Annotated in this window: 49 protein-coding genes (2 of these 49 only partly in view); 7 read left to right on the top strand and 42 right to left on the bottom strand. The window is 34.5% G+C overall.

Going from position 1 to position 57,671, the window contains the following annotated elements:
• The 32 genes from EG346_RS24855 to EG346_RS15440 form a co-directional block, all read right to left on the bottom strand.
• Positions 1–144, bottom strand: partial view of a hypothetical protein gene (locus EG346_RS24855; RefSeq protein ID WP_123897804.1) — the 5' portion only. The gene continues 78 nt to the left of window position 1, outside the view; only the first 144 of its 222 coding nucleotides appear in the window; its start codon is at positions 142–144; its stop codon lies off the left edge, out of view.
• 848 nt (positions 145–992) lie between these two features.
• Complete coding sequence (locus EG346_RS15590; RefSeq protein WP_123879861.1) at positions 993–1,694, bottom strand: hypothetical protein; 702 nt, start codon at positions 1,692–1,694, stop codon at positions 993–995.
• On the bottom strand, positions 1,648–8,115 hold the full coding sequence (locus EG346_RS15585) for an ATP-binding protein (protein ID WP_123879860.1): 6,468 nt from the start codon (positions 8,113–8,115) through the stop codon (positions 1,648–1,650). Before EG346_RS15585 ends, EG346_RS15590 begins: the two co-directional genes overlap by 47 nt.
• A gap of 97 nt (positions 8,116–8,212) precedes the next feature.
• Positions 8,213–9,316, bottom strand: a complete 1,104-nt coding sequence (locus EG346_RS15580) for a putative phage abortive infection protein (RefSeq protein WP_123879859.1) — start codon at positions 9,314–9,316, stop codon at positions 8,213–8,215.
• Positions 9,317–9,374: 58 nt separating this feature from the next.
• The gene (locus EG346_RS15575) at positions 9,375–10,418 is read right to left on the bottom strand and encodes an RES domain-containing protein (RefSeq protein WP_164466188.1); all 1,044 of its coding nucleotides are present in this window, start codon (positions 10,416–10,418) and stop codon (positions 9,375–9,377) included.
• Between the two features lie 176 nt (positions 10,419–10,594).
• A complete protein-coding gene (locus tag EG346_RS15570; protein ID WP_123879856.1) occupies positions 10,595–11,518 on the bottom strand; it encodes a hypothetical protein in 924 nt (307 codons plus the stop codon).
• Positions 11,519–12,027: 509 nt separating this feature from the next.
• Positions 12,028–17,232 carry a helicase-related protein gene (locus EG346_RS15565; RefSeq protein WP_123879854.1) on the bottom strand — a complete coding sequence of 1,735 codons (5,205 nt, stop codon included), beginning with the start codon at positions 17,230–17,232 and terminating at the stop codon, positions 12,028–12,030.
• On the bottom strand, positions 17,229–17,909 hold the full coding sequence (locus EG346_RS15560) for a hypothetical protein (RefSeq protein WP_123879852.1): 681 nt from the start codon (positions 17,907–17,909) through the stop codon (positions 17,229–17,231). Before EG346_RS15560 ends, EG346_RS15565 begins: the two co-directional genes overlap by 4 nt.
• A gap of 79 nt (positions 17,910–17,988) precedes the next feature.
• On the bottom strand, positions 17,989–19,254 hold the full coding sequence (locus EG346_RS15555) for a hypothetical protein (protein ID WP_123879850.1): 1,266 nt from the start codon (positions 19,252–19,254) through the stop codon (positions 17,989–17,991).
• Between the two features lie 5 nt (positions 19,255–19,259).
• Positions 19,260–19,964 (bottom strand): hypothetical protein, encoded by a 705-nt coding sequence (locus tag EG346_RS15550; RefSeq protein WP_123879848.1) that lies wholly within the window; start codon positions 19,962–19,964, stop codon positions 19,260–19,262.
• Positions 19,954–20,802: a M23 family metallopeptidase gene (locus EG346_RS25425; protein ID WP_317048595.1), complete on the bottom strand. Its 849-nt coding sequence runs from the start codon at positions 20,800–20,802 to the stop codon at positions 19,954–19,956. The genes EG346_RS15550 and EG346_RS25425 overlap by 11 nt, the downstream gene beginning before the upstream one ends.
• 1 nt (position 20,803) lies before the next feature.
• Positions 20,804–22,795: a type IV secretion system DNA-binding domain-containing protein gene (locus tag EG346_RS15540; protein WP_123879843.1), complete on the bottom strand. Its 1,992-nt coding sequence runs from the start codon at positions 22,793–22,795 to the stop codon at positions 20,804–20,806.
• Positions 22,795–23,151, bottom strand: coding sequence for a hypothetical protein (locus tag EG346_RS15535; RefSeq protein WP_123879841.1), 357 nt, complete (start codon positions 23,149–23,151; stop codon positions 22,795–22,797). The genes EG346_RS15540 and EG346_RS15535 overlap by 1 nt, the downstream gene beginning before the upstream one ends.
• A gap of 11 nt (positions 23,152–23,162) precedes the next feature.
• Positions 23,163–24,032 carry a DUF4138 domain-containing protein gene (locus tag EG346_RS15530; RefSeq protein WP_123879839.1) on the bottom strand — a complete coding sequence of 290 codons (870 nt, stop codon included), beginning with the start codon at positions 24,030–24,032 and terminating at the stop codon, positions 23,163–23,165.
• A gap of 4 nt (positions 24,033–24,036) precedes the next feature.
• Positions 24,037–25,245, bottom strand: coding sequence for a conjugative transposon protein TraM (traM, locus tag EG346_RS15525; RefSeq protein ID WP_123882703.1), 1,209 nt, complete (start codon positions 25,243–25,245; stop codon positions 24,037–24,039).
• Complete coding sequence (locus tag EG346_RS15520; RefSeq protein WP_123879837.1) at positions 25,241–25,594, bottom strand: hypothetical protein; 354 nt, start codon at positions 25,592–25,594, stop codon at positions 25,241–25,243. Before EG346_RS15520 ends, traM begins: the two co-directional genes overlap by 5 nt.
• A gap of 2 nt (positions 25,595–25,596) precedes the next feature.
• Positions 25,597–26,211: a conjugative transposon protein TraK gene (gene traK / locus EG346_RS15515; RefSeq protein ID WP_123879835.1), complete on the bottom strand. Its 615-nt coding sequence runs from the start codon at positions 26,209–26,211 to the stop codon at positions 25,597–25,599.
• A gap of 54 nt (positions 26,212–26,265) precedes the next feature.
• A complete protein-coding gene (locus EG346_RS15510; RefSeq protein ID WP_123879833.1) occupies positions 26,266–27,501 on the bottom strand; it encodes a TraJ family protein in 1,236 nt (411 codons plus the stop codon).
• Positions 27,502–27,503: 2 nt separating this feature from the next.
• Positions 27,504–28,334: a hypothetical protein gene (locus EG346_RS15505; protein ID WP_123879831.1), complete on the bottom strand. Its 831-nt coding sequence runs from the start codon at positions 28,332–28,334 to the stop codon at positions 27,504–27,506.
• 6 nt (positions 28,335–28,340) lie between these two features.
• Positions 28,341–29,006 (bottom strand): hypothetical protein, encoded by a 666-nt coding sequence (locus EG346_RS15500; protein WP_123879829.1) that lies wholly within the window; start codon positions 29,004–29,006, stop codon positions 28,341–28,343.
• 2 nt (positions 29,007–29,008) lie between these two features.
• On the bottom strand, positions 29,009–29,695 hold the full coding sequence (locus tag EG346_RS15495) for a hypothetical protein (protein ID WP_123879827.1): 687 nt from the start codon (positions 29,693–29,695) through the stop codon (positions 29,009–29,011).
• Between the two features lie 11 nt (positions 29,696–29,706).
• Positions 29,707–30,360: a hypothetical protein gene (locus tag EG346_RS15490; protein ID WP_123879826.1), complete on the bottom strand. Its 654-nt coding sequence runs from the start codon at positions 30,358–30,360 to the stop codon at positions 29,707–29,709.
• Positions 30,347–33,415 carry a TraG family conjugative transposon ATPase gene (locus EG346_RS15485; protein ID WP_181876062.1) on the bottom strand — a complete coding sequence of 1,023 codons (3,069 nt, stop codon included), beginning with the start codon at positions 33,413–33,415 and terminating at the stop codon, positions 30,347–30,349. Before EG346_RS15485 ends, EG346_RS15490 begins: the two co-directional genes overlap by 14 nt.
• The gene (locus EG346_RS15480; protein ID WP_074231894.1) at positions 33,387–33,701 is read right to left on the bottom strand and encodes a DUF4133 domain-containing protein; all 315 of its coding nucleotides are present in this window, start codon (positions 33,699–33,701) and stop codon (positions 33,387–33,389) included. The genes EG346_RS15485 and EG346_RS15480 overlap by 29 nt, the downstream gene beginning before the upstream one ends.
• Position 33,702: 1 nt before the next feature.
• Positions 33,703–34,023, bottom strand: coding sequence for a DUF4134 domain-containing protein (locus EG346_RS15475; RefSeq protein WP_378086794.1), 321 nt, complete (start codon positions 34,021–34,023; stop codon positions 33,703–33,705).
• Positions 34,024–34,158: 135 nt separating this feature from the next.
• On the bottom strand, positions 34,159–34,752 hold the full coding sequence (locus EG346_RS15470) for a hypothetical protein (protein WP_123879824.1): 594 nt from the start codon (positions 34,750–34,752) through the stop codon (positions 34,159–34,161).
• 45 nt (positions 34,753–34,797) lie between these two features.
• Positions 34,798–35,448: a ParA family protein gene (locus EG346_RS15465; protein ID WP_123879822.1), complete on the bottom strand. Its 651-nt coding sequence runs from the start codon at positions 35,446–35,448 to the stop codon at positions 34,798–34,800.
• 77 nt (positions 35,449–35,525) lie between these two features.
• A complete protein-coding gene (locus EG346_RS15460; protein ID WP_123879820.1) occupies positions 35,526–37,004 on the bottom strand; it encodes a relaxase/mobilization nuclease domain-containing protein in 1,479 nt (492 codons plus the stop codon).
• A complete protein-coding gene (locus tag EG346_RS15455; RefSeq protein ID WP_123879818.1) occupies positions 36,994–37,350 on the bottom strand; it encodes a hypothetical protein in 357 nt (118 codons plus the stop codon). The genes EG346_RS15460 and EG346_RS15455 overlap by 11 nt, the downstream gene beginning before the upstream one ends.
• Positions 37,351–37,367: 17 nt before the next feature.
• The gene (locus EG346_RS24985) at positions 37,368–38,162 is read right to left on the bottom strand and encodes a phage tail-like protein (RefSeq protein WP_181876061.1); all 795 of its coding nucleotides are present in this window, start codon (positions 38,160–38,162) and stop codon (positions 37,368–37,370) included.
• Between the two features lie 932 nt (positions 38,163–39,094).
• Positions 39,095–39,799: a GNAT family N-acetyltransferase gene (locus EG346_RS15445; RefSeq protein WP_123879816.1), complete on the bottom strand. Its 705-nt coding sequence runs from the start codon at positions 39,797–39,799 to the stop codon at positions 39,095–39,097.
• A gap of 28 nt (positions 39,800–39,827) precedes the next feature.
• Entirely contained in the window at positions 39,828–40,502 is a 675-nt protein-coding gene (locus EG346_RS15440) for a DUF6904 family protein (protein ID WP_123879814.1), read from the bottom strand.
• 375 nt (positions 40,503–40,877) lie between these two features.
• On the opposite strand from EG346_RS15440, the gene EG346_RS15435 reads away from it, so the two are divergent.
• Both EG346_RS15435 and EG346_RS15430 read left to right on the top strand, forming a co-directional pair.
• Complete coding sequence (locus EG346_RS15435; RefSeq protein ID WP_123879812.1) at positions 40,878–41,363, top strand: helix-turn-helix transcriptional regulator; 486 nt, start codon at positions 40,878–40,880, stop codon at positions 41,361–41,363.
• A gap of 5 nt (positions 41,364–41,368) precedes the next feature.
• Positions 41,369–42,016, top strand: coding sequence for a nucleotidyl transferase AbiEii/AbiGii toxin family protein (locus EG346_RS15430; RefSeq protein WP_123879810.1), 648 nt, complete (start codon positions 41,369–41,371; stop codon positions 42,014–42,016).
• Here EG346_RS15430 and EG346_RS15425 read toward each other — a convergent pair.
• The 6 genes from EG346_RS15425 to EG346_RS15400 form a co-directional block, all read right to left on the bottom strand.
• A complete protein-coding gene (locus EG346_RS15425) occupies positions 42,011–42,862 on the bottom strand; it encodes a DUF8464 domain-containing protein (RefSeq protein WP_123879808.1) in 852 nt (283 codons plus the stop codon). The two genes, EG346_RS15430 and EG346_RS15425, sit on opposite strands and share 6 nt — an antisense overlap.
• Positions 42,863–43,280: 418 nt before the next feature.
• A complete protein-coding gene (locus tag EG346_RS15420) occupies positions 43,281–44,378 on the bottom strand; it encodes a hypothetical protein (protein WP_123879806.1) in 1,098 nt (365 codons plus the stop codon).
• A 59-nt stretch (positions 44,379–44,437) separates the two neighbouring features.
• Positions 44,438–44,641 (bottom strand): hypothetical protein, encoded by a 204-nt coding sequence (locus EG346_RS15415; RefSeq protein WP_123879804.1) that lies wholly within the window; start codon positions 44,639–44,641, stop codon positions 44,438–44,440.
• Between the two features lie 26 nt (positions 44,642–44,667).
• Complete coding sequence (locus EG346_RS15410; protein WP_123879802.1) at positions 44,668–45,390, bottom strand: hypothetical protein; 723 nt, start codon at positions 45,388–45,390, stop codon at positions 44,668–44,670.
• A gap of 3 nt (positions 45,391–45,393) precedes the next feature.
• Positions 45,394–45,645 (bottom strand): DUF3853 family protein, encoded by a 252-nt coding sequence (locus EG346_RS15405; protein WP_123879800.1) that lies wholly within the window; start codon positions 45,643–45,645, stop codon positions 45,394–45,396.
• Between the two features lie 680 nt (positions 45,646–46,325).
• Positions 46,326–47,171, bottom strand: a complete 846-nt coding sequence (locus EG346_RS15400; RefSeq protein ID WP_164466186.1) for an RteC domain-containing protein — start codon at positions 47,169–47,171, stop codon at positions 46,326–46,328.
• A 267-nt stretch (positions 47,172–47,438) separates the two neighbouring features.
• Between EG346_RS15400 and EG346_RS15395 the strand changes: the two genes are divergently transcribed.
• Positions 47,439–48,977: an IS1182 family transposase gene (locus EG346_RS15395; RefSeq protein ID WP_034751733.1), complete on the top strand. Its 1,539-nt coding sequence runs from the start codon at positions 47,439–47,441 to the stop codon at positions 48,975–48,977.
• Positions 48,978–49,056: 79 nt separating this feature from the next.
• Here EG346_RS15395 and EG346_RS15390 read toward each other — a convergent pair whose 3' ends face one another.
• The gene (locus EG346_RS15390) at positions 49,057–50,658 is read right to left on the bottom strand and encodes a helix-turn-helix domain-containing protein (protein WP_123879796.1); all 1,602 of its coding nucleotides are present in this window, start codon (positions 50,656–50,658) and stop codon (positions 49,057–49,059) included.
• 257 nt (positions 50,659–50,915) lie between these two features.
• Between EG346_RS15390 and EG346_RS15385 the strand changes: the two genes are divergently transcribed.
• From EG346_RS15385 to EG346_RS15370, 4 genes are read left to right on the top strand one after another with little or no spacing between them, the layout of a single operon-like run.
• Complete coding sequence (locus EG346_RS15385) at positions 50,916–51,170, top strand: hypothetical protein (RefSeq protein ID WP_123879794.1); 255 nt, start codon at positions 50,916–50,918, stop codon at positions 51,168–51,170.
• A complete protein-coding gene (locus EG346_RS15380; RefSeq protein WP_123879792.1) occupies positions 51,170–51,382 on the top strand; it encodes a hypothetical protein in 213 nt (70 codons plus the stop codon). Before EG346_RS15385 ends, EG346_RS15380 begins: the two co-directional genes overlap by 1 nt.
• A gap of 10 nt (positions 51,383–51,392) precedes the next feature.
• Complete coding sequence (locus tag EG346_RS15375; RefSeq protein WP_123879790.1) at positions 51,393–52,898, top strand: MauE/DoxX family redox-associated membrane protein; 1,506 nt, start codon at positions 51,393–51,395, stop codon at positions 52,896–52,898.
• A 35-nt stretch (positions 52,899–52,933) separates the two neighbouring features.
• Positions 52,934–53,212 (top strand): DUF6520 family protein, encoded by a 279-nt coding sequence (locus EG346_RS15370; protein ID WP_123879788.1) that lies wholly within the window; start codon positions 52,934–52,936, stop codon positions 53,210–53,212.
• A gap of 19 nt (positions 53,213–53,231) precedes the next feature.
• On the opposite strand, the gene EG346_RS15365 is transcribed toward EG346_RS15370, so the two are convergent.
• The 3 genes in view from EG346_RS15365 to EG346_RS15355 are tightly spaced (at most 44 nt apart) and all read right to left on the bottom strand, a layout consistent with a single transcriptional unit that may run on beyond the window.
• Entirely contained in the window at positions 53,232–55,748 is a 2,517-nt protein-coding gene (locus EG346_RS15365; protein ID WP_123879786.1) for an alpha/beta hydrolase family protein, read from the bottom strand.
• On the bottom strand, positions 55,748–57,133 hold the full coding sequence (locus EG346_RS15360; protein WP_123879784.1) for a RagB/SusD family nutrient uptake outer membrane protein: 1,386 nt from the start codon (positions 57,131–57,133) through the stop codon (positions 55,748–55,750). The genes EG346_RS15365 and EG346_RS15360 overlap by 1 nt, the downstream gene beginning before the upstream one ends.
• Positions 57,134–57,177: 44 nt before the next feature.
• A protein-coding gene (locus tag EG346_RS15355) for a SusC/RagA family TonB-linked outer membrane protein (protein WP_123879782.1) crosses the window boundary here: on the bottom strand, positions 57,178–57,671 show its final stretch. Its footprint extends 2,500 nt past the window's final position; only the last 494 of its 2,994 coding nucleotides appear in the window; its start codon lies beyond the right edge, outside the window; its stop codon occupies positions 57,178–57,180.

Below are 57,671 nucleotides of genomic sequence, written 5' to 3'. Positions count from 1 at the left end.
TTCTTCAGAAACAGTAATTTTTGATTCATTTAATATTCTTAAAGCTTGGTCTAATGAGATTTCCTGAAATTTCATAATCGGTTCAAGTTCAAATCTATTTGAACTTTCTTGATGAGAATGTTTCTTTGTTTTTCGTACGGACATTTTTAGACAAGCTTATATCATGGACATATCTACTTATTTCTTCAATTTATGCTTTCATAACAGAAGAAAACTAGCTAATAAATTCCAATTTTATTATTCAATAAAAATCGGCAAATATTGTCAAAAAAGAAACCCGGTAATAAGCAGAAAAGTTATTTACGAATGATATAGAAGGAAATAAAATTATAGCGGGTGATACTGGTCTAATAAAGATTATTTTAGATGCAGAGCAACTTTAAGATCCTGCTTTTTCGAAATTTCCAAAAAGAGAATATAGGGGATATTCTTTGTGAAACATTGATTATTTAGCTATCATAACACAATCGTGAACAGTTTTAAAATAATAACCAAAATAGAAATAAAAGATCAGAATCTCCCCTCTCCAATAACTAGATTACCTTTTAGCTGATCAAAATTATTAAATCTTGATCCAATATTATTCATTTTGTACCTATCGAAAAACAAAAAAACGGTGTAAATAAATATTTTACAACGTTTTAGCTTATTTTAATACTTTAATTATGTAGAGAGAGAAAATAATATTTGAGCAGATAATAGAAATATTAAAAGAATTGTGAAAATATTTGTTCTGGCGGACTTGTTATTTTTTCAAAAAAGCCCTATCCATAAGCTTTATATTGTTCTCTTGTTTAAGAGGTCACCAAATAGGTCACCTTTTTTAGACAATCAAGAGATCGTCGTTTTTACTGGTGCAGATATATCTCTTTTTTTATCTTTTACAAATAAATTTGCTAATTTTCTTATAATTCAGTTTTAAACATCACACAATCAAATAGAAAAATTATTATTTTAAATCATAATAGATGCTTATATCACAAAAACCCTAGTTATTTCCTATCATCATTTTTTTTGTAAAAATTTTCTTTAATTCGAGACAATTCATTTTTTTGCTCATCTACGAGACCTTCCAATTCTTTAAACATATATTCAGCCTTTGAAATATTATCATCGGACATCTCAAAATTGTTCAAATCAATGACTCCTAAATTTTTATCAAAATCACTAAATACTTCTGCAATCTCTAGAAAGCTAATTTGTTCTCGAGTTAAGAACTGTTTATTTTCCTTCATCCATTCCTGATCTTTCAGTAGAATGTCTTTATGAAGATTAATTTGAATCACCTTACTAATTATTTTTTCAGAATTATTTTTTACAAGATCAACAAACGTTGCCCACTCATTATTTCTTGGTAAAGCATTGTATTCCAGCCAGCGCGGTATAATAATGGCCTCCTTTTCCTCATGTAGAATTTTCAATATCTCTAAAACTGATTTTAGATCTTCCAAGGGCTGTTTTATTGGAAGATCATCTCTCTGAGACCACAACTTTAAAATAATATCACAACATTCGTTTTGCAATTGTTTTTTTTCACTTTCTGATTTTGCTTCATTTATGTTGGTTACAAGTTCAGCCACATAGTGAGACATCCATCTAGCCAAAGTGTTACTTGAATATTCCAGATTTAATTCTTTAATGAGTTTTTCACCCAATTTTATAATTGACTCCTCGGAGTGTTTTGACTGTTCCATTAGCTTTTATTAGGTAAAGTTTTACTTGATATCTGTTATCGCTATCTCTTTCTCGATAATGCCTTTCTTCCAATTGCCTGTCAATGATACATCTTAAGATAAGATCCTTTTTTTCTTGTTTCAAAAATTCGACTAAAAACTCCTTAGATATTTTTAGAATGCTTCCAGAAGATTCAACTCCTGTGTTGTATTTTCTGTTTCTATGTTCATCATTAGAAATCTCGTTCCAGTTTTCAAAAAGACTTATTAAAGAATTTTTTGCATATCCCATCTTGTAAGATTCATCATAAGTTACATCATACCTTTTTTGCAAACCTTCATCTAAAACTAGAGAACCTTTTTGATTATTATTGAAAAGTTCATCCTGTGAATCGAGACCTTCGTACTCTGATTTAAATTCTCTTATCCATCCTTTCAAAAGAAAATCTTTTTCACCTATTGCTCCATCATCATCTTCATCTTCACTAGTACTTTTAGCAAGAGGAAAATAATAATCGTAGCTATCTTTTGTCGTATGCAAAGCTCTCAATAAAGCATCTGACTTGTCTGAAGAGACCAAATTTGATATAATACTTACAGACTCTTGATTGGCTCCCACATACAATGTAATGCCACCATATACATAAAAGAAAGAATCTGTTTGATCCAAGAAGCCAACTACCGAATCAAAATCATCTTCCTGGATTTGATCTCTCCAAATCTTATCAAATTTGTTTGCGCCTTCCTTCCAATATTTCTTTTTTAGTGGAAGTGGATCTCTTAAATCCGATAGCCAGAGGTTATCAAAAGCATTTGCTTCTGATTTTAACCAATCCTCCCAATCCTCGCGTCCATCAAAATGATCATTTTTAACAAATGGTTCGTTCTCCAACAAAAAATTGGCTGCACAGTACATAGAATGATACTGCCAATAAATGGATACATCTTCAACTTCCGGGTTGCTTCCGTGGTCGTTTCTTGTAAGATGCCAATCTCCATTATAAAGCTGATTACGTATAAAATCATCTTCATTGGGATTACCAACGTACCCCCAGTCTTCAGCAATGATTTTGTCCGCAACATCTGCCACATCGTATTCTGATAAATTAAAAGGATCTCCAACCTTATCATACCAATAAGGTAATGTATCCAAACTACTAAACCTAAACCGCCAGCTATCACTATCACTCCTTGCATAATTACGTTGTTTCCGAGCATATCTTTTTTCCTCCAACATTTCCAATTTAGAATTATTTACCTGCTGGATAGAATCCAGCTCATCATCTTTAAACAAAGATTTATCAAATGTGTAAAGATTTAAGCAACATTTTTTTATGTAATGTCTAATTAGGACATGTGGAAGATCATTGCTTAATAATTCTTGATAAAAAATATCTTTCAAATGCAAAAACTTATCAGGATTTTCTTTCGAAATTCGATCTAACGCAATCCATAGATACAATTTGGAAGACATCCAGTAAAACATATAGTTTTTCTCTTGGAAAGGGAGGCAACTTTTTTCGTTTTGTTTTTTAAGAAGTATCTCAAATATATCTGTATTACCCAAGTTTACCATTTTCCGTAGTGAATGGATACCGCGCCAACGTAGACGCTTATCAGGATGACCAAGAATAAACCTCATCATATCGGCAATATTTTCATTAAAATCACTCGAAGGTCTTAATTCTTCCGTCCATAAACCATCGGCTATATCCGGTTGAATTGGAGAGATCCATCTTTTAATTATCCACTCCAGCAATTCTTCATTTTTGTCTTTTGAGAGGGTATTCTTTACAAGTTCAAAAGAACTATAAATAGACTCGTCCGAAAGAAGATCAATTTTCTGCGGTAAAATTTTTCTGATCGTAATTTCTAACGAAGTATCATCTATAGAAAATAATTTTGCTATGCTTTTGATAGAAAATATGTTCAAACTACTACCGTAGTCAAACTGATGTAATCTACTTATTAATACTTTTTCAAAGTTGTTCTTCTTCCAATTTTTTATATCCGGATAAAATTCCCACTCTTCAAATGCTTTTTCCAGTATATTCTCCAAAGTATAATATTCAAGTAAATCACTGCTAACTTCCACAACGGAATTAAGAAACAATACTTGGTCTTCAACCTCACAATGTTCAACTATGTCAGCAAAGAAACTATTAATAATTGATCTATTATTAAAACTTTCACTGTTAACGATAATATGATCTATGGCTCTTTCCAATTCTTTTACAGATGTAAAATCCAATGTAGCGAGATTAATATTGTGATGATCTTGCTTATTATCAATATTTTTCGATTTTGAATCTTCAGGTTTAGTTTCTAAAGAATCTAAAAAATCAACATATTCTTTTATCTCCTTCAATAAATTATCATCAATAAATTGACCTGGCTTTACCTGATCATATATTTCCTTTGAGTAATGCTTATCTTTTTGCATTCTTAAATCTCGGAACTCAGATTTTACAAATTTATTTTTAATCTCTGTCTTTCCGGTAATATCAATTTTTGCGATAATCATCTTGTATAAGTCTTCCAGACTTCTCCAGCTGTAATTAGTTTTTAGAGGAATGAGTGCTGCTGCTGTAATGTGATCGATATATCCTATTTCCATAGCTTTTTTAAGTAATGTGATTATAGGACCTCCTAACTTTATAACGTTTCGATGATGCCAACGACATAGGGTAGGAAACATTGATGATTTGTCAATATTTCCGATTCCTAGTAATCCCTCAGCATAAGGAAAACCTTTCTTCTCATAAATGCCTAATTTAATATCACAGTATTCAATGAACCTAGCAAAATCATAAGCCAGCTTTGAATTTTCATTAACAATTCCAATCTGTGACAATTCATAAATACATCTGATTTGTGCAAACGCCTCAATATCTATTTCTGAGACAGATTTGATTGCTTTATCGAAAAAATCCTTACTCAACGTATCATTAATTTTACTGCTAAGGAGTAAACATTGGAGATAATTTTCCGTAGATTCATTAGCAGAAACATGAGATTCCTGAATAATTTGCTTTGCCTGATGCAGAAGCTTGAAGGAAAATTTTAAATATTTTTTACGTAAAATGATTGTTTTCAAAATCTCAAATCGAAGCTTCAACTGATCGGTCTGCTTGTCAAAGCTATCGATAATTAACTGCATCAGCACACCCTCATCATCAAAATGAATACAAGTTTTCGCGAGCTTAACTGCCAAAAATACAAAGCGTGAATTTGCCCAATAACCAAATTGGTGTTTAAAATCATAATCACTTTGAATATCGCTGCAAATCTTTCGGAATAGATCAATAAGCTCGGACACTTCAAAACGTTTCGTTAAAAAGTCGGAATGCAGTTGATAAATTGGAACAGCATATTTAAAGAAAGTTACAAATTCTTTCTTGTCCCTTTCGACGATTTTACGTTGATCATAATCCTCAATTTTGTCAAGATTTCTAAAATTAGAAGGATAGTAATCTTCTAATATTTTATCGACATTTTGCAGGGATAACAGGAGACAATCCTTCTTCAGAAAAATTTCAATCGATCTAGATTCATCATCAAAACGATCATCATTGAAGAAAGGAACTCTATTAAGTTGTTTTGAATCAATTCGCATGAGATAATCAATGATTACACCACTGTCTACCTTGTAATAGCTCAAAATTCCACAAAACTCAACAACAAACTCACAAAATACTTTGCTGAAATTCTTTTTTCTCAGAGATAAAACTCTTGACAAATCTTTAGTAAGTTGCGGTAAATCAAAGTTGATTGGTAAATTATATTGAAACAGTTTACAAGAAATAAATATCTTTTCGTCAATTCTAAATTTATTATACTTTAGCCACTCTGCAATTTCACTTTCACTAGAATAACTTACAATATTTTCGATAAGATGTTTCGCTGCACTTATTTTCGACTCAATAGGACTCCATCTGGTCAAGCGTTCTAGCATTTTTTCGATGCCATACAATTTTAAAAATGCCTCTGCCTCAAATGCTATATCAAGACTGGATACCGGGAAATGTCTTAAATCCTCGCCACTTTTTGTTTTTCTCCAAATAAGCCATTCAGTTGCCGTTTTAAGATGCTTAATTGTTATTTCTCTATTTTCTGGTTTTCGAGAATTTATACCAGCAAGTTTTAGATGGAAAGATCCAGCCCAGGTACGTTCTTCTGTTTTCATCTGTAGTCTTGCCAATGAATTTTGATCACCAAATCTCAAAACCAAGTCCGGAAAATTAATTAGAAGATTGGTAAGACCTCTATCTGTTTTAGATTCTTGAGCGGCTATAAATAATAATTTAAAGTAATTTATGTCATGCTCGTTCTCAACACTGGCATTCAGAGCAAGTTTGGTACGGTTAATATAAACTTCCCTATTTCTTATTGGGTCTTTGGGAAAATCTAAAAATTTTCTATCTAAAACTATATCAATCAATTCGGTTTTCAAACCCGAAGAGTATAAAATTGCTCCAAGGTTTGTAGAAGCGTATTCGTCTTTATCTGAATTTAATAAAAACAGGTTTGCAATATTTTGATGTTCTTCCAAACTGGAAGCGTATGCCTGTCTAATATAATTTTCGAAATCTTCATCCCTGAAATAAAAATGGTTATTCTCAAGAACAAGTCCATTCCAAATGTCTGCTGCTAAATCTTGAAGAAAAGCAACTTTAACATTCATAATTTCTGCTATGTAATCAATTGGCACTGGTCTTGGCAGCATTATGAGTAACTTAAAAAAATCATCTACAAGACTTCTATTATTCTCACCAAGCTTAACTATAGCATCTTCAATTTTGTCGAGAATCAGATTCTCAACAACTTTACCATTAGGCTTTAGATAATTAATCACCTGCTTTATTCCTTGCTTCTGTAGCGACATTGAATAAAACTGTACTCTTGGGATGCCATGTGTAAATTGATGAAATTCTAAAATTTCTCTTTTTGTAATATTTTTAAAATTGATTTTCGCAAATTCTGTCGTCTCTTCCAATGAAAACGGTCGTAGTTCGTAATCCAAATGTTTTTTGACTGGAAGTTTGAGAGAATCTTTTCGGTATGTCCGAGATGTTACCACAACGTGACAGCCTTCAGGAATTTCCATATTTACCAGATCTTGAACAAAACTTCTTTCACCAAAGGATTCTGCAGCTGTCACACTATTATCAGCAGCATCTATAATGAGTAGTAAATAGGCTTTAGTATTTCTGCTTCTTAAAATTCCAACTCCTTCTCGAATCCTCCTTTTAAATTCATTCAGATAAACATCATCCGATTCATTTTGCAACAGTAAAAATTCAGTTCCTAAAGATTTAGCAAGCTCATTCGCTAACTGAACAAAAGCATTTTTATGCAAATGTCTTTTATCTTCCGGATTCTGATATTTGCCCGCACCATAACTGTCAAACAGAATTGATTTACAATAGTCAGGGACAGAATTTTTGATCTGATTAACAATAGTTGACTTACCTATTCCTGCACCTCCATGTAAACAAATGGGGTGGTAAGAACCGTTAGTATCAATAACAGCGATTATATCTTTCAGTTGCTCTCTTTCAACAGTAAATAAATTTTTCTCGAAATTTTGAGAAACAGGAAAAAGATTTTCAATCGCACTGAATCCAAAACTTGCAATAACATCAATTACTCCTATGGTACGGCTGTCTTCACTTTCAGGCATCATTTTACTCCATACTAGCTGAAACAATGAATTGAACTGTCCTTTAGACTTAATGCTATTTTTAGAAATCGAGTTAATTAATTCAAGCTTAAGCAATTGCCTGGAATTCGAACCACAGTCATTAAAATCCAGCAACCGAACAAAATCTGTAAATTCTGTAAGATTAAGCCCTGAAGCTTTATGTAATTTCCCGAAAGCATCTTTGTTTAATTCGGGAAGTTCGGAATAAACCTTTGTAAAGCTTAACGCCCTCTTATTAGTCTTTAAAAAATCCTGCACCTTAATAATCTGATTAAGATTAGATTGATTGACATTTCTATTACTTACAAGTTTAATCTTAATTTTTTGCAGAACTTTATCTCTCCCAAACTCGTCTAGAAATTTTTTGAAAACATTAGCTAATCGATGAACAATTGATCCGTGAAAGGATTTACTTTTCTTTCCTTCATAAAGTTTTGAAAAAGTGAAATTCTCACCAGCTCGTCGAGTACTGTATTTTAATTGAGATATGAGTATAGAATCTGCAGTAGCAAAATTTTTTCCACCAAAATATTCTGTTAAATCAATTCCTAAGAACATTTCTCCGGTGGGATCAAGTTTTTTTGAAAGATTTGTCTCAAAACCTTCAATAGTTAAAGCTTTTAGCCCTTGCTTGTCGAAGTTTAGTAATTCGAGAGATTTTTTGATAGTCCATAGTATATGAAAATCATCACCCGCACTTGATAAATCAGCATCAGAGATTCGTTTTGTATCTACCATACTTTAATAAAATTTCTATAGCTAATTTACTTAAAATTCCTCCTCTATTTTTGTTTAGTTGATCATAAATTATGCAATTAAACTATCATTCTTTTATCTAAACAAATGAGTTTTTAAGCGTTTCCCAATCGAAAAAATTAGGATTAGCTGATATTTCAGCTTTAAACTTCTCTTCGGGTTTTATTCCAAAATCGGCAAACGAAAGGGGTAAATTGGTCAAAAGGTGATAGTTCTTAATATAGTCGTTTGTAATCCAAGCATTACCAAGAACACAAATTGAATTATAATACAATATAACCTGCTCAAAATTTGAAAGCTGCGCACGAAGCATTTTCACGTAATCGTATTTGACCTCATGAGTAAATAATTTATTTTCTTGTGAGTGCACATACTTTACAGTTTGATAGAGATGTCGATAATAATGTCCTATCTTAGTACCATGCCCTGTAAAAGGCTCATAATGTTGTATAAAAACAGCATTTTTCCCCTTATGATTTATTTCAAGATTTTTCAATCTTAAGACTTTATAGCCCGTTTGATTTTCGTATTTTTCCTTATCATTTACAAAATCAGAATATATCTGTTTTTCATTTTCTAATCTCTGTAAAGTAGTCTTAAAAAAATCAGTAGAATTAATTTTTGGTGCAATATGAGAAAAAACGCCTTCGCTTGCATGCCCAATTCCGTAGAAAAAAATCAAATATGCTAAATTGGATAATTGTTCTTTATCTAATACATTATTTTTGTCCGAGTTATCATAATTGTGCTCCAGCACAAAATAGATATATCTTAACTCAAAATAATAAGTCGTAAAAGCTTTCCTACCAAAAATAACATTTTGTATATTCTGCTCTTCAACATTTTCTCGATGAATCCTTATCAATTCGAAGAATCTGTTTTCAAACCTCTCTACTACCGTATCATCGGCTTGCTTTGCAAATTGGTCTTTTTGTTCTTTATTTGCTTCATATTGTATGTAAAAAGCCATAAAAGTTAAAATAGCTGCAAACCATGCTATTATCGGTCCAAAAGTACCTCCGAACGCATCACCAATGGCACCTCTATCTCCAACATTTCCTTTATCGAAATATCTTGATTGAATTAATTCGGGTCCGCTTTTGTAGAGGAATATTGCTACAATTGCACCAATTATCACAATTAAACCAAATATTACTAAACGATCTGTTGTTTTCTGTTCCAAAATTCAAGTAATTCTTTTTCGATAATTTAAAATAATATTATAAATCATATGATAAAATCTACCATACAATCTCTCCGTTCTCAAGGATATTTTTTGCATTTACTCTATTTTTAACTTTTGCAAGACTTATAATTTCAGGATGATCCCTGACGTATTCTTTTTCATAATAAGACTCCTCAATTTCAAACTCAGTAATTTGAAATAATTTAAATTCATTTTCAACAGAATCAGGATGTACAGCCAAATTATCAGTTCCAAAATCATTTCCAACACTCGGATAAATAATACAATCAAAATTAAAAGAAGGGTTTGGGTCCTGCCTTGTCTTAAGAATCCTTTCAGAAAACATAGCGCTAATTAAATACTCGTAATGATGAGAAACAGGCTTTGTAAATTCTCTTCCCAATAATTTAAAATAATGTCTAGACCACTCGACCAAGAGTTTGGATTGACTATCTCCATACTTTTCAAATGCTGCAGTTGCTTTCTGCACTCCTTGATTAACAGACATTGCTTTGTCACTATGTGAAATGGGATAAGAAATAAGTTCTTTTTTTTCTTTAGGCTTCCACAATCCAACAGTAATCAATTTATTGGTGGGAGGCTTTATTTCTTTTAAAGCTGAATCAATATTTTCGGCTGTATATAATACACTTGTATTTGGAGTATTTGCCCTATTATATTTATTTATGCTCTTTACAATGTCTATTGGTGGATATTTTAAAAAACTTATATTATTGAGTCTTTCATTTTTTTTTGAAACCCATTCGTTAACCACTAGTCTATATGTGTGAAATACTGATAATTTATTAGATAATAAAGGAATATAATTAAATGCATAATCTATATAACTTTTGAAGTTATCGAACTCATTGGCATCAAATGACGAATAGTCCAGTTCTTGAAGAGCAATATCAAGATCTTCGTAGAATTTAAAAAGTTTTATAAAATCATTTTGTTCATCACTTGAGATCTCCTGATGCTTTAATAATCTAAATGATATATTTTGTTCCTGCGTAAAATGAGCTCCCTCTATCCATCTTTTCAAAGGAGGAATTTCAGGTAAATCTCTGAATTTCAATTGCCAATTTGGTAAAGTCATTAGTTTGTAATTTATTACTTTCAAATATACAAAATGGAGCATTACAAAAAATGTCCATTAAGAATGAAAAATAAAACAAATTATACCCGATAGAAATTCATTGTAGTTCCAAAGAAAGAAATATACATTTTACCTGCTGAGTATTATATAAAAAAACAATATGGTAAATTTTTATTTTAGTTTGTAATCCTCGTATATAGATCGTCAAATTTTGAACTATTTAACAGATAAGAAGAAATCAATGTTAAAACAAAAATAAATGATTTTTCAACCATCTCCTCATCGATTTCAACCCTGTTACGTCCATGAGCAATTACGTTCCTATCTAAATTGTATTTGTCAAAAAAAGTGATAACAGAGGTATAAATTTGATGTATTCCTAAATTTGGAAATTTTAAACAAAATAACTCATTAAGTTTATCTTTCAACCTTCCTTCCTCATCACCTTTTCCAAGTTCGAAATTTACAAAGCTCTCAAAAGCAGAATATAAAAGAAAATAAGAAAGTTTGTATTTTCTTTCTTTTAGTAGCAAATAGCTTTCTGCTAACAATGAATTGTAAAAAGGCTTATCATCAATTTCAATAGGACAAGCACTAATGTCTAAAATTGAATAAATACCCCAGTCAAGCGGATCAATTTCGTAACTGCTGCCAGTAAAGCTTCCATCATAGTAAACCCTGCCTTTTAAATTGTCAATTGCTTTTATACGTACATTATGTATAGTGAAATTATCAGTTTCGATTCCAAAGCCATACACAAAAAGTGCATCACTATCCTTTTTCAAAACATCGAGTAAGAAATCGCATTCTGAACCAATATTGAAAGGAATATTATAATTGTTACTCAGATCATTGAAATTATCAAAATGAAAAATATGATTTTGAGAAACACTAATATCAAAAACAGAATTAAATTTATTCTTAAACTTCCATGAATTGTAAAAATAATAATCGGCATCTTGCTCCCTCTTATACTCTGATATTTCGTAATCAGGCTGGTGATCAATTTTGATTATAATTTTTTCAGATATTAAAATTCCTTGACGAATTAAAATCTGATTAATGAGATCATCCTTTCCTGAAAACTGGTCATAGTTCATTTTATATTCTTTTTCTCTAAAATAAAATTTTAAGTTTTACCTGCAACAATAAATCAATTAAAATTCTCCTATTTTATTATTTAAATACTAATGAAAAAACAAAAGCCTGAATTTTTATTCAGGCTTCAAAATATATTCTTAAGAATTATTTTTTCGGAGCAGATGGCTTGCTTCCACCACCAGAAGACTTAGGAGGATTATTGTCTCTGTTTCCGCCAGATGGATTTCCAGTTTTACTCGGCCAATTTTTGTTTGAGTTACTCATTTTTAATAATTTATTTAATAGCGCCTACTACCTTTTATGTCGTTGTTCGGCAAGTTTTGACATTTTAAAATATTCGAAATATATGCCAGAGTTTACCTGAAATCTCATAAAGTTAAAATATGTTAAAAAAAAAGTTAACCATTTAAAAATCTAATATAAATTTTATAATATTTCAGTTTTGTAAATAAAGTGAAGCATTAAAGCTAATGACATTACAAGACGTGATACATTGATGAAATTTCAATTACCTCTTTCGAGATATAGAATGAAAATCTTCTTGTTCATTCTGCAATTTCCATTCACTTTTACTCCTTACTCTGTCATCGTTGTTAGATTCAAAATTGGCAACACTATTATAATCCTTTAAAAATAATCTCGAATTTTCTTCAGACCTTTCTTTTAAATTATCAATATTTTGATTGAACTTCAAACTTTTCTCCTTCTCTATTTTATATTGTATAATTAAGTCGGCTTTGATTTCAGGAAGTTCTTCCAATTTTTTATCAAGTTCAGCAATCTTTGCTTCAGTGGTTTTGGTTTGATATTCAATTTGAGTAACATCTATTCCTTTCTGAGCTAAATTTTCAATTACTTCTTGAACTTGAGCTTTATGCAGGTCGATAGTTTTTCGATAAGATGGCAATTCTTTTTTCCAATAGTCAGCATTTGCATCGCCATTTTTCGAATAACCTTCAATTCTATTATATGAATGCTCAGCTTTGGTAACTAACTCTTGAACTTTCAAAACATCTTCGTATTTTCTCAGTACAAAAGCACTATCGGCCAAATGTTTATTTTTTTCACTTTCAATCCTTTTTTTCATTAATTCGATTTCAATGTTGGCTCGGGTTTCGGGATTGGTGATAATGGACGTTTTTAGTTCCTGCGTGCTAATATCAGATATGTCCAAAACATCGGCTCCTTTTTTCATCGCCTCCAAATATCTTGCTTGCTTCGATTGTAGCTTCTGAAGCATAAAAACATCAATACTGTCATTGGTCAGCATAAAATTAATTCTCACATTTTCGTTTTTATTTCCTTGCCTCCACGCCCGTCCTTCCACCTGTCGCAAAGAAGTGAAATTGTAGGGTAATGTTAGCATATATACATCCGTTGTATTCTCCTGAAGGTTCATTCCTTCCTGAATGGCTTCACTACCAATAACTACTTTTATTTTTCCTTCATTAAAATCATTTTGAACAGCAATTCTTTGATTTTTACTGGTAGCTCCGGTAATAATTCCGATTTCTTCGGGTTTGTAACCAATTTCTGAAATGAGATATTCTTTTAATTTCGGAAATTGAGCTACCGCCAATTCAGAATAAATGATTTGTCCGGATTCTGGAAGATCTTTTTTATTCTGATAAATTAAATCCATCGTCTGTTTTAGCTTCGGAGAATTTTCTATAAATTCTCTTACAGAGGGCTCTTCATCATCATAATAGGGTGATAGGTATGCCGAAATTGCAATTAGTCGGGCATTAAGAATATGCTTTAGAATTGCTCCTTTTTCTGTTTCACTGAAATTTTCATTGAGTAAGTCATATTGTTCTCTTGTCAGATCATTCTGCTCAATTTTATACTCTTTGTTGATTTTGTTGGGACGAATCAATTCAGGATTGTCTTCTTCTCCTTTTATATCAATGAATTCCGAAAGTAATTGCTGAAACAGCGAATTGTTTTTAAATCTCCGGACATTGGCTTTAAACTTCACATCTCCTTTTGCGTCAATTTCCATATCATTATCCGCTTCCATAAAGGTCTCGAAGAATGTATTAACGTTGAAATATCCCGATTCTTCTAATCTTTTATTTGCTATCAAAGAAAGAATAGAATAATATTCCAAGGGCTTGTTTGTAAAAGGTGTTGCGGAAAGTAGAGTTACATTTCTGCCATCATTTTTGTCTTGAATGTATTGAGCTGACATCCAGGTATTGATTCCCAATTTGGAAGTTTGTTGGTTTTGACTTCTAAAATCGGAAGCAAATCTTCGGTCTTCTATTTTTACTTTTCCTACAATATGATTGGCGTTGTGAACTTCGTCGTAAGTCAAATGGTCGAATCCAAAATCTTCCCAATCATAGATTTTACCACGTTTCATTTTTCCCTCGATCTCCTTTTCTTTCTGAAGTTCAATTTGGATATCCCTTTCCGTATTGGTAACGCCTTTCATTTCGCTTGCAGAGATGTAGCTGAATTTTGAAGAAAGTTCTTCCGTAATTTCTAATGAAAATCCAATATTATTAAAGCCCTCATAAGTAACAATGGTAATTTCTCCGTCTTTATTATCAAATTTTGAAAGGTCATAATCTTTCCCCAAATTCCCTAAAACATTAACTTTCGCATTGGGAATTGTTTCAAAAATCGTTTCCACCCATTGTTTCAAAATACTGTCATTCGGGACAACAATGATTGGTCTTTTCGCATTTCCTCTCTCCATTGCTTCGTGCATTGAAAGGATTCCTGATAATGTTTTACCAAAACCCACTTCGTGCGCTAAGAGGCCTACTCCTTTTGTAGTTTGTCTTCCGATTCCAGCTTTCTGAACTTCGGTCAAACGCAATTCCTGACCTTTAAAATGCAGATAGATTCTTGAAAACAATGGGAATTTAGAATAATCCGGAACGTGGATGTTATTGTAATTGCGGTTAAAATCTTTTACGAAACGAGTTCTAATATCATCGGAAAGTTCTTCCCGAACAAACTTGTAGAACAAGTCATTCGCTGCAGTTTTTCGTCTTTCACGGACTAAAGCATTTCTCTCTTTATCGCTTCCTGTAACCGTTTCATTATCTACAAAGCTTCGCACTTCCCAAGCTGAAGAACCCGCAAAGGCTTCACGTGACAAAGTGCCAACAAAATCTTTGAATCTTTCGGCAAGATTGTAATCTACGATAACTGATTCGGTACGTTTTGTAATATGATTGTATTGGTCTTTTTCTATTTGACCTAAACTAAATTTGTGTACGAACTCGTGGTTCGGACTGATATAAATTTCATCCAGTGATTTCGCTTTTGGTAGGACATTTTCTAATAATGCTTTTTGTTTTTCGTATTGGTTTTCTGTTCCTCCGAATGCATTTGTATCAGAAAAATCCCGCTCCAATTGTTCCAGTTTCGCATAAATATTTCCTTCAGTGTAATAAAAATCGTGAACCCAATTTCCATCAATGAAGTTGGCAAATTGATAATGATTTTCGCGATTATTTAATGTACCGTCATAATTGGTATCTCTGAACGCTTCGATTTGTTCCTTGCTAATATCAGAACTGTTTTGTACTGAAGTATTGACAATTTTATCTTGCTTGGAGAACTGATATTTTAAAATACCTTTCTTTAGTCCCGGTTTTATTTGAAGTTCATATTCCTTCCCGACTCTCGTATTGTGAATGGAAATTATTCTATCACTTTTTTCAATAAGATCCTTTAATTTATCCTCCGAAAACGATGTTGGCTTTGTGATTAGATCTTCGCGTAGTTTTTGATACTTGCTAATTTCATTCGTAATTGCGGGAGATTTAAACTTGATGCCATTGAGTTTGGAAAGTACCAATTCAATTTTTTCTTGAGTTTCTGCTACATTTACTTCACTTGTATTTTGGTATTCAATCCTCGTAGAATCTTGGATTTCCGCACTTCCTTTTTTGGGTACAGGAACTTTATTTTGAACTTTAGCTTCTTCCTCTAAAAACAAATCTTCAAACAGATCTCCTATACGCTGCGTTTCTTTCTTATTTTTAAATTGTTCTATCTTAAATAAAGCTTCATCTAAATTTCCGTGGATATAGTTTTCCAAACGCCCGAAACGATTGGTTTTCTCTCGGGTTTCTCCTAAGATTCTTGCTGGGTTATAATCGAAATAATTAGAAATATCTGTAGAGATATTTTGAGATTTTTTTCTTAGAATGATAATGTCGGTTCCTATTTGTGTTCCTGCAAAAGCTCCACTGGGCAACCGGAAACCTTCCAAAATATTGGCATTTTTCAAATTGCTTTGACGGTTCAACCAGGTCGACGGAAGTACCATCGCCAAAACGCCGTTTGGTTTTAAAGAATCCAAAGACCGCTTAACGAAATAATCTTCGTATTTGGGAATTTTGGGTTCTTCGCCCAAGCCTTTGTAAAGTCCACGATGTTCACCATAAGGCGGATTCCCAATGACCAAATCGTATTGCTGAGAAAAGTCTTTTTTATTTCCTTTCTCATCAATGAACTCAGTTTCAAACGAACGAAGATTGATGTCAGCTTCGGGATGTAGAAGTTTAGCAATTTTTGCTGTGGTTTCGTTGATTTCAAAACCTGTAATTTTAGAATTTACAGATAATTCGTGAGTAGCATAAATGAAATTTCCTATTCCTATACTAGGTTCTAAAACGGAAATTTCATTTTGTGTTTTGAAATGGTCTTTTATTAAATTGCGAACCGTATCCACAATTTTATCCTGCGTGTAATATTCATCTAAAATTCCCCGTCCTTCTTTTGCCGTTCCTCCGCTTCGGAATTGGCTGCAAATTTCTTTTAAATCATTAGTAATGTGTAGGTTTTCCTTCAGATTAATTTTGTGATCACTGGAAACAAAACAAGCTGCAGAAACTACTTCCGCAACTTGTTCATTGGTCAGTTTTTGACCTTTATATTTTTCGACAAGGGTTTCTAACTCATCATTTTGAGTAATATTTTCACTTACCTCGGAAAGTCCTCCGTTGGGTCTTCTTCTATCGGATACACGTCTCCCGGATACGATTCCGCCCAGGGAATGTTCTCTTCCCTCATTTTCTTGAGCATTTTGCGGTTGTGTTCCACCATTGGATCCTCTTCCTCGGTCTCGCTTTCCCAAATCGCTCCGTTCTGTGACTGCAAGTCCATTTCCAGCATTTTTGCTGCCCACTGCTTGTCCTCTTCCGTAACTTCCGTTTTGCTCGGATTGGATCTTAGGGCTAAGTTCTCCAGAGTTGTGTTCAGGTGTTCCGTTTCCAACTTGCTGAGAATCGGACGTTCTTCCGGATTCAATTGCATTGCTTTCATTTTCAGAAATTTTTGGTTCAACTAAATTAGTATTTTTATCTTGACGATTGAGTTTATTGTCCAAATATTCGCTTAAGTCTTGATTCCTGTTTTCAGAGATTTCATACAATGGACGAACGTCTTTGATATTTTTGCCATTAAATTCTGTGAGAATTTTCCTGGTTATTGCATTTCCCGTTCTGTCCCCGGTAAGACAAAGAAACATTTTACCATCATAATTCTGATATCTATTGAGGAACTTTTTGCTATTTGAACCGGAATTAAGCGTAATCAATGTTCTATTATTGACTTGCTTATTCAATTGAAGAAGCTCCAAGAATGAAAGCGTATCCTTACTGTTTGTGAAAACAATAAGTTCCTTTTTATTTCCTTCAACTACAGAAATGTCATTATTTATCTCATTAAAAAACTCTTCATCTTTCACTTTTTTCTGTTTTTTATGAAGTGATTAAATTCAAAAATTTCTTTGGCTTCACTGTCCCAGTTTTTTCTTGATATTAATTGAAGCGTCACGAATATGTCCGTCTTTTTATTATAAGAATCAATCCTTTCGAGCCTTCCGTGGTAGTCCTTTTCCGCGTGTTTGTAAATGGAATATGGTAAAATAGTATCTGTTGGATAAATGTAAAACCGGGTGTACATCCAAGGTGAATTGATTTCAAATCGTTTGTATTTTTTCTTAAACAAAATAGTATCACTCAGATTTTTTCTGTTTCTGTAATTGGGGATTTTTTCCTGAGAAAACAATGTTCCTCCTTTTTTCTTTTCAACCGGAAGCGACTTTTGTTTCTTTATGATGTCTGACAGAATAATTTTGCCGGGATTTTCATTTTCAATGGTATAGCACAATGAATCTTTAATGAAATAAATCTGTTGGGTTATTTCGGGAGAATCAGCATCCGGAATCCTTTCTATAATAGAATCTCCCGAATAATTAAGGCTTGACAAATGAAAACTTTGGATGTTGTTCAGATTTTTGGAAACATGAAAATAGACATTGGAGACAACATCGATTCCTCCTTTTTCGGATTTGATTTCTTTGCGGCAGGAAGTGCTTACAAAAAGAAAAAATAGACCGGGTAGTATTAAAATTTTTTTCATAAAAATAGAGTTTAAAAAAGCGGCAGCCTAATTAATTTGACTTACCGCTGGGAAATAAATGATTGGTTGTACGTGTTATCTATCGTTTAATACTTTGTTCCTTAACGTTATTTTTTTCGTGCTTGTTGTCTTGTTCCAAACCTTCTAAAGGCTTGTTGGTATTGATTCTGTTCATATCCTGATCGTAAAGGCTTAGATTTTTATATTGAGGATTCAGAACTGCTTTACCTTCTATCACTTTATCATCCAATTCAAATTTTACCTTGACAATATTTCCTTTTTCCAACGATTTTATGGTACTTTCCTTCCATTCATGCTTATCGAATATCAGCTTGGATTTTTCTACGATCTGAGCCGTATCAACACCATAATTTTTGTAAAAATTCTGGAAATTATAATTTCCTTTTTCAGTTTTGGGTTCGCTAAAATTCAGTTTAGCAAATGCAGGTTCTATTTTTTCTGTTTTCGGATTGTGAAATTCTATTTTTACTGTACGCCCTTCTAAAAGATTGACTGCTTCTTTGGCAGTAAATGTATTTACCCTGTTAACCGGGAAATTATGAGATAAAATGTCTCCATTTTCTTTCGTGAGTTTAGCATTATAAAAATTCATAAAGACACTCCCATTTTCTATCTTATTAAATTTTAATGTGAATTCCATTTCATTTCCGGGCATCGTTTTGTCGGAAGTTGTTTTAATTTCAAACTCCTTCTCGGGAGCATTAATTCCATTTTCTAAATCTTTGTGCAGTTGTTCGCCTTCTCCGAAACCTAGATATTTTAATTGGAGTTTCGGGTACTGAGCTGGATCATATTCGTTTTGTGTTTCCATAATATTGGGGGTTTGATTGTTAATAATTAATTTAAGTTCATTTATTTCTCTGTCAATGAAAGCCATGCTATTCAAATCATCATTCTCTTGCTGTGCTTTAAACTCTTCTTCCTTTAAGTGTAATAAATGCTCTAATGCTTCACTGGGCAGCTTTATCAATTCATCTCTATTATAACCCTCAATTGTATTTTCTATATGAGGATTATTGATAATAAAAGCAGGTATTTTTTCAGAAATCAGTTTCTTAAGCTCATTAAAAAGAATTGCATTTTGTTCTTTACTAATATGGTTTTGTGTGAATTTTTCTTGTTCAGCACGAGATGAGGTAAATTTGATTTTAGAAGATTTATAATCAAAAATTTTCATAAAATCCTTTTCTTTCTTTGTGAAAATTCTTTCACCATCTTGGAAAAAATTTTCAGGTGAAGAGTTTTTCATTTCGAATACAAAATCCTTATAAGCCTTCGTTCTCGGAACTATATTCTTATCAAACCAGGTAAGATTATCTTCCATTTTACTTACCTTCTAAACTTTCTTGATTTCTCCACTTCTTTGTCATGTTCCTGCTCATCGTCTCTTCTTTGATTGGCATACTGATAAACATCGGGGTCATTCACATTCAGTTGTACGTTTGATTTTTCCTGTTTTTGAGAGTGATTTTGCTTTTCATAGATTCCAGCAACTGTATTGAATTCTTTGGACACAATATTCAAATCATTCGTAATTTCTTTTGCCATTTCTGGGAACTGAACAATTTTATCTTGCAGAAAAGATTTAAGTTTTAGAAGTTCTGCTATGTAACGGTTGAGTTCTTCTGTATTCTTTTGATCCGCAATAATTGCGGTCAATTCTCTTGCATTTTTAATGAAATCAAATTCAATTACTTTTTCGGTTTCTTTGTCAAAAATGAAGGCTTTTTTTTCGAAACTCAGTTCATTTGCAGATTTAGAAACATTCTTAACATCAGTATATTGAATGTTATTTTTACTGTTTTCGAGGATGTCAGAAATACTTTTATCTCTTTCCAAAAAGATGACCTTCAGTTTGGTGTTATTATCAGTTAGTTGAAAAGTCGCCCTGTTCTTGTCGTGGTCTGCAACGATGGTATATCCTTGCAGAAATTTCTGAACATCATCCGCATTCAGTTTTTTAGAGAATGACAATTCTTCATTGATAATTCCGTATTTTTTCAGTTCGTCCGTTGGTAATGTATTACTGTTCATAATGGTTTGCTATTAAATTGTTTACTTGTATAAGGTCATTTAAAAAATGAGAAGGATTGATGTTTTGTCCGAATTCTTTTACCGAAAAATGCAGATGTGGTCCAGTGGAGTTTCCGGTATTCCCACTTTTTCCGATGATAAATCCGGCTTTTACAATTTCTCCAGCTCGATAATATATTTCTGAGAGATGTAGGTAAGAGGTTTCGAAACGGTCAAAATGTTTTACTTTTATAAAATTTCCACCGCCTTTAGAATCCCAGCCTGTTGCAGTAACAATTCCGTCCAAAACGGAATACACATTTTCGAATCTGGCTTTTAAGTCAATCCCATTATGCATTTTTTTTGTTCCGAAAATAGGATGTGTTCTTGTGCCATAAGAAGAGGTGACTGTAATTTTATTATTTAGAGGCATTACGACTTTTGAAAAATATGCCGCCGGTTCATCAACAAATTCATACGTTGTGGAAGATTTCTGTCTTTTTGATGTCTGTTTTGTTTCTTCTACTCTATTGTGTGCTTGCAGCAGCAAAGAATCTTTGAGTTTTTCAAACTCATTTCTCTGTACTGCTTTTACACTTTTATAATTTTTAATCATCATTTTCAAAGAATCGATTTGACTTATTAAATCTGATTTTGTGGTCATATTTAAAAACTCTTTCCAAGATTTTTTATTCCTTTTTTGGTTGAGCGGTTCTTCGATATTAGATTTTTCAGAAGCTTTTTGATTTTCAGATTTTTTTGGCACTGCTATTCTAAGTGTATTAAACTGTGCAAATGATAGGTAACTGAACAATAACAGCATCAAAGTAAATGTGTATTTTGATTGTATTTTTTTCATTTTATGCAGCGTTGATATTTTCATTCACAATGAGTTCCACTTCTTTGTTGATCTTTCTAAAGTTGGTCATCAGCACTTCTTCTTTGCGGTTAGCCCCTTTTTTATCTACAAAAGAGTAATAAGTGGGCATTTTAACATAGTTTTTTTCTTCTTCCTGAATCGCTTTCATATCTAAATTAATTTTACCGCTAACGGCAGAAGTTTTATATTCCTCAGCATCGTTTTCTTCTCCCTGCGCTATCATTCCAACCATTTCTCCGGTTTTCAAGGCTGCTATTTTACCTGCCGGAATCATATTGTCCATCTTTTCATTGATACTGGTGGTCGTTCCTTGCTGTGACATTGATTGTGAGTATGATTTTTGTTTTATTTTTCCGAATAATTTTTCCAACCAATCCAATGTATTTTTGTCTCTGGCAGATCCGGAAAGAATATTTCCGACAATGGCAGAAATCGTATCAGCAACTTCTTTTTTATAGAACTGTCTGAGCTGCGGAATTTCCTGAAGTCCAAGCATTACAGCAACTCTGTTGCTTCTTGCAGTGGCTACGATGTTGTCAATTTTATGAATATAAATCGTCGGAAATTCGTCCGCGATAATTCCTCCCGGTAAATTATGTTTGGAATTGATCAATCTTAAAGTCCTGTTTAATACAGAAGAATACAATGCAGAATTAATATCCTGTGTTCCCGGGTCTGATGCCAGAATAATAATGGAAGGATTATCTCTGTCGGTTATCTTCAATTCTACTTCATCTCCGGAAAACACCCAGAAACTTTCTTTAGTAGCCAATCGGGAAAGAAAAATTTTCAAGGTTCCGATTTGTCCTTCCAATTGGTCAAATGCTTTATTGTCATAAGCCGTCTTGAAAGGTGACAGCAATGAAAAAATTTCTTCATTTGTAAAAAGAGTATCGAAAATCTCTTTGTAACTCCTGTTCATAAAGGAAAGAATGTGTGGCAGATCAGAATATTTTCCGTTTTCGAATGTTGCAAAAAAATAAATGCAGGACGAAAGGAAATTGATCGCAGATTGGGTAAAGAAAGCTTCAGAACCACCTCCGGAACTGGAACCACCTTTTTGCAAAGATGAAACCATCGATTCTGCCATTTCCTGGGCTTCTGCTAAAGTTTGAATGTACTTTTTATGAAATGGATTTACTCTTTTTGATTTTTCAACTTCATTCAGGTTGATAACGAGAAAATCATAATCGTAGTCAGATTCTTTACTTTTTTTCAACAAATAATGATAGTATGCAATCTGCGCTAAGTCGGGGAATTTAAAATCGTAAATGCAGAGACAAAAACCTTTGGCGATCATTTGTCTTATAGCAGGATTGATGACTCCGAACGATTTTCCACTGCCCGGTGTTCCGATGATAATTGTTCCCCTAAAAGGATTAATGTTCATCCAACCTTTATTGCTCTTGTTTTTGTAGCGGAACAAATATGGTATGTTGATTGTGACATCTGATGTTACTAATTCCTGATTTTGATCGAAGGATTCCTCTTCAACATTCCATCGGTCTTTTCCCATTTTTTGCTGCATCAGTTTTGAAATACTGTCTGCTCCCATTTGAAGAATAACTGCTCCTAAAAAAGAAAGAACCGCATAAATGACCTGATAGAGATTGAAGCCGGGAAATACTTTTGAAAGCTTTGCATTTCCTGCCTCATTTTGCCAAACCAATGAAGAGAAAATCAGCAGCAATCCCAATATCATAGGAGCAATAATCTCTTTACTAATATTAAGGTCTTTCTTTTTCTTGGCTTTTGTTCCGACAGCCACTAATCCTACTAGAATTAATGTTGCAAATTTGGCATTGATAGGTGGGTAAATAAAGCTCAGCTTTGAAAAATTTTTCAACAAGTTGGATATTACCGGAACATCAGCATTAAAGTAGAAAAGCGAAGCACAATCGAGTGCAACGACTGCATAAACTGCTTTTTGTAAAAAGCCATAGATCTTGATTTGATGTTGTTGTTCTTGCATTATGAATAATTTTCGAAATATTGATTTAGTAATTTGTGTTCTTCTAATAAGTTACTGTGCAGCTTTTGTTGCTGTTCCTGCAATTTTTGCTGCTGTTCCTGTATTTCAATAAGATTTGAATTCAACAGATTCAATTGATTAATTAGTTCATTTGCTCTTTTTTCGACACTTTCGATAATGTACAGGCGACCTGCCTCTTCAGATATTTTCTCATACCAATCTTTAAGATTTAATAGCCTTTCATAGTCATTGATGAGCACTTTTCGCTTTTTATCGAAAATGATTATCATAACAGACTGGTAAGTAAATATTATTAGAATGAGTGCGAAGCACAGTATAATTGAAGAATTTTCCATTGTATTAATAATTAGAAGGTATCAGCTTTAAGAATTTCAGAATAGTTCACCTTCATTTCAATGGCGCGTCCAGAGAGTTGCTCTTCAATGAGACGAATCATCATTACTTTGCTATTTGGATAAGTGAATTTTTTGAAAACATAGATGTTCCTGAAATTTTTTTTGAAGTGTTTTTGAGGATTGAGTTCTAAAATGGGAGTCAGATCTACACTTTGGTTATTGGTTGCTTTGTGGATTTTCTTGTCTTCTAATGAGAATTTCAATTCCTCAATATCATAGCTCAGATTAGAATTGTTTTTGATGGTCATATCTAAAAAGATATAATCACTGATCACATAGACATTATTGAGCTGAAAGCTGAGTTTTAGATTTTTCTCTTCCCTTATTGGATTTTTCTCAGATTTTTTTTGAATAATATCCATCGCAAATTTCCGCAATTCAAGATTTGAGAAAACCATTTTATCAAACTCTATGGGCTGCATCGCTTCGGGTTGAATGTGGATGTTTGTAATAGTGTTTAGATTATCTTGGTTTCTGTACACTACTTTGTATTGTGCTATGAAAGATTGAGCAACAACGGTTATCACTCCGATTTTATCTCCATTACAAAGAAGCGATGGTATTTTGACTTTTCCTTTTTCGTCAGAATCAGGATTGTCTGTGATTTTTATTCTGGCAATATTAGTAGCTGGTAAATCTCCAGTCAGTTTTTCTGTTGACAGATCTACATATTGAATTGGTTCCGGTGAAATAATATGCAGGTTGATACCTTCAGTAATTTCAATCTCCGGTAAATCGGAAATAATCTGTTCTTTAGTTGCAGTTTGTGCAGTTAAAAAATTTGACACCAATAGTAAAAGGATATATAAAGTAAGTTTCATTGTTTTATTTTTTTTGTTGGTTTTGTGAATCTTTCAGTTGTTTTTCATCGATTAAAAAGACGTAAGAATTGTATTTCAATTTCGCTTTGTTCTCTTTGATCAGGTTAGCAATAGATTTGGATGTTGATGTAAAAAGGCTGGTTCCGATGCTTGAGAAGAATCCTTTTCCGCCCATATCCATCTGAGTTCCCTGTACGGAGTTACTTCCCATTTCCCGCATCATATCTCTGAAAACACTTTGCGGAACGTACAATCCTTTCATCCCGTCAACATCATAAATCGAAAGATTGACTGGATAGATTTCTCCTTTTGTGAATACAGATACAATATTGAGATTGACTCTCTGCATTGAAAATCCTGAGATTTGTCCGTATAATATCGAACCCTTTCCTATTTTTTTGTTTCCAACAAAGATGTCTTCCAACAATCGAAATCTGATCCGGCTTCCTAAAAATCCTTTGTTGTTTTCATCAATCACTGCTTTGATAAAGCTGTTTTCTTTCTCCTTATAGAAAGCATTGAAACCACTGTTGATTCCGGATTTGCTCACATTGAAAGTTGAATTAAGAAAATCTTCCATTTTCTCTTTATTGAACTTCAGTTTTTGTTCTGCTGCGAGTTTACTTTGGTACTCAGGATCACGGGATTTTTCTAAAGAATCCATTACCAGTATTTGTTCCTTGAGATATTTTACAGGGTCAGGTTGGGCGGTCTGAGGTTTTTCTTTTTGAAAATCAGCATATTTATTACCTTCATTTCCGTAGGATTTTTCATTCAGCATTTTGATGATTTCTGTAGATCTATTGTAATCTTTATCGTCCCTCTGCGGTTGATTTGGCTTGTAATAGGAGGATTGATTTCCTTTCGCCTCATATTGATTTTGTCTGCCATTGACTGCTTTTAATGAATCTATTTTCCTTTTTTGTGCTAAGGACAATTGATCATCATAGTTCAGTAAACTATCCTCTTCTTTGTCCAAACCACCAAGCATCGTTCTGTTGTCCTCTTTTTTGAAAAACGCATCGTAAGCATCATTTTTGGTCATAATGGAATCCTGCGTATCGCCCAGCGAAAGAGACAATTCTTTTGGCTTGTCTTTTTCGGACGTGTCTTCTTTGACAAACTGCGCTCCTACATATCCGAAAAGAAAAAGAAACGGTAAAGCCAGAAGTGGCAGAAAATATTTTTTTTCTTTAAAATTTATTTTTTTAATGTCCATTTTTTAATTTTTGGTATTGGTTAAACAGGTAATCAATTCGTAAGCTGTCTTCTTTTTTTAGAGCATTTTGGTCTCTTTTTACTTTTAAAACTTTCAGTTCGTTCACTATTTTTCCCATTTCCTTATCGTTGATTACCGTTAGGTTTTGAGTGGTCTTGCTTTTAGAATAGAGAACCGGAGGTCTTATTTTGAAAGCCGTTTCTGAAGGAAAAAATATGCCTTGGATGAGAGATCCTATAAATGAGACCGACAGTAGAATCATTGAATACGTGAAGAATTTCTTTGGATTTTGAACTGCCCACTGCAGCCATTTCTGGCCCTTTTCTTTTAATGTAGTTTCCATTTTTAATAAGAGTTTTTGTTTTGATTGGACAGTTCCTCGTTATTGATGATCCGCCAGTTTTTAAGGATTACACCGTGAGGATTATTGGGACTTCTGATGATATCTTCAAAGAAACCTTCGGTGATGAGCTTCCTCGTAATGACAGAAGATTTTCTGGTGATCATCTGTTTCCCGAAAAATTGAAATTTCTTCTGTTCCATATTGAGTGCAATAGAATCGGTATGAATACTTACCATCGAACTGGAGGCAATGATCTGATTATAAAAACCTTTTTCCTTTAGGTTTGTATATTCCTTTTTTCCGCTGTCATCGATGAGATACAATGACTTTTGAATATTATCCTTGATATAAATATCATCGGGTGCGAGCGTAAAAAACAATCGGTGGAATAATTCAATTTGAGCTTTGTATTCAACAGGTCGGTTCAACAAGACATCGGTCTGCTTTGCAAGTACCGGAACTCCATTGTCTAAAATGTAAATTGATTTTCTGGAATCCTCGATCATTCTGTATGCAAAAAAAAATCCGGCAATGACAATGAAAACAGCAAAAGCAAAGGTGGATAAAGAAATGACCTTGTTGATCTTGATTCTTTGTTCTATATTTTTGATAAGCATTTTTATTTTAGTTGTTGGTTGTTAATGTCTGGTTGTTGGTCATTCGTACAACATTTATTTTCCGTTTTTCATCGCTTCCTTAACCCTTCCCGAAGCGGAACCTGCTGCTGCACTTGCTGCTACTGAAGCGCCCCCTGTTTTGGCAGCCAATATTGCTGTTTTAGCACTACTCGCCATTTTTCCTGCGGCACTTTTCATTTTCGTCATTGCTCCGGCTCCTCCTGCTGAAACAATACTGTCGGCAATAGTTGGAGTCATTAAAACCCCGATTCCTGTTACAACATAGGCAACACAGGTAAAGAGCTGGTTATAGATCATTCCCGAATTTGAAACGTATACCATCAAAGCGTCTAAGTTGGTGATCGTTCCATTGGATAATAGGGTGTCATACCTCTCTATTTCCATTTCGTAACCGGAAGCGATCAATTGCTGACCGATATTGATGATGGTATAAGCAACAAAAGTGTACAGGTTAATATTGATGAACTTGGACACCCAGCTATATAAAGAGCTTTCAAATCCAGGGACAAGAGCCATCCCCACGGCTATCGGTCCCAAAATAATTAAAATGTAAGACCATATTTTTTGAATGAAGAAAATGAGATATACACAAATCCTAAGAATGGAAAGACAACAAAATTCAATGAGCTCTGCTACTAATTTTTGCATTTGGAACTCCATTCTTATCGACCATTCTTTGATGGGCTGAATGAGTTTATCCAATCCTTCGCTGATGTCATACCACGAATCATCCGCATCTTCAGTAGTATTCTCAATGACTTCCTGTTTGGCATCTTCTTCCGCCTTTAATATGATGACAGCATCGAGTAATTGCTGCTGCTTCTTAAATCTTTCGACCCTTAAGTCGTTAACTTCCGATTCTATCTCACTGAAAATTGAAATCCCTGGTTCGGCAATGGCCTCAAATGGTGCTTGAATCATACTAACAAATCCACTCCAGTAAACAAGGGTAAATCCGATAAGAATTGGTTTCAGCATCGGTGTGATTTCCCATTCCCTATCCCCTGCTGCCATTTGCCAACCCATGTAGCCGAGGTACATTAGAGCACCTAAACCGCCTATTGCTTTACCTACCAAAGCAGATCCTACAGCACTATCTTGCACTCTGTTATCAAGCTTTGTAAAAACCTCCATAAACCATTTCTCAAAAGCACCGTCACCTTTTAAAAATTGGAGTAGATTGCTATAATCGCCGTCTGTTTGGGCGAAACCCATAGCAGGTAAAAGAATTGCTAATAAGCAAAAAGTTAATGTTATCGTTTTATTCATTTTTAAAATCGGTGTTTATAATGATTCATCATATTATGAACAATCTGCTGGTCAGATGCCGGTGTCCACGCAGGTGGCAAAGCATAATTTGAATGGTTTTTCAGAATATTCTTGTAATCTGTAAGAAGTGTTGTCTTGTTATTGTGCTTCCTTAATTCCGTTACAAATTTTCTCCACTTGATGAGGGTTTGGTGGTACATTATGAATCGTTTACCTCTTGGCATATCCATACTTCTGGACATTGAATATTTTTCTTTGATTAAATCCAGTTCTTCCTGAAGTCTTTTTATTGTTCCTGTTGTGCTGAGCGTTTCAAAAGTCTGCTGGTCTTTCAGTCGCCACTCGATAAAATTCTGAGGTGTATCTGGAAATTCGGTAATGGGTTTTAGCATTCTTTTGTAATACAGCAACCAAAGTGGGTCTGCGTCAACGGTGGCGGAAGTCCAATGGGCAAAATCCTGAACGCTTCTTTTATGGATGGTGTCCGAAGCGGCTTTTATTTTTTTTGCTTCTTCTTCCTGAAATTTTAATTGAGCGAATCTTTGATTTTGCACCCCTGTCGGTTTTAATGGTCTAATGTCTTCACCATTTTTATAATCCCTGTTGATTTTTGGAGACCACAACCCCCAAACCGTTGCATAAGCAAAATTGGTTTGGATGCCTAAAAAATATTTTGGATAAGGTCTCCAATCTCCCCAATCTTGAAAGACCATTCTTTTATGTTGAGCAACAATGGAAGGGTCATTTAATCTCTTGACGCTGAATTGTCCAGAGAGTGCAACTGTCAAGAGTAAAAGTGGTAGGATGCTTATTTTTTTTACTAAATTTTTCATGATGTTTTAATTAAAGATGTGATTGAATTTCGTAATGATGTCGCCAACAATGGCCTTGTCTATATTGATGTAGTTGCGGAGAACAGGAACTTGATACAGGTAGGGAATTTTCTTAGCATTCTCTAATCGCAGATTGATGTATAAAATATTTCCATTGATATTTCTGACACGGGTAAAGATCTTTTCAATCAGCATTTCTCTATCCATTGCATCCATCAGAAAATCTTTGTCCTCTTTGAGAATATCCTGAGTAACTTCCTGTTGAAGCTTCATCGTCTGCTTACCTATTTCAACATAATATTTTGAAATGAGTACCGAATATTCAGGATGCTGTGCTGACAGATCCAGCATTTTATTGGAGTTCGTCACGATTTTACCGAGATATTGATAGAGATAGATCAGTTTTTTGCTCTGCGTCAGGGCTGAATTCACATTCTTCAACTGCTTATAGATGTACTCCTGAATCGCTATGATCTGTGTGATTTTATTGTTGATGTCATCATACAATTCTTTTTGCTTTTCATAGGAATCCAAAAAAGTTTGTTCACTTCCTAATCGGACGCCGTGGTTTACGGTAATTTGTGACAGAAGTTTGTCGTTGATAACTATTTGCTGGCTGCTAGCAGTGATTCCTAAAAACACAAATATTCCAAAGGCTAATATTTTCTTCATTGCTAAAAGGATTTGATGTTATTCATAATGCTTTCAACTACTTGCTTATCCCTATTGACATAATATTGAAAGGCTTTTTTGTTTCGTTTTATCTTGGTTTTGATATCTCTTATCTTCAAAAGCATATGTGTAGAGTTTCTGCTTATTGATTTAACTTCGCCTAATGCATAGTCCAATAACACTTTACGCTCTGATTTTTCCATTTGATTGATAGCTCCGTAAGACAAAATGATCCCAGTTAACAGCCGCGTTACCATTTGCAGATCATCAACAAACTGAACTTGGGAAGGCAAAACGGCTATAATGGAATAAGGAGCATCGTTTATTTCATTGATAATAGCAGTCTGATTGTTTGTTATTTTGGTTATTTCCCTGCTCATTGCTATTCCGGTCGGTACAACTTGAATGGCAAATGAAACAATCCGCAACCTGTCTTGTATCTTGGTCACCTTGTCTTTGAATTGATTCCATTGGGTTTTATTGGCTGTTTCTACTGTGGCATTAGCGATTTGTTTTTGCCGCATTTCTTTTTGCCTGTCGTGTTCTTTCATCGTGGCATTGATCTCTATGTCCATCATCGGAAATGATACATTTTCCTGTTGCCAAGCCGGTGTAGAGCCACCACCGGAGGATGTCAACACAAAATAAACAGCGGGAATAAATAGGCTTAAAAGAATTCTTTTTTTCATAATAGAAAAAATTAAAAATTCCGTTTGTACCTGTTCATTATGTTTTCAACAATACCTTTGTCGGTATTGATGTACCCTGCAAATGGATTAATAGAATTCCAGAATCCTAATCGGTTTGCTTTTTCTAATCGCAGTTTGATTGCTAAAAGCCAAAGCTTCAGATTTTTCACATTACCGGAAATATTATGAAGGATTTTGTATCGATCTCCTGCAGTAGCAAGATTCAATTCTCCGGATGCGAGAATATCAGATACATCGGTTACAATCTTTAGACTTTGCTCATAAGTCTTTTGTGAAGCTTTCACCCCAAAAATGGCATACTCAGGATGTTCTGATGCTAGTTGCCCAATTTGTGATGAATAATTGTAGCACTTATTGAGTTCCGAGTAGATTTCTTGTGCTTGGAGTCCGTTTTGTAATGTGCCTGAAACTTCTTTCAGGCCTTTTAAAATTTTGGTCTGAATATCATTAGCTGCAACCATCTGTGTTCCGACCCAGGTTTGTGCATCTTTTAATTTTGATGTTTCTTCAATGACTTCATTCTGCTTGGCTTTTAGATTTTCTGAATAGAGAATCATAGCAGCCGTTACTGTAGGATCGATGTAGGTGTTTTGGGCGAACAGGAAACTTCCAAAACCTAAAAATAGAATGCTAAACTTTTTCATACTGTTTGTTATTAATTAATTCTGAAAAACTGATATTGCGGTCTTCTAATTCCTGTGTGATAGTCTTGAAGACATTCTTCCCTTTGTGTTCTTTTTTCATCATTCTGTAGAAAGAATTGATTTTATCATCTAAAGGATTTTGATATAAGTTCACGAGTGACACTAAGTTTTCCAGACTGTCTCCGAAGGTTTTTAAATCACCAACTATTTTGCGCAATCCTTCATCATAGTCTCCGTATTGGTGCACATAATATTCAACTGCCGATTTTTCCGGTTTTTCTGTAGTGTAGGTGAGATATTGTTCAAGCGAAACTTCATTTCCATAGACCTCTCCTTTTGAACCTCTTTTTAAGTAAAATTCTTTAAAACGGCTTCTCCCAAATTTGTTGTTGAGATTGTTGATGGTAAAAATCTTGTTTTGTTCTACTTTATTGAGCGATAGCAATGAAGCGATCTTATCAAAATTATCTTTGAATTTGGTCTGGTCAAGCAATATAAAAGTGTCTGAATTATTGATGATGGAATCTTTAACCACTGCATTTCCAATAATGTCATCCAGTTCCTGCGTTACCACCACCGCCTCTCCCCAAAATTTCCTCACCGTTTTATATAAATAAAGGATGTATCCTCCCATCAGTTTACTCGCAATGGCCTTCCACGCTTCTTCGATTATTAAGGCTTTTCTGCGGTCTTTTCTGAGTCTCATTTTCTGAATAAAAGTGTCCATAATAATGAGCGTTACTATCGGAAAGAGTTTTGGGTTATCCTTTACATTATCGATTTCAAAAACAATGAAAGATTCGTCGAACAGCGTATTGTCTGCACTTTCATTTAAAGTCGTTCCGTACCTTCCGCCTTTGTAAAAATCTTTCAGCACAAATAAAAAGGTGCGCAGATTGAATTCCTTTTCTTTGATATTGTGTTTCTTATTATTGAGGTAAATCGGAAGAAATTGATCGCAATAATCATAAAACCCATTGAACGAAAGTTCTGTTACAATCAGCTTTTCTTCCAGTTCTTTTATTTTTCTGATAATGGCTTTTCTAAAGGATTCATTCCATTCTTCTGCTGATCTGGGTTGCCTGATGATATCATTCGACTTGATTAAAATCAACTGCGTTTCATTGTATATTTTCCTTCTTTCTTCATCGTTCAGCGTGTCATACGCTTCATACACTTTATAGAAATTGTCACTTTCATAATCCGGATTATTGATATTCTTATCGGGATGATAAAATTTCAATAATTTTCTTCCCGCTTCCTTTATTTCATCGGAACTGGCATCGAAAGTAATTCCCAAAATGTCATAGTAAGTATGCTGTCCTTTGTCTTCGTTTTCATATTCAGAAAAAAGATCATCTTCGTGAATGTTATACTTACTCAGATATAGAATGAGTTCTTCAGAAGTTTTTTGATCATACCACTGTGTTCCTGAGTTAAAATACCCGTGGTAATACGACATCAATACATTATCTAATATGGACTTTTGTGCTGAAGACATCGAAGAATCGGGACCTTGCCAGATCAAAAAGATCAGGTTGGTCAAAAATTCTATTTTTTCGATATTAAATTCTTTTTGATCCATCAGAAAAGGATTCATTGTGATTGGTTTTTCTTCGGTATATTGGATATATCTTCCCCCTTTGTATTTACAAGTTCCCGAATAAGAATCTCCTGTATCAACAATCACTACATCATAATTGTAAGTCAAATATTGCTCGATAATATTGTTCATCAGGAATGACTTTCCGCAACCAGACGGTCCTAATACAAACTTGTTCCTGTTATTAATCCTTCCTGTTTTCATCGGTAAATCCGATGGATCTACTTTTAGCGGAACGCCTTGTCTATCGGTAAATCTTAAATAGAAATTGGATTCTTCATTTACTGGGTAACTTTCTTTAAAAAAAAAACACAAGGCCGCTTCGCTTGTCGTCATAAATAAATCATACTCCCTAAGTTCTGTTCCATTGCCCGGAATGGCTGATCGCCAAAGTTCCAATTGGTTATAGGCATTTTTAGAAACAATGATTCCTTTTGTGAACAGTTTATTTTCTATCATCGACTGAATATTTTCCATTTTCTCCAGAGTTTCTGCTGAAAAAAGAATTGAAAAATGAGCATTCACAACGAGCTGTCCGTCAATGGCAATATTATGAAGCAGGGTTTGAATCTCGTCTGCGATAATTGCGTTGGTCGGAGAATTGTTGGCTGCTCCTTCGTGCTTTTTCTTCTTTTTATCGAGCTCCCTTTGCTGCTGTGCCTGAAGCGGAATAGTTATAATCTGATTGTATACAATGGTCTCGTAATCTTCCAGTTCATTGATAAAACTAAAATTATCTACTGCTGTTTCAGCAGCTGCACCATTTCCTCCGAGAATAGAGCAAGGCTCAATTTCCGATGGTAAATCGATGTTTTCGACATCCACGTACGAAATGTTTTTTACAAACCTTTTTCCTATTTGTAAAAATTCGTTGGTGCTTTTTATATTATCGAATGTTGGAGATTCGGAAAACTGCATCGATAGAACCCCGGAAATGTAGTACTCAAAATCTTTCTCAAATAAAAACTCAGGTTCACAATTGTTCTGTTTTAATAGCATCAAAACTTTCTGGCATTTATCCCGTAGTTCCTTATAGCTTTTATCAGAAAAATGATAATGCTTCATTTTCTTTTTCAGCTTATCATCTACAATATCAGTAAAGAGAAGTACGGTCTCAATAGTTTTGAAAAGTCTGCCCTCAAAATGCTCCGAATATTTTTGTTGTAGAAATTGGTTGGATTGCTCGGCAGCATATTTCTTCTTGGAAAAGATATCGAGCTTCTGAACAATTCTTCCTTCTCCAATGATCGATACCACCTGATTTAAAACCGTGTGGAAATTGAGATAGCTATCCGGGTCTGCCGAATATTGCTCAACAATATTTTTTATTTTGATCCCGATAATAGGATTCCCGTACTGTCCGAAAAGAACATCAAAATCCCAATTGAAATCTTTTCCCTGATCATATCCAATAAATGGGATGCTAAAGGCTTGTTTTTTTATTGTTGCCATTCTTTAAAAGTTTATTATTATGTAACCTTTTTGGAAAAATTAAGATCTGATCGAAGTTTTTGGTTTTGTCATACAAACCATATTTGTCCTGTCTTCTGAAGATGAGATAAACTCCGCCTGCGGTGACTGCAAGACCCAATAAAGAGCCTAAGAGACCGAACTTTGAGAGTACCAATGCTGATATGACCCCGCCTCCGATGACGCCGACTGCATAAAAGATGTATTTTCCTTTGAGTCCGAAGAATACAAGGGGCTTTTTGAGCCCCTTATAAAGGTAGAATCCCATATTAGGCAAAGAATGCTGTTACGAATTCAGGAACGACAATCAAGAAAATCATTGCTCCTCCATAACCAAGGATCTCTTTGTTGACATCCTGATCACCATTGGTCCATTTGTTATACACTCGGAGACCTCCGATAAAACCGACCAATCCTCCTACTGCTTTCAAGATCAGCTTGACCGGATCCCAATAATCAGTGATATCACTTGCTGCATTCGAGATTGCCGTTGCTCCACCTTGGGCAAATGCGGGAGTTATCGCCATAAGTGCCAAGGCTAGGGTTAAAACTTTTTTTGTTGTCACGTTTTTTGTGAAATAATTTTTCATCATAATTCAAAAATTTTATAAAGGGTTAATAATCATTTGAGTGTTAAATTTTGGGCATGGAAGTCCCGGACAACGAATGTAAATCCGCTGTTAAGTCTAATATTCAGTACGTTAGATTTTGTTTAAGTTGGCTAACTACATCGTGGATTGATAAACTTTGTATCCGTCGTAGTTCGCAACCATTTGAACCAGGGTTTCAGAAAGATTAAGCATCGCCTTCCATTCTTTTATTCTGGAAGTTTCCTGGTCTGCACTAACTGTGATTGGGTTTTCGCTAATCACTTCGTCAGGTTTCTGATTTTCCTTTTCGGTTGATGTCTTTTCATTCTGGTCAAGGGACTCCTCACTTGATTCAGCATTTTCAGGATGTGATTGGGTTTCAATTTCGGTAAAATCCTTTTTTGATGGATTATCGAATTCATCCAGATCTTGTTCAGATTCAAATAGTTCCCTCAAATACTCAAGATCTTGTCTTTCTTCATTTCCTTCAGTGTAATCAGAATGGATTGGATTTCTATTAAAGGATTGGGGAGTGTTAAGATTTTCTACATCTTCAATCCCTATAGTTGCAGTAAGATCTTCGTACTGTTCGGAAATTTCGGACAAAGAAAACTCCTCCGTCTCTTCTTTGTAGGTTTCTTTTTCTTTTTTCAGAAACAGGTCGTACAAGATATTTCCGGCGTAATACGTCAGATAAACAGCCAAGATGCAAAGTGATATTTTTATCATTTTTATTGAGATTGTAGAGATTAATACTTAGGTGTATTTTTTATTTCAGAGGGTAATCTTCAATGTTTGATTAATGTATTCTATCAGTTCATCGAAAGATTTTCTTACCCCGTATTTTTGTTCGTAGGTCAGCTTTCTGGTATCAATCTTCTGTAAGCAGTTTTTTTTGAATACAGGATTTTCCAGTAGCAATCCGAATTTTTTTAGCTCAATGTCCATTCCTTCCTGATTCAGATACTTGTAGCCTTTATCATATTTGGAACGGATAAATACTCTTTCAGCCTCACTTTCCAAAAGTCCCAGCATATTGATAAAGACCATGGTAGACTTGACAGAAACATCTGAATATTCGAAAGGGATCACGATAAAATCACTGTAAATGAGCAGATCGCTGTATTTTGCATCTAATGTTCCAGCCAAATCAAAGAGATTGATTTCATCGCTATCTTTTAAATTAATGAGGGTCTCAAAGTCTGAAAATGGTTGTTGGTCATCTTCGCTAATAATTTCCACTTCATACAATTTCGGACAACCCGATAATTCATCATCTTTCCATTTGTAGTAAAAAGATTTCTGGTAATCAAAATCGAAAACATTGATTTTCCTTTCCGAAATTGCCGAAATGTAATTGGCAAAAGCGATGGCTAGTGTCGTTTTTCCGGTTCCTCCTTTTTGTGTGGCAAATGTGATGATCATTGGGGTCTAGTTTTTTGTTTTTAGTTGAATGTTGTTGGACTGGAGAAGATTTTTCTGTCAACCGACAACTATCAATTTTATCGTCGTTTTCTTCGTCTTTTTTTGAGTTCGTTTTCGGCAGGATCTTTTGCTGTTCCTGAACTTTTCAATAATTCAAATAACATTTCGTTTACAGCTTTGCTCAAAGCATTTCTTTCATTATTTTCAGTTCGGTTTTCATTTGCTTGTATCGGATTCAGCAATTTTTGATATTCCTTTTCTCCAATTAATGATTGTAGCTCTCCGATATAATGGAACCGAGTATGAACAGCATACAGCTTTCCGTCCTCGCCTTTGGTAATTGACATATTTTTTTCATCATTTGTGTTTTTTTTATTTTTAATAAAATCCTTGACTTCAAATTGAACTTTTCGGTAGGTTTCCAGATCTTTTTTACCCCGGTTTTCAAATAGCATAAAGTCCTTGATTTCTATTTCCGGATTATTCTTATTAAAAAATTCAAGCAGGATCTTTTTTGTGTCCTGGCTGCGAATATTATAATCCTTCAGGATTTCAAAAGTCTTCTTATCAAGCTTATCAGAAGTAAATTCAAATACTTCATTCATTTTCATAATATCACTTCCTTTATATACTTTTTCTGTTTTATGGTCGATTACGGTGTAGCCAAAAGGATTTTTATCGTCTTTTTGATGAAAAACCATATCGATCCCGAAAACATCTTTCAGCTTTTTTTGGAGCTCGCTTTCAAAGGCAATCTTCATATTTGAATCATTTCCTCCTTCAGTAGTTTTTTCTTTTGGAAGCACTGCTTCATTTTTTCTATTATCCTCCACTTTAAAAACCTTATTTGAATACAATTCTTTGTATTTGCTTACTATTGCTTTGATCTGTTTTACCCTTTTATCATTTTTGCTGTTATCAAAAACAATCTGATCTCCTCGAATAGATTTTTGGTTTACTCCGTTTTTAAAAATGTTTAAAGAATTTTCATCATTTGTGTTTTTACCTATCCTGTAACCATTTCTATTGAGTAGAGTTTCCAACTGATTAAGCGAACTTATTTTGTAGTTCAGCAGTTTTTCCAGTTCTTCTTCCTGTTTCTGACCATACAATTTTTCCATTGTAATGCTTAATGCTTTTTGTGCTTTAAGCCTTTCATAACTGTCATTGATCTTCTTTCCGGTCTGTTTATCAACTCTGGTAGAAACAATGTGTATGTGATTATTATCTGTATCCTTATGAAAAACCACGATAAATGGTTGCATTCCATATCCCATCTCTTTCATAAAATCTTCCGCCACTTTGGTCAATTCATCTTTGCTATGATTCTGAAACTTGGTTGAAATAACAGCGTGTAATTGCGGCTTTTTTACCTTCTCATTTTTTGATACTGATTTTAAATAATCTCTAACTTGTTGTTGATTGCTAGACTCATTAATGAACGAAGGAAAATTTTTCATCGACATCAATTCTCCTTTCCCATTCTCTACTTTTTTATCATTGTACTTTACCCCGTGGAAATCAGATCCAGATGAGCCTAAAATTTTAATGATCATCAGCAATCAACGAATAGATTTTATAGAAAATTTCATTCTGTTGTACTTTTAAATTAGCTATTTCATTGAGCTGAATTGAAAAATAACTGAGTTCCTTTTCGCTGATAAACTTTTGCCCATTTGCTATTTTTGCAACTTGATTGACGTTGTTTTCAATCTTCCTGAAGATGTTGTCCTGCTTTTCAATGAACTGTAATATTGTTTTTCTTTCATCATCTAAAATCCTGCTCTCAACTGAATCGATGATTAAAGTTGTTAAAGAAATTTTCTTTGTAAGACAGAGCTTTTTCCATTTTTCTTTACGACATTTTTGAATTCTTATGAAAATGCGGACTTCTTTTTCCATGGCACTTAAAAATGTTTTTATGGTAAATATGGTTTTACCCAATTCGAATAGCCTTGAACTTCTCCATAAGTGTAGTACGATGTGGACATGGCTATTAACGAACTTTGAGGAATTTGAATAGCGTAGTTCTCAAGCAATGCAGGAAAAAATTGTGTTGAATTTTCTGTATGAAGTAATACTATCTGATTTGGAATATAACCTATGTCACTGTATATGTTTGGAATATTTATAAAAGCATTACCGTTTATGGGATATGAATCATTTGACCTGTATATTTGAAACCTCACATTAACGACTCCATTAACTTTTCTGAATAGTACAGATCCTTTTAAACCTCCGAAGTTTTTGGTACCGATTGTATAGTTTTTAGATGATGTCAGATAAGCATTAGTATTTCCCCAATAATTTACCGGGATCGACCAATTTGACGTCGATGTAATTCCTGCAGTACTGTTATGGTCAAATGATAAGAAAATTACATATTCAACAGGTTGTTTTTCTTTTGAAAAATCTCTCCATGATATCCCATCAAAGAAATATAATCCAGATTCTACAATATATGCTACTTGTCCTGACTGAGTAGTCGGTGGAGAGGTCACAAATACTATAGCTCCTTTTTTAGCATAGGAATACGTTTTTACAGCGAGTTGGTTTCCTGTAATTCTTGGGGGAATTATACCGTCATAATGATTGATATCATTTGGTTTTCCCACAACCTCTAAAGTTGTTTCTGGAGTCTGGGTATTGATGCCGACCTGTCCCTCAATTGATATAGTGAATAACATCAACATTAAATAAATGAATCTTCTCATTGGTATTTTGATTAAAATTTCTTGGACAAAATTGAGTCATAAAACCCTCTAAAACAATAGCAACCAAAGGGTTTGGTCTAAAAACTAACAGTTTGGATTAAACTGGAAATATTGAAGATTAAAAACGAATGATTTGGGTGAATCTGGAATCTTAATAAGAATTCTGATAAAAATAAAAAACAAGTTCCGCAGTTTTTTCACCCCTTTTGCAAAAAGGCCAGATCGTCTTTGTAGTACAACTTGAAAAGTTTGTGCGTACAAAGACACATCTTGCTAAAAAGAATCTCCATTTTTTTTGGAGCTCTGAAATAGAATTTTAGCGGAATTTATATTATTGATAAGCAATAAAATCCATTAATTATCAATCTCGTTTTGCTACAGAAAGAAAAAAATGAAAATGTTGGAATAAAAAATTTTAATCCGTATTATTTTAGGCAGGTCACGAGCAAACCTGTACTTATTTTATGCGGGTTATAGAAGGACCTGCATCCATTTTATACAGGTTCAGAAAAAGACAAATCTTGTATCGTGCTCACAAATGCTTACTGTATATTCTGTTTACTCAGGTTTATAAACCGACCTAAATATTTTTCCTGTGGATGAGATTAAAACTGTGCTTATTTTACACAGGTTATTGAGTGAACTTATATCAGTTTATACCGGTAGGATAATTAATCTGTCGTTTCTTTAAGCAGATAAAAACGAGAATCTTTTTTATAATAGTCTGAATTGATGAAAAACACGAACATATGAAGGAAACCCTTATGCTTTTTTATTTCTATTTGATGACAAGTATAATGATAAAAAATATTGCAAATAAATTTCCCTTGGTTAAGGAGAAGTATGATAAATTGGATGAAAAGAGAAAGTTTGAAATTGATTTTAATTATCTCCTATCATTTAAGTAATTGTAAAACTGATGATATATTATTCTACCGAGAATTATTATCAGTATTTCTTGACCACCAAAAATCCTCCAGTTTCCAAGTATGATTTCTAAGTTCGTGGACTAAATCCTTTAATTCGTCAGAGTAATCAGTTTGTCCAAGCTTCATTTCAATTTCAGTCTGTATTGTCCAAAGAGACCTGCTCAAATAATTGATATGCTTTTTTAGCTCATTCATTCTATCATAGGAAATCTCAGAATCATTGCCGAAACTAAAATCCTCCGAATTAGAACAATTATTTGATAAATAATATTCGTCATCATTATCATCACTCTTTAAAAAGCCCAGCTTGAGCGCCACTTTTTCGGAAGCTGTAAAATGATCTTTATCCATTTCAGCTTCGTTAATTGTTATTCTCTGTTCTTCTCTCATTAAAAACAAATGAGGAATAATGGTTTGCTTCAAGGAATTTGTCAAATGTCCCATTCCCCGATATTCCGGTAGTACAAACCAATGTAAATCTCTTACCATATCGTATACAATGGCTACAAAAATGTTCTCTGCATTTTTTATCAGATAAAAATTGTCAGGTCCATCAGAAGAAGTTACACTATCTGTCAATTTAGGTATATCATCCCATATTTTGGCAAAATCCACATTTGAACTTAAAGGTCTACGATAAATAAGACTAGATATTTGGTTATTTTCATTTAATCCTTCAAGCAAAGATTGTAGTGATTCATTTGTCATTTTTTACTTATTTGTTTAGCTAAAAGACCTACCACTCTATTTCATATATTTTATCATCATCACTTAATTCCAGATCTTCTATGTTACAATTATACTTTTTTGCCTCCGACTGAAGAAAATTTAGTAGGTCATTATACTCTTCTGAAGAATATATAGAAACTCTCATTAAATCTGGTAATTTTCTAAAAGAATTCTTACCGCCGTTCATTTCAAAAAATGACGCATTAATATGTCTCATAAACAGATACAAATATTCGTTCCCTGCATTTACAGCACCATTGAGATAAGGTAAGAGCTTTTTGGTTCCGGCAGAATCATAATTTTCCATCGCCAATTCTATCCAGTATTCGAGATGTAGAAACGTTGCAATATCTGCTTTATTACTATCGACCATTCTCATATTGTATCTTAGTGCAACAATGGAAAAAACAATATGCGGCCAGGAAATTTTGAACCCAACATAAGGAATTTCTTCAATGGAATAATGACTATGATCTTTTGTTAACCTGCTTCCGTAGGATGCTTTTCGTATCTCATACGAAAAACTGCTGATCAATTTGTTTTTGTCCTCGTAACCTTTCACATGATAGAAAGATTCGTTATTCCAGAATTTGGAAATAATTTCATAAATGTATTCAAAATCATCACGGGTTCCCCATATCTCAATTCCTAATCCTTTTTTTGTCGGTACAGCGTAAATCATTTACGATACTTTTGTTTCAACAAATTTAATCAAGAAAATCTTTCTTTAAAAGTTTATAATTAGTTTTAGTGATTAAATGTGAACCCGTAATCTCTTCTCAAAATCAAACTGTCAAAATCTCGGAGAAGTTTTTGAAATGAGATTGCAAGGTAAGTGATAAATACTCATCCAGCATTCACATAGCTTAAAGTATCCTGAGTGCTGTCCTACATTTGCAAGAGTAAATAGCCAAACGTCAGTTAGATGCGATTACTTAGAAGACATTTACATTTAAAATGCGAAAATTCAAGATAGCAACTATGCTTATCTAAATATTAGAAATACTTTCATAATACACATGAATAATATATAAACAGATTTGTTTATATTTGTATTATGAAATCGCTATTAAAATATAAAGGAATACATCCTGGAATTGTACTTGAGAGGGAGCTTGAAAAGCGCTCGCTCAAAAAGCGTCCTTTTGCAATATCCATCGGTGAATCTGCTCAAGCCATCAATAATATAACAAAAGGTAAAAGAAAGATTCCTGTTGCACTGGCATTGAAGATCGAAAAGGAGCTTGATCTGGAGGAAGGAAGCATCGTTGTCTTGCAAAGCTATTATGACATCAAGTTTGAAAAGGATAAAATGAAAGAAACACCGAAGCTTTCAATTCTTCGCAGATCTCTATTTTGGGATACTGATATCACTAAAATCGATTGGAACAGACAGCACAAGGCGGTTATAAACCGCATCTTTGAACGCGGCAATGATGATGAGAAAAATGAAACCATCCGTTTCTATGGAAAAAGAAAAGTCGAAACCGCATTAAAGTCAATGACTACACAACCAATGAGACTTCAAAGAAAATCACAATAATCAATATGTATTACAATACAGTAAACGATCTTCTGAAAAACAGCCTGCAAATTGTAATGGCATCCGAAACCTTTAAAGATTTCAGGCTCGTAGGGGGAACCTCTTTGAGCCTTCAATTGGGTCATCGTATGTCCATCGACATAGACCTGTTCAGTGATGCAGGTTACGGAAGTGTTGATTTTAAAGCAATAGACAACTTTCTCAGATCGGCATTTACCTATGTGGACCATTCAAATGATCTTGAACCGGCAATGGGAAAATCCTATATTGTCGGAACTGATAAAGACAACACGGTAAAACTTGACATTTATTATACCGACACTTTCATAAGACCTCCAATAATAGCCGATGAAATAAGGTTAGCAACAATTGAAGAGATCATCGCAATGAAAATAGATGTTGTCCAGAGAGGTGGTCGCAAAAAAGATTTCTGGGATCTGCACGAATGCCTTCCTAATTTTGGGATTGGAAAAATGCTGGAGCTTCACGAAGAACGATACCCCTATGGCCACGAAAAAGATTTGATTTTAAAAAATTTGATCGACTTTAAATCTGCAGACGATGATTTTGACCCGATCTGCCTTCATGGGAAATATTGGGAGTTTATCAAAGAAGATATTGAAGAGGCAGTCAAAAATTATCAGAAATCATAATTTTTCATTGAAATTACAGAACCACTCATTCAAATCATTAAACCCGATATAAAATAAAGAGCAGTCTTCCACATTATCGTAATTATTTTGAATGATTTCTTTTGTAGCTTTCCCATTAGAATCATTATCAAGGAAAAGAGAAACTTTATGGTAATCCTTTAGTCTGTCCTTCACTTTAAAAAGCATCGCGGTGGAATTAAGTATCAAATAATCTGAAATTGAATTTTCCGCTTTGTCAATATTCCTATAAGATAAATAATCGAAAAAGCCTTCAAAGATTAAAACTTCATTTTTAGGATTCAGTTCATTTTTAATCCAAGTGACCTCCTTCTGACCCAAACAGATTTTAGCATATTTACTTCTGATTTCATACCCACCCGAATCATTTAGAAAGCCGATTCCAAAGAATTTTTTATCATTCAGTTCATAATTAATTTCTTTCACTAAATGTCTTTGTTCATAAACTTTCCTGGTTTTTAAATATTGAATTAGTGCAGGATGTTTGACATCACTTACGTGAATAATATGATAATTTTTTTCTTGTCCAGTATCTTGAACATTTTTGTCATTCACCATTGCGTAGTCGAATCTTGAAAGATATTTCAAAGCATCGGATACGGAACATTTGTTTATTATCTGAACAATTGAAATTACATCATAGCTCTTCCCCGTCCCGAAATCAAACGCTTTATTTTTAACAAAGTCAACCGACAAGCTGGGAATTTTTTCTTCTCTGTCCAAAGCAAAATAGAAAGCAGTTTTCTGGTTTTCCTTCACAGGAAAAAGATTGAAAGATTCCAGTAGCAATCTGATACTAACTTTTTCCTTAATTTTTTCGCAATTCATTTTTTTTCTTTTTAAAGCATTTTTTTCATCATTTTAACTTTTAGATAAAAAAAAAGACTTTTTATTCTTTTAAATATCCTTTTAATGATGAACCGGATCGCCTTATAGAAGGGATTTTGCAAATGTTTTCGAATGAGCGCAATTCCGAAGTAGAGACAACTGCAATTCCGAAAATTAAATGAGTGCAAGTCCGAAAAACCGCTTATTTTGGAATGAGCGCAAATCCGAATTGAATCTTCACGATTCTATCATTATTAAAAAAGACCATACATTACAAAGTTTTTCAATTTGAAAAGAGCGCAATTCCGGAAACTCAGTCATTAAATTTCGAATTTTAACTATCCTTTAAGTTCAGCGACCGCAATTCCGAATAAGGGATGAGTGCAATTCCGAAATGCAGATGAGTCCAATTCCGAATTCAGATAATAATAGGATAACCGTTTGGAAGCAGTGTGCCCATTTTCGTTTTCATATATTGCGCAATGATAATGTCCTGCATTTCATTCAAAAATACTTTCGCTTGGAATTCCGTAGATTTTATTCCCTTTAATCTGGTTATTCTTATAAATTCCCTGAAAGCTCTTTCGATAAGTTCCCGGGTTTGCTTAATATGTCTGTACTGATAAGAAAACTGCGTCATTTCCTGCTCCTGCAGGCCGTATCTTTTTCTAAAATATCTTAATCTTCGGGTAACTTCAAGCTGCTCCCTATTATTTGATGACAGATCTATATCTGCAATCTTTCTTGTCTGATAAGGAGCTATAAATATCGAATCACCTTTATACCTGTAATTGAACGACAGATTATTGTGCCGGTTCAGGCTCACTCTGGCAGGTTTTAAAAACTTGAAACAAAAATCATTGGCTGTTTTATAGTTAACTCCGAATTTCCTGTTTAATGTAGATAGTTTTACAGCGGTCCCGTTTTCCGGAATCTTCGATAGCCAGATGGCGAAAATAATATGTTTGTTGTTGCGGATATTATAGACCAGATTGTACAACACATAGTTGTACTCCGGAATAACCATTAATTTTTTCAGCCAATAGCTGCTGATTAAGAACGAAGTATATCCTCTGTTATCGTAACTTGGAACTGAGATAAGTCCTCCGAAGGTTTTGATCTCTTTTCCTTTCGAATTAACGGATTTGTACCAGCTCATTTTGAATCTGGCGAGAAATTCGTAAGCATCTATCACCTGCTTACTCGAACCACTAGGAGAAATTTTATTATTTCTGATCTTCATCGAAGCAAATATGTTGTTGTCGGTTTCGAACTCTTCGTCAAACATAGACAACTGTTTCGGGCGGTCTTCCGGGCGAAACTGCTCACTGCTGATAATGGAAATTATATTAAATATAACACGAAGTGCATTTATTGGGATATCTGCAGCTTCCTGATCTTCAAAAATGAAATCATCTACAAAATGATTCCCTAATCTAATTCTTTCGGGAATTGTATCATTTTTACTTTCAAATTCCTTTCGGATCAACCTTAAATGCTTTTCCGGAAATGCCATAATTAATTTCAATTTTATTTGGAATATTGTTCTCCTTTTCAGTGTTTTAAACTTAAATTTCAGATCGCTTCTATGTTTTCACTTTTGAGCGTTTTTGATCCATCAGAGAGGCTGTAGTATTTATCGGTTCTTTCACCTTTAAAAACCCTTTTCTCAACTATAGCAAAATTTGAGATCTTTACTTTTTGAATTCCTTTGTATTCGGCAGGAGTACCACTGATGGTCACTTTTTGACCCGGTTTTAAATCTGATATTTTCATCATTTTATATTTATAATTTTGTCATACAGTTAGTGATCTTCGCTTTTTCCCGAAGTAGGACGTTTAATATTTGGAATGGACTCTATGGAAAACTGATCATTTTGCGGTGTATTTTTCATAAAAGGCAAAATGCCCTTCAATGAGTGCCGCCAGTTGGAAATAGATCTACCAGAGCCATTTTTCCATCCACTTGCTGCCCAGCTATCAAATCTTTCTCTGATGTAAGGATCTAAAGAACTTTCATACATTTCCAACGTTTTGGCATATGCAATGAAACTGTCAAAATCCGGTATGTTGGAATTTTTTTCAAGTAAATATTGGAGTGATGAATTGTTATTTTGTGTATCAGCAATTTCAGGAGGGCTGAACGTCTGCAAAGTGACCTGCGGTAGACATCCGATCCCTTCCGCTTCTTTAAACAAAGGTGTTTTTTCAACTTCCGATCTCATGATCTTATCAATTTTAGAGATTTGTAAATTGTAATTTAACAGCAATCTGTAAGAGCAGGGAACTCCATTTTTAGTCTGAAATTCAATTAATCCTAAATCGCGAAGTTTTTCTTTAGTAGACTTTACTGTTTTCCTTGTTAATCCAAGATCATTACTTACAACGACATCAGAAAGTACAAAAACATACCCGTCATTCTCTTCTGCTGTTTTCAATAAGTACAGGTACATTGCAATAGCCGTAGAACCAACATTTGCGGTATGATTGAAAATCCAAAATCTTTCAATAAGTTCAAGATAGTACATCGATTATTTTTTTCCGAACAGTGCTAAGACCTTTTCTTTATCAATGATGATGATGTTTCCGTTTTGAATAATCGCATTATCTAATATTCCAGAAGATTTCACCTCTGAAGCTTTTGAAACGGAACATCCCAGAATCTTGGCTAAACCTTTCAGCCCGTATTCATATTTCTTTTCAGTATTCAGGTTTTTTAAAATCTCCAGAAATTCAGCAACTGTCAGCTGCCATATCGGTGTTTTCGGATCTATATTTTTCATTTGTTTTTATTTTTAACCATTTTTTGGATTCAGAAATCCATTCCGATCAGCTGCCTGCCGTTATTTCATCGTTCTTTCACTATTCAATTGTATATTGTTGAAGTCCACTTCGGTTACGATGGATAATGTCATTTGTAGTTGATTTTCTTTTACAAATTTTCAAAATCAAGCAAAATATTTTTCGGTAGTTCTTCGGTACTACCGAAAGAGTCATCTGTACACTCTATGGATAGGGAGTTTGGAATGAAGGTCAATTGTTATTTTCATTCAATCCATTTAAAAATCAGCGAAAAAACATTTTAGAGATCGATATAATGACACGATTTATCAGATGATCGTAAAAGATTTTACAAATCGGGTGTTTTCTTCCTCAAAACTCTGTTTATGATGTATTTCCTGAAATAACATAAACAGAGGTTAAGTTCGTATTCCACAACTGCAACTACCCTACTTTGGTGTTAGAAACGGTATCAAGCCTGAAATATCTTTCATAGCGTATTTGCATAAATTTATTTTAAGAATAATTACATGGAATATCTTTCGGTAGTTTCTCGTACTACCGAATGATATTTTTGTCACAATGAATCCAATAAATCGGATTAATAACAGATCTTATGATGCTTAACAAACAAAATAATGCCCATAAAAATCACTTATCTGAATGCTAAACCATCAAAAGATCAGCTATCCAAATCATCCAGATGCTGATTTAAATTTTGTTGAAGCAATGTCAAAAATTTAGATCGGTCTGTTTTTCTTAATCTAATTTCAGCCAAAGTTTTGTGATAATTACCCAGATTAATATTAAATGAATTTTCAAACCACCTGAAGACCTCCGCCAGGTCGGAATGACCGCCATTAAAACAATTGCTTTGATGTAGTGCATACAGTAATTCAGTTAAAGCTACTTTAGGGGCCGTCCATTGAAGATTTCTGATCTGACTTATGGATGTCTCTTTAGAATTGTCTGAATTGATTTTGTTCGTTAAGTACTGATCAAGAAGATCGTTAGCCATGATCTGCGAAACCATGTGATCATGGGAAGTTGAAAATTCCTCGTCATAGCTGTATAATTCAGGACTTAATTTTAATTTAAAATCAAATTTAAAACGAACAAAGTATTTCTTATCCAGAAAAGTTGATTTCCTGCGGTAGTAATTAATAAAATCCTTATGCTCATTATAGAAAAAAAGAAGATGGCTTCTTTCGCTTTCATAATAGGAGCTCAACGCAGTTGGGTCGGCAAAAGGTTTGGACGCCTCTATGGACAGAAGTTTTGAATAGTAGATGTAAATGGCCACAAATTGTGGCTTTGTATTTTTAAAAAAGTAAATCTCTTCACTCCAGTCCACAAATTGATATTGCCTTAATAGAACTTTCAGCTGCCTTATTACAGCATCGGTTTCCATCAGGATCTCTTCAGCACGGCTGATCATATCGTTATCACTTCTGCTGATATGGTCGATATTTGTCATAAGGGCGCTCCATAGCTGATCAACTTTCTTTTTAAAATGTTGTCCATTCATACGTATCATTTTTTTTGTAAACGTAAAAATCGGACAAAAAATAAAATTTAGGTGTTTTCCAGCTCTTCCAACCGCTTTCTTACAAAATCTGCCGGACGGATTCCGTTTATTTGTAAGAAGTGATTTGAAAAAACATTTCTGTTCTTCATTCCACACTCCGCTGTCAAAGTATCCATGCTGTATTGCAGAAACACTTTGTGCTTGTTGCACAACTCAAATATAGTAAAAAACTCTTTGTGTTGTGATGTTTTTTTGGTAAATTTATATATGCAGGGACGAAAAAATTTTACACCACAATTATTCTATGAACTCAGCTTAGATCGGCTGGTTCCCATGGATAATTTTTATAGAAAAATCAGTTTTGAATTAGATTTTCAATTTCTATATTCAAGCACCAAAAAATATTACGGCACAGAAGGTCATCAAAGTATTGATCCGGTTGTGTTTTTTAAAATCTTATTGGTAGGTTACCTCAATAATATCAATAGCGACAGGGCTTTGCTTCGCTTTTGTAGTAATTGCTTAGATGTGCGGTTGTTTTTAGGATATGATCTGGATGAAGAACTTCCTTGGCACAGCACTATTTCTCGTACAAGAGGTCTTTTGGGAGAGGATGTTTTCCTTCAGCTTTTCCGGAAAATCCTGAGTTTATGTATAGAAAAAGGAATGGTGAGAGGCAAACGTCAGGCGGTAGACTCCGCTTTCATCAAAGCCAATGCGAGTATGGATAGTTTGGAGGAGAAAGAAGTTTTAGACGATGCGAGTGCTTTTGTTAATGAACTGGAAGAAAATTCTGAGTATAAAGTGACGACCACGCGTAAAAAACTCGTCAATCAGCACCATAGCTGGAAAGAAGAAGCTTATAAAGGCATGCCTGGTAATACTAAAAGCGAAAGAAAAGATGAAGATGGTAACGCAATTAGGCCCAAATTTTTAAGTAACCATACGCATTATTCTCCCACAGATCCCGATGCAAAAATCTCTGTAAAACCAGGGAAAGCCAGACAGTTGAATTATTCTGGACAAGTTTCAGTAGACGATGCTTATCACGTGATTACAGGAGCCTGCGGAAGTACTTCTGGGAGTAAAGATTCAGCAATTTTTAATGAAATTATGGATCAGACTTTAGCCAATTTTAAAGAAAACCACTTACAACCCGATGAAATTTTAGCCGATGCGGGTTACAGCAGTGGAGAAAGTTTAAGCTATTGTCAAAAACGCGGTATTAATGCTTTTATCCCCAATTTTGGACAGTACAAATCTCATCGTGATGGTTTTGTTTTTAACCAATCAGAAAACCGCTACGAATGCACAAAAGAAGGAGGGAACAAGGCTTTTTTACCATTCAAAAAAGAAGCGATTGATTCTAAAGGCTACAGAAAAAAAGTCTACCGAAGCAGCGAAAAAGATTGTGGGAAATGCCCACTTAGAGAGGTTTGTTGTGGTAAAGTGACGAAATTTAAAAAGCTTGACGACAGCATTCATAAACCCCTTTACGATGCCATGCACGAAAAGCTGAACAGAGATAAAAACTACACAAGATACCTCACCAAACGCCGGAGTTCTACGGTGGAGCCTGTTTTAGGCACGCTTATCAATCATCATTCGATGAAACGCATCAATGCTCGCGGCATAAAATCTGCCAACAAGCATGTTTTGATGGCGGCATTATCTTATAATTTAAAGAAACTACTGAAATTTTCTGCCCGAAAAGTAAAAATCAAAGCTCAAATTCAAGACCTTCCCAAAGTAAAGTCTTGGTTTTTGTCCAAACTGCAAAATACGAGTGTTATATCTCTGAATTAAGAGCCTCAAAATATTAAAAATCTACCTGCCAAAAAAGCAAAAACCTCTCTAAAATCGCTTCTAAAGAGGTCATATTTATTTATAAGTTTTGAAAAATAGGAGTTGTGCAACGGTTACCTTTGTTGTCCATCAGCTGTTTGGTAATGTATTGAATCCTTAAGATTTTTAGATATTGGGTAAAGGACATTTTCATATGTTCATTCAATACAAATGAAAGTTCGGATCGGTGACTTTTTATCAGCCGGGCAACGTCCGGCAATTTGAGATCTTTGTCGAGAAACTGCTTCTTTTCCTCAAAGATCTTGAGATTTTTTAAAATTTCCTTTACTCTCTCATCATTGTGAGTGCTTTTAACAGAATGCAAGTTTATGTCAACAATCTCCGTATTTGTTTCATCGTCATTTCTTAATTTTTCTAAGAGTTCTTCATATTTGATTGTAAGAAGCTTTTCCTTTTGTCTGGAACGTATGACGAAGAAATAGAAAGCCAATAGCCCACCTGCAATGATTAAACTTAGAAAAGTACTTCCATATTTATGTTTTCTGACAAGCCTGTCGCGGCTTTCATTTAATCTGTCAATCTGGTATTCTCTGAACATCTTCGTTGACAGCACTGCGAAATCCGAAGTGATCACCGAATCCGCTCTAAGTAATTTATTGGTGTAGTATAGCTGAAGCCTGTCATCCCCTTTCTGTTTAGCATATTGGATCAGGTATTTATAATTATTAACCACTTCAGGTGTAACGAAATTAAACTTATTGAGTATTGAATCTACTTTTTTAAAATATACCAGTGCTTTATCACGCTTACCATTTGTAAAATTCAGTTTTCCAAGATAAAAGTCAACACCTGCCAACGCTGCAAAATCCTCCTTTTCTTGCAGAATCTTTTCAGCTGTATTCAAATATCTCTCGGCTTCAGCAGATTTTCCGTTCCTGAGGCTTTGTATACCCTTTGCTTTTTGAAAATATGCAAACTCCTGGGCAAATTCCTCCGTATTTTTAACCCTTTTAATCCCGACGATTATCAAAGAATCTTCACGCCGGTAAGATTTCAGATTTCTATAACAGGTACTGAGCCTGTAAATACTGTTAAGGTATCCGTGTTCATTATTCGATCTGATATTCGGATGTTCTTCGTCAGAGATATTTTTTTCATAGTAAGAAGCGGTTTCCTTAAAATGCAGTGCAGCCTCCTGGTAATAGCCAAGATAACATCGTACTATTCCCAAATGATACAATATCTTGTTGTATAAATAAAGATCATCGGTGCTCTTTGCAGTTTTAAAAGCTGTAAGATATTCATTCAGAGCTTTACGGTAGTCTCGCTTATTGTAATAATAAATAATTCCTCTTTTAAGATATGCCATAGCAGTCAGATCCGCATCTCTCATCTGTAGCGCAACAGATACAGCACTGTCTGCATATTTTATTTTTCTGTCAACAGAGCCAGTATAATATGTAGCTTCATCATAACCTGCAATTAACTTAGAAGATTGCTGTTCTTTTTTAGCTTTAGAAATATACATACTGACAAAAACCATAGCCCGCTCATCATTTTCCTGATAACCAGCGAAAATTTCATCCAATTGAGCATAGGTATACTTTTCTGCATACTGACTTTTAAGATCGCAGAATGTAAGAATTAGTAGTGATAATAGAAGTTTGTTGAAGATTTTCATAGTAATGTTATATCAAATTTAAAAAAAATGTTTCCATAATACCATCCCTTTAAAGCTGACCAAACTCGACACAATACAAATGACTATTTATCAATACAATACACTTTAAAACAGTGGTGATAAAAGATCTTTTATCACGTACTGAAAGATATTTCGTCACCACTATTCCTTTTTTTATCACTGCACTACTTCTACTTTTGAAGCAGGAATTCCAATAAAAACCCGGCCGGGATAACTTTTAAAAATCATTAAATAATATGAAAAAGTATATCTCATTTTTAAGTTTAATTGCAGCAATTGCACTGCAATCATGTGATCGCTCAGACCTGGTTTCAAGCTCTGAAAATGAAAATCTGACAAAAAAGGAAATTACTGTTGAAAGATCATCCGCCAGATCTGAAAACATACCTGAAGCGGAAAACTCTTCTAATAATAAGATAGAAACAGGGGAGGATGAAACGCCACGTAAGGACAAGTCGCATTGGCGCATTCAGAACGACACTGTACGCTGATGAAGATAATAAACGATGATCCTGATAAGAATAATCTTAAAAGCAGAGCGCTTCCAGATAAAATTATTATTGAGTCAGGAAAGAAATGTACAGTGAGTGGAGAATGGGAAACCCAAGGTTCAATTTCGACAATTGTATACGTATCAAAAGGAAAATTAATGCCTCTGTACTGCGGGAAAAAAGTAAAATGGATTTTAATCATGAACGGATAAATAAAAAACCATGAATGCCACCAAAACAAGATTTGTAGAAATCGTCAGCTATTTTTTCATACTGCTGTTCTGTTATGCCAGCATCAGTAAGATCATGGACTTTGAAAATTTCCAGGTTCAGATTGCACAGTCGCCTATTTTCAGTTCGGTTGCGGGCTTAATTTCTTATGGAGTGCTCATCGTAGAATTGTTGGTTTGCATTCTGCTTATTTTTGAACGAAGCAGAATGATCGGTTTGTACGCTTCCTTTTTTCTGATGGTTTCATTTACCATATACATATATGTCATTCTTAATTACAGTGACAATGTGCCTTGCTCTTGCGGTGGAATATTGGAACAGATGGGATGGAGAACCCATCTCATCTTTAATGTTGTAACAGTCATACTTTCTTCAGCGGCCATTGTTTTGTACAGCAGTATAAAAAACAAAAATATCATTACATCAGGTTTGTTACAAGTGTCCTTATCGGCTTTTAGTGTTGCAATGATCATCATATTGTACCATCGTTCAGATTATATGATCAAGAAGGAAAATCATTTTGTAAGAAAATTTCTTCAACATCCGGTGATGGAAGAAAACCGGTATGATCTCCAGGTCAATTCTTATTATTTCGCAGGCTCAACGAAGGACTCTGTGTATATGGGAAATTACACCACTCCTTTTACCCTGATATCGATGGATACAGGACTTAATGAAATGAATGAAAAGAAGATTATTCCGGACCGTTATGATTTTAGTTTTAAGAGGGCTATGTTACAAGTCAATGCACCCTTTTATTATCTTTATGACGGAACCGTTCCTGTCATTTACAGAGGTTCGTTGGGAAATGAAAAGGTAAGTACGTACAGTAAATCACAAGCCTACTTCAGTCAGCTAATTAATTGGGATCATGGTTCTTTCATTTTCAGCACCTACTATGCGCCTTTGAAGAAGCAGTCTCTCGGTGTATTACGACCAGAGGAAAAGAATCATCTTCAGTTAAAACCTGATCTTTTACAAAAGTCTGAGGACGGTGTTTTTGAGACGGATGGACAGATGCATTTTGATAGTGATAACCAAAGTCTGGTCTATGTTCATTACAACAAAAATCAGTTTTTGGTTCTGGATAAAGACTTAAATATAAAAGGTGATTTTAAAACCATTGATACCATAAGCGAGCCTCAAATCGATGTTGCTGAGTTAAGCGGTGGAAGAAGAAAAATGAATAAGCCTCCACTTAAGGTAAATGTTACATCCACAGTAAAATATGGTTTGCTGTTCAACCAATCTAATTTAATGGGCAGATATGAAAACAGTAAGAATTGGGAAAATAATGCTGTAATCGATGTCTATTCCATTGCTGAGCAAAATTATCTAGGCAGCTTTTACATTTCAAAACCTAAAGAAATTAAAAAAATACAATTGGAAATCGTAGGAGATCACCTTTTTGTATTAGTCGGAAATGAAATCATCAGGTATCGTTTTGCGCAGAACCTTACCATGCATTTCATTAAAGGGGAAAGCCGAAAACCCTGACCAAGAGTAGGCACCAATAACAAATTTCAACCATTATGAAAAATTTCAGAAAAATCGCATTGCCCGTAGCAATCCTATTGATGGGAGCCGGAAGTGCGTATGCTACAACAGCATTTAAGACAACAGCAGCAGAAATGCAGGGATACCGTTTTGATCCCGCAGCACCTGTAGGAGAAAAATGTATACTTACAGAGAAGAGATGCTCCGATACTGGTAATGAAGTTTGTACCTATAGTGATGTCTCCGGAACACATAACCTGTCCCAGAACATTGACGGTACTTCTTGCGGAAATCAATTGTTTGAGATCCAATAATTTTTAAAAGTGAAGGATGCTACAAAGCATCCTTCATTTGTTTATCGATCCAGGGAACGCCCTGTTTATCCTGTAAAAAGTAATCAAACCAGTCAAGAGCTCTGAGTGTAAAATCTCTTTGAGCCCGTTTCGTTCCCAATGAGTGGCCTTCACCAGTATAGAACAGAGCAACGACGGGTTTCCTGTATTTTCTTAATGCATTGTAAAACGATCTTGTTTCTTCGGTCTGAATATTCTGATCGTGAGTACCGGTCCATAAAAGCATCGGTGCTTTAACCTTTGATGCGTGGTATAAAGGATTGTTATCATAGTATTTCTGCTTGTTGTTTTCAAAAGTATCAAACATCCTAAATTGTCCGTCTTCAATTCTATAGTAATCGGGAGATTTAAAATTATAATTGTATGCATAGTATAGATGAATTAGATCTGCGACAGATGCGCCCGAGATGTATGCCGCAAAGCGATCGCTTTGTGTTGCAATAAAATTAGTCTCATAACCTCCAAAGGACTGCCCCATCAGACCCACCCTTTTCATATCTGCCTGTTCAAATTTCTGCAACTCATCCAAAGCATTGTTTATACAGTACAAGGCAGACCGAACAGGACCCGCTTCACCATAGTTGATGTCAGGCAGCAAAACAAGGTACCCAGATTCAAGTAAAAACCTAACATTGACCTCCTTTGTGTTTTTGAATGTCGGAATTACATACTTATTGGTAATCTGATCCAGTTTTTCATAAATGGACAGTATTACAGGATACTTACTTTGTGCATCAAAATCTGGTGGTAAAAACAGCGTAGCCCTCAGATCTTCGTTATTAACCCCTTTATAGTGCAATATCTTTTTAGAAATTAAACCTGCTCTATCATCTTCTGTATTAGTAGAAAATATTTTTTTAGCAGGAGAAGATCGATCTTTTGACATCAATACCGGTGTTTTGTTATAATTTTCTGCTGTCCACACAAAAGCTTTACCATCTTCACTGACCTTAAAAAATTGTATTCTATCGGTTGTTTCCGGAATCACCTCTATCCTCTTATTCGTATCAACAGCAAAATATGTTGAACTAATACTATTCTCATTGGAGGCAAGCATCAAAATATTCTTACGGTCAACGTACTGATGCATCCTTCTTAGTCCTGCTTCTGTTGACTTCCTTACCTTGTTCAATATCTCAATATTGTCATACTCAACAGACAAAAGCTTTTTCTTTTTCAGGTTGGATAGGTTCTGCTCCCACAAATCACCTTTGGAGCACCAGAGAATAGTTCCTGCCGAAGAAAAATAGGGTTCTGCATAGCCAGGCATATCAATTCTCCTTTCCACCAGCGTATGTGTGTTCAAAATTTTCCAGTAGTTCTGTGAATAGAACAAAAGATTTTTCCCCTCTTTGTCAAAGTACATATAGCCGCCATCTTTGCCTAACAAATGATCTTTACCCGTTTTGGAATTCCATAAATGGATTTCATCTTCGTTCACCCCATGAAAACCGTCCTTTATATCGACCTTGTTCCTGTCGATCTTTACCCGTAGAAAAATATTCGATTGTCCCAATGAAGTATAGTCGGTAAAATTGGGATCAAGGATAACTGCCAGATTTTCCTTTGGATACCACAAGACATTGGTAATGACCCTTTCATTGTAAATATATTCCCCGAGATCCTTCTTGTTGCCATACCATATGCTGACCAATTCATCATTCAGCGGAAGTTTTTTACTAAGTCTTAGCAGTACCGCATCACGATCAGAGGAACTGTTAATGGTCAAGTGGTCATAATCCATAATTGCAGGGTCATTTAATTCAATGCTTGTCAGATCTTTCCTAACATAAAATGTCTTCAATGCTTTTGGTGTTGAGACCCCCACAATATATTCCCCTTTTTGTCCTTTGAAAGCTGCCATAGTATAAACTTCATGAACTGACGACCAGATGGTAGTGTAGAACTTTCCATCTCCACTCACTTTTAGAAGATTCTTTTTTCCGCTTTCGTTTTGGAAAACAATCAGTTCATCTTCAATACTCTGCCATCTTATCACTGAACCGATCTGCTGTCGGACTGAAAAGTCCCTGTCCAGGATCTCCAGCAGGTTATTCCTTGTACCGTCATAATGGATCAGAAGCTGTCCTGATTCAAGAAATTCTATATTTTTGACATGCTGAATTTCCAATTCTTTTTGAGAAGGCAGATCAATCTTGGTCAATGTATTTCCGGACAGAAGCAAAAGAATATTTTTGCTTATAAAAAAATGCTTTGAAACATTTTTTTTACTAAACTTTCTCTGCGGGTTTTGTGTATCTGAGATTGTAAAAGTAGTTTCAGTAGTGTTTTCATCTGCTGTTGCCAAAAAAACATATCTGCCATCTGGTGATATTCCCGCCATCAAAGTTCTATGGGCTCCTTTAGCTAGTTTTTCCAGTGCTGGTCTCGGAGATTGTGCATTGAGCATCACGGACGATCTCAAAAAGAAGATTCCGAGTGCAAAAAGCAAACTGTAGATGATCTTGCAGAGTATGTTAATTACTGAGTTGTTCATTAGTATCCAGCATTTTGAGGATTAAGATTAGTGTTAAGAAGCAATTCTTTCTGAGGTAGAGGCCAGTTTGATTGATAGCTCTTCCAATTTGGTTTCAAGGTTATAAGCTGATCCAGCATCCCCCAACGTTTGAGATCAAAAAACCTGATTCCGTGTTCAGCAAAGAATTCCCTTCTCTTTTCTTCCTGCATCTGATTTCTGGCATCATTTACTGTCAAGGAAGCACTTAACAATGGTAATCCTGCTCTCTGTCTTGATCTGTTGATCATAGGAACAGCTTCTGCACTCCTGTTCTGTTCCAGTAATATTTCCGCCTGCATCAGGTACACTTCGTCCAATCTGAAAATGATCGAATATTCTGTCGGATTATTAACCCCAATATTTTTATACTTCGATGATCTGTAATTGGTCTGCTGACCGAAAGGCACAGCTGTGACGTAATGCTGTCTCCTGAGATCGGCTGAAGGGAAAGAATTCACCAGAGCGTTGCTTAGTGTGAAAGATGTGGGAGCTCCGGTAAAATTATATAACGATGCTTCCTTTGTGGCGTCATTGTTATTTTTAGGCTTAAGCTGCCAAAGAATATGGGAACCATTTTTCTGGAAAACCTTTGTGATATCATTTTGATACGTGTATTGAGAACTCTGTATGATCGTCCCGCAGAGAACTTCAGCCTCATTCCATTTTTTTAGAAGCATCTTCATTTTGGCCAATGCCATATATCCTGCAAATTTATTGGGGTAGATCCTCTCCACATTCCTGTAGGATGCGGGCAGGAGGTTCACAGCTTCTGACAGGTCGGTTTCAATCCTGAGGAGCAATGCATCTTTAGGCATCCTGCTAAGTTGACTGTTCACTAAATAATCTGTAGTGTCCGCATAAGGTATTTCATCAAAAATCCCGTAAAGATTGAGATAGATCAGTGACCTGACGAAAAGCGCCTCCCCTCTGATCCTGTCTTTGGCAGCAACTGAAAGTGATTTGGAATTATTCACCCCTTCGATGATACTGTTGGCAATATAGATCTGCTGGTAGGCATACGTCCATAAAGATGTTACAGCAGTATTGGTCGGAATCTGCTGATTGTTGAAAAGATCCAGTGCCCCGTTGGAAGAACTTGTATAAACACAGGTCAGGTCGTCCGTGTAAGTTCCAAGCAAAGCTCCCATACCGTCTATACCGCCTGAGAACATCGAATTGGTCCACATCCCTGAATATAGACCTGCCAATGCTGCTTCAGCGGTCTGCTCATCCTCAAACACCAATTGAGAAGAAATCTGATTGGAAGGGAAATCGGTCTCGATGAATTTCTCACACGAAAAATTCATCAACAAAGATGAAGCTGCAAAGCCTGCTGCTATTATATATTTTATTTTTGTTTTCATAATTTAACTATTGAATGTTATTAGGCCGTTCGAAAAAACAGACATTAAAAGGTGATCTGAAAACCTAGTGAATAAGTCTTTAACGGTGGTAGGTATCCAGTTAAAGCAAACTCAGGGTCTAATCCAAAATACTTGGTGATCGTCAAAAGATTCTGCCCCTGCACATAGATCATTGCCTCTTTTATCCCAAACTCACGTACAGGAATGCTGTAATTGAGCTGTATATTTTTCAGTCTGATAAAAGAAGTGTCACCGATGGCAGCAGTTGAATTCTGAAAGAATGAATGTGCCGAAGTCTTTGCAGCAACACTTCCCGAACTATATGGCATATAAGTTCCCGAAGGATTCGAAGCAGACCACACATCCAAAACCTCCACAGGCTGGTTGTTCATCGAACCCGGAATAACCATCTGCCTGTTATAGTTCCAGTTTCTCTGCTTTACAAAATACCAGAGGAAAGATGCTGACCAGGGACCATAGCTCAAGTTATTCGACCATCCCCCAAAGAACTGCATACCGATCCTTTCAATAACCTTAT

This window comes from Chryseobacterium carnipullorum (genome assembly GCF_003815695.1).
GTDB classification, from domain to species: domain Bacteria; phylum Bacteroidota; class Bacteroidia; order Flavobacteriales; family Weeksellaceae; genus Chryseobacterium; species Chryseobacterium carnipullorum.
The sequence above is the reverse complement of the archived record's forward strand: the minus strand, read 5'-3'. Positions and strand labels throughout refer to the sequence as shown.

Excerpts from the sequence above, each read along its gene's own strand:
- EG346_RS15410 (WP_123879802.1), bottom strand. The coding sequence starts at position 45,390 with ATGTACTATCTTGAACTTATTGAAAGATTTTGGATTTTCAATCATACC.
- EG346_RS15415 (WP_123879804.1), bottom strand. The coding sequence starts at position 44,641 with ATGATGAAAATATCAGATTTAAAACCGGGTCAAAAAGTGACCATCAGT.
- EG346_RS15495 (WP_123879827.1), bottom strand. The coding sequence starts at position 29,695 with ATGAAAAAAAGAATTCTTTTAAGCCTATTTATTCCCGCTGTTTATTTT.
- EG346_RS15425 (WP_123879808.1), bottom strand. The coding sequence starts at position 42,862 with ATGAATTGCGAAAAAATTAAGGAAAAAGTTAGTATCAGATTGCTACTG.
- EG346_RS15535 (WP_123879841.1), bottom strand. The coding sequence starts at position 23,151 with ATGGAAAATTCTTCAATTATACTGTGCTTCGCACTCATTCTAATAATA.
- EG346_RS24985 (WP_181876061.1), bottom strand. The coding sequence starts at position 38,162 with ATGAGAAGATTCATTTATTTAATGTTGATGTTATTCACTATATCAATT.
- EG346_RS15530 (WP_123879839.1), bottom strand. The coding sequence starts at position 24,032 with ATGAAACTTACTTTATATATCCTTTTACTATTGGTGTCAAATTTTTTA.
- EG346_RS15385 (WP_123879794.1), top strand. The coding sequence starts at position 50,916 with ATGAAAAAGTATATCTCATTTTTAAGTTTAATTGCAGCAATTGCACTG.
- EG346_RS15420 (WP_123879806.1), bottom strand. The coding sequence starts at position 44,378 with ATGGCATTTCCGGAAAAGCATTTAAGGTTGATCCGAAAGGAATTTGAA.
- EG346_RS15585 (WP_123879860.1), bottom strand. The coding sequence starts at position 8,115 with ATGGTAGATACAAAACGAATCTCTGATGCTGATTTATCAAGTGCGGGT.
- EG346_RS15590 (WP_123879861.1), bottom strand. The coding sequence starts at position 1,694 with ATGGAACAGTCAAAACACTCCGAGGAGTCAATTATAAAATTGGGTGAA.
- EG346_RS15395 (WP_034751733.1), top strand. The coding sequence starts at position 47,439 with ATGCAGGGACGAAAAAATTTTACACCACAATTATTCTATGAACTCAGC.
- EG346_RS15465 (WP_123879822.1), bottom strand. The coding sequence starts at position 35,448 with ATGATCATCACATTTGCCACACAAAAAGGAGGAACCGGAAAAACGACA.
- EG346_RS15500 (WP_123879829.1), bottom strand. The coding sequence starts at position 29,006 with ATGAAGAAAATATTAGCCTTTGGAATATTTGTGTTTTTAGGAATCACT.
- EG346_RS15550 (WP_123879848.1), bottom strand. The coding sequence starts at position 19,964 with ATGAACAGTAATACATTACCAACGGACGAACTGAAAAAATACGGAATT.
- EG346_RS15445 (WP_123879816.1), bottom strand. The coding sequence starts at position 39,799 with ATGACAAATGAATCACTACAATCTTTGCTTGAAGGATTAAATGAAAAT.
- EG346_RS15440 (WP_123879814.1), bottom strand. The coding sequence starts at position 40,502 with ATGATTTACGCTGTACCGACAAAAAAAGGATTAGGAATTGAGATATGG.
- EG346_RS15575 (WP_164466188.1), bottom strand. The coding sequence starts at position 10,418 with ATGACTTTACCAAATTGGCAATTGAAATTCAGAGATTTACCTGAAATT.
- EG346_RS15570 (WP_123879856.1), bottom strand. The coding sequence starts at position 11,518 with ATGAACTATGACCAGTTTTCAGGAAAGGATGATCTCATTAATCAGATT.
- traK (WP_123879835.1), bottom strand. The coding sequence starts at position 26,211 with ATGCTTATCAAAAATATAGAACAAAGAATCAAGATCAACAAGGTCATT.
- EG346_RS15400 (WP_164466186.1), bottom strand. The coding sequence starts at position 47,171 with ATGAATGGACAACATTTTAAAAAGAAAGTTGATCAGCTATGGAGCGCC.
- EG346_RS15490 (WP_123879826.1), bottom strand. The coding sequence starts at position 30,360 with ATGAAAAAGTTTAGCATTCTATTTTTAGGTTTTGGAAGTTTCCTGTTC.
- EG346_RS15390 (WP_123879796.1), bottom strand. The coding sequence starts at position 50,658 with ATGAAAATCTTCAACAAACTTCTATTATCACTACTAATTCTTACATTC.
- EG346_RS15435 (WP_123879812.1), top strand. The coding sequence starts at position 40,878 with ATGAAATCGCTATTAAAATATAAAGGAATACATCCTGGAATTGTACTT.
- EG346_RS15475 (WP_378086794.1), bottom strand. The coding sequence starts at position 34,023 with ATGAAAAATTATTTCACAAAAAACGTGACAACAAAAAAAGTTTTAACC.
- EG346_RS15510 (WP_123879833.1), bottom strand. The coding sequence starts at position 27,501 with ATGAATAAAACGATAACATTAACTTTTTGCTTATTAGCAATTCTTTTA.
- EG346_RS15360 (WP_123879784.1), bottom strand. The coding sequence starts at position 57,133 with ATGAAAACAAAAATAAAATATATAATAGCAGCAGGCTTTGCAGCTTCA.
- EG346_RS15540 (WP_123879843.1), bottom strand. The coding sequence starts at position 22,795 with ATGCAAGAACAACAACATCAAATCAAGATCTATGGCTTTTTACAAAAA.
- EG346_RS15505 (WP_123879831.1), bottom strand. The coding sequence starts at position 28,334 with ATGAAAAATTTAGTAAAAAAAATAAGCATCCTACCACTTTTACTCTTG.
- EG346_RS15455 (WP_123879818.1), bottom strand. The coding sequence starts at position 37,350 with ATGGAAAAAGAAGTCCGCATTTTCATAAGAATTCAAAAATGTCGTAAA.
- EG346_RS15365 (WP_123879786.1), bottom strand. The coding sequence starts at position 55,748 with ATGAACAACTCAGTAATTAACATACTCTGCAAGATCATCTACAGTTTG.
- EG346_RS15480 (WP_074231894.1), bottom strand. The coding sequence starts at position 33,701 with ATGGGATTCTACCTTTATAAGGGGCTCAAAAAGCCCCTTGTATTCTTC.
- EG346_RS15405 (WP_123879800.1), bottom strand. The coding sequence starts at position 45,645 with ATGAAAAATATAGATCCGAAAACACCGATATGGCAGCTGACAGTTGCT.
- EG346_RS15375 (WP_123879790.1), top strand. The coding sequence starts at position 51,393 with ATGAATGCCACCAAAACAAGATTTGTAGAAATCGTCAGCTATTTTTTC.
- EG346_RS15520 (WP_123879837.1), bottom strand. The coding sequence starts at position 25,594 with ATGGAAACTACATTAAAAGAAAAGGGCCAGAAATGGCTGCAGTGGGCA.
- EG346_RS15380 (WP_123879792.1), top strand. The coding sequence starts at position 51,170 with ATGAAGATAATAAACGATGATCCTGATAAGAATAATCTTAAAAGCAGA.
- EG346_RS15485 (WP_181876062.1), bottom strand. The coding sequence starts at position 33,415 with ATGGCAACAATAAAAAAACAAGCCTTTAGCATCCCATTTATTGGATAT.
- EG346_RS15560 (WP_123879852.1), bottom strand. The coding sequence starts at position 17,909 with ATGAAAAAAATTTTAATACTACCCGGTCTATTTTTTCTTTTTGTAAGC.
- EG346_RS15555 (WP_123879850.1), bottom strand. The coding sequence starts at position 19,254 with ATGGAAGATAATCTTACCTGGTTTGATAAGAATATAGTTCCGAGAACG.
- EG346_RS25425 (WP_317048595.1), bottom strand. The coding sequence starts at position 20,802 with ATGAAAAAAATACAATCAAAATACACATTTACTTTGATGCTGTTATTG.
- EG346_RS15430 (WP_123879810.1), top strand. The coding sequence starts at position 41,369 with ATGTATTACAATACAGTAAACGATCTTCTGAAAAACAGCCTGCAAATT.
- EG346_RS15470 (WP_123879824.1), bottom strand. The coding sequence starts at position 34,752 with ATGATAAAAATATCACTTTGCATCTTGGCTGTTTATCTGACGTATTAC.
- EG346_RS15370 (WP_123879788.1), top strand. The coding sequence starts at position 52,934 with ATGAAAAATTTCAGAAAAATCGCATTGCCCGTAGCAATCCTATTGATG.
- EG346_RS15460 (WP_123879820.1), bottom strand. The coding sequence starts at position 37,004 with ATGATCATTAAAATTTTAGGCTCATCTGGATCTGATTTCCACGGGGTA.